Origin of the sequence: Nostoc sp. KVJ20, from assembly GCF_001712795.1 — a bacterium.
Classification (GTDB): Bacteria; Cyanobacteriota; Cyanobacteriia; order Cyanobacteriales; family Nostocaceae; genus Nostoc.
The window spans coordinates 1-46,648 of sequence record NZ_KV757673.1; the positions used below are offsets into that span (position 1 = coordinate 1).

Genomic DNA, 46,648 nt, shown 5'->3' on the forward strand with positions numbered 1-46,648 from the left:
CACCGTAGCCTTTTTAAGGGGGACTTGTAGTTAAGAACAAACTACTAAAAGGCCTACAATAGGCAGCTGGTTAATTAGTGTCGGTATGTTTCTTGCGTGTGTCTGCAAGAGAAGCCTATGCTTCATTAATCCTCTACTCTACGACGCCGCCGACGTGGCTTTTGTTGTTTGTCTTCACGCAAGCGCCGACCAACTTCATTAAAGAAATCCCGCCGCAGATAAGGATAATCGCTTACCCACAAGTTACTATTGGGAAAGTATATATCGCTGAATTCTTCAATACTACTTAAATCTGGGCGATTTGACATTACTACCATTTCTGCAATTTGACCACGAGTAATAACTTTGTGAGCAGAACGTAATGGTGCTACAAACTCAACGCTAAATCCTGTGTCATCTCCTATTTCTAAATTTATCTGTTTTTCTCGGTTTTCTATAATTACCAATTCGCCTTTGTTGTTGACTGTTTCGGTTTTACCCATCAACTGGTCTGTAATCCACCAATCTAAGACTCGACCGCGGAAAAAGCCGCCATATTTGTAACGGCGGCATTGTAAATTCCGCATACTTGCTTGAAACACTGGATACCACAGCCAAAAAAATGCGCTAATTATCCCTAGCACAAATACTATTGAAGCAAACTCAAGTCTAAAAACGACTGTTACAAGCAAAATAACGACTACTGCAACTACAGAAATTAACAGCCGTTGCAAAAAATTTGAGAACTTCCCCCAGTAGTACTTATACTGCAAACCAGTGGCAATTAGGGGGACAACTTGTTCAAATTTCTGGCGAGTCAGTGGTACTAACATGAGTGCTGAGTAATGAATGCTGAATAATGTGTTTAAAGTTTAAAGTATCTTTTCTAATCCATATACTAACGACTTTAGCGCTAAGACTTTGCGAATCGCTAGTAGCACTCCTGGCATATAACAAGCGCGATCGCTCGTATCATGTCGTAAAGTATAAATCTGTCCGGCTGCGCCAAAAATAACTTCCTGGTGGGCAATCAATCCCGGCAAGCGCACGCTATGAATTCTAATCCCTTCGTCTGCTACACTGCCCCTAGCTCCTGGTAATTTCTCAGTTTCTTCTACAAGAGCAGGGTTGAAAGTTTTACCCAATTCTCCTAATAACTGCGCCGTTTGAATAGCAGTACCGCTGGGAGCATCAGCTTTTTGGTTGTGATGCAGTTCGATAATTTCTACATGGTCAAAATATTTGGAGGCTGCGATCGCAGCTTGTTGCAATAGCACCATCCCAATGGAAAAATTAGGAATAATTAGGCAACCAGTGCTAGCTTTGTCGGCAAAGTCTGCCAAGTCTTGAATTTGTTCTGGACTTAAGCCAGTGGTGCCAACTACAGGACGAATACCGTAAGCGATCGCACTGCGAATATTGTCATAAACTGAATCGGGATGGGTAAAGTCTACAATCACCCCTGGAGGAGACTGCCTGTCGCCAGCCACATACCCCAACATCGGTTCTAATTGATTGGTAATCGGCACTTCCAGCGGTTCGCTTAAACCCGCCAATTCCCCAGCATCTTTATCTTGATGTTCTAAACTGTGGTCAATTGCACCCACTAGGTTTAAGTCAGGCGCTTGCGCCACCGCCTTAATCACCTCACGGCCCATTTTGCCAGCAGCACCGTTGACAATAACCGGGATAGGAGCTTGATTTGTCATAAATCGAGAAATACTTTTTGAGTCAACAAAGGAATTGTAAAGACTTTCGCGATCTAGTAGCTAGCTTCTCAAATCTCTGGCTTAATTCCGACAACCCTGATTTGTGCAACTAATCTCTTATTTTTTCTACTCCTCAAAAGAGCGATTCTCATTTTCATCCCATTATTTTAGCCAGTAACCCGTTTTATTTTCCGCTCATGCTGCTTTGATAAGTATTGCTTATATTTGCTATCAGCCTTTACTTGTCAAGTCTAGTTGACCATTTGTAATATTATTGTTATGTTTATTTACATAACTTAGGAAAACCCGAAAATAAGCTGCATAGCTAAAATTGCATCTTATTTACTACCTATGTAGTTTTAGTTAAGTTGGGTGTTAACTAAGAAAAACAGACTTCGGTATTGCAATATCCCATCGACATTTGGACTTCTCCTATATACCTCGGCTATTAAGTCGGGGTTTTTTATGTTCTCGATTAGCTGCTTATTTAACATTTCTTTAGTAGTTACTGTTGATTTAGGTTGCAGTACTGCTTAAAGGATTTCCGAAAGACTGAATCAACATAGCTTAGGGCAATTTTTCCCAAAGTGAAATCCAAGTATTCAGTTCCTCGTTTGGAAGAAAATATTTACTCTTAGATAAATATTTAATGATTCTTAAGCGACTCTTAATAAACCTTAATTTTCTGAAATCTTCAAGTTCGCTATCAAACTTTTTTTGAGTTTCTTCTGGATTCTTGGCTGCTAAAGCTTCTCTCCAATCTGCTGCTTTAATTAATGCTTCTTGGTAGGAAATATGTAAATTATCGAAAAACCAATTAATAATCAGATATATATCGAGAACTGGATTTTCTGGAATAGCACCAAATTTTAGGATCATGTAAGCTCGTAATGTCATTAAAGAATCTAGATATCGTTCAGAAAAGCTAGGATTATTTTCAGCTAAAAATTCGTAAACTGAAGTTGCTATCTCTGTCCAAGCAAGGCTTTCTGAATGAGATTCATTAGATTCTTCATTGGCTAGTTCTTGCGCTCTGAAAGTAGAGACTTCAGCTAAACCAAGCCAATTAAATTTTTCTGGTACTTGCTGTTGCTCTGCCCAAACCATTCTCAACCAAGCTTGTACTTGCTCTGAATCTTTTTGAAGTAGAACTCTTAACAAATTTGTTGCTTCAGTTTCAGCCATAGTTAATGATGAAGTCAAGGAAACTTGCGCTCTCGCACTTCCACGGCATAATCTTGCACAGCTTTGGTAATCGTCTCGCGCAAATTTGTGTAAACTTTGGCGAACGGTGGATGTTTCTCTGCAAGTCCGAGGACATCAGAGGTAACTAAAACTTGTCCATCACAGTGAATTCCCGCACCGATACCAATTGTGGGAATACTCAATTTTTGTGAAATCTGCATTGCTAAATCTGCGGGTATATGCTCTAAAACTAGAGAAAATACACCTGCCTGTTCGAGAGCGATCGCTTCTCGTAAAATTCTCTCACTGGCTTCTTGCGTCTTGCCTTGTTGTCGCAAACCCAGTTGATGTACTGATTGTGGTGTCAAACCCACATGACCCATTACCGGAATTCCAGCTTGTACTAAACGAGCCACTGTTTCTGCGATCGCTGGATAGCCACCTTCCAATTTTACCGCTTGAGCGCCCGTTTCCTTCAGCACTCGCCCAGCTGAGTGCATCGCTTGTTGGAGACTTTCTTGATACGTCAAAAATGGTAAATCTACAACTACCAATGCTCGTTTCACCCCACGGCGCACTGATTTGGCGTGATATATGATTTCATCCAAAGTTATTGGCAGTGTTGTTTCATACCCTAGAACTACTGCCATAGAGTCACCCACGAGGATTAAGTCTACACCAGCTGCATCGAGGAGTTGAGCGATCGCATAATCCCAGGCGGTCAACGCCACAATTGAACGTCCCTGTTGTTTCCATTGAATTAATTGCTGGGTAGTGATTGCCATTTTTAATTAGGGGATAGGTGATAGGTGATAGGGGATAAGTGATAGGTATAGGTGATCGGCTAAAAGAATTCAGTCCCCTGTACCCTGTAACCTGTCCCCTAATCCCTACTTAACAGCGCGACTGAAAGCAATATGAGGTTTTGCACTGTCCGTTTTGGGCATTAACCAAGCTAGACCTTCACTAGTGCCAATCCATAATTTATTGGCGATGTCAGGTGCAAGGGCAAGAACCCGACTAGAAGGAAGTCCAGCAACTTCTGCGTCTAACACAGCTCCTGTATTTGGATTTAATCGTAACAAACCATTGTTAGTCCCGACCCAGACACTACCATCCTTAGCAAAACGTACTGCTGTCACGTCACGCCCACGCAGCCGGGTCACAGACCGCAAAACTGCACCAGTTTTTGGGTTAATAACTAGCAAATTATTTGGCATTCCGGCCCAAATTAATCCTTCTGGACTAATAGCCAAAGCTTGTACGGTGGTTCCCGGTAAATCGGCAATCCGCTTCATAATCGCAGCACTAGCGGTATTTACCCGCACTAATCCATCAAGAGTGCCAACCCACAGTTGACCTTCAGCATCTAAAGTCAGGGTATTGGCGCTAACACCAGGCAGATTTTTTAATGTGGTCATAATCAAGCCTTGGTCAGGACTAATTAGAGCTAAACCACTATCGGTTCCAGCCCACAAATAACCCCGTTTGTCAAGTAATAGCGACAATATTCGTTTAGAAGGCAAAAATAAATTCTGCGCGGTGATTTCGTTAGTACGGGGGTCTACTCGCATCAGTCCGCCATAACTTCCTACCCACAAACGTCCTACTTTGTCTTGGGCTAAAGCACCAATGGCGACATTCGGTAAGCTAACACGAGAAATAATCTTGCCTGTTTTAGGATCAATCCGCGACAGTCCCCGCCAAGAACCTACCCAAAGATTGCCTGTAACATCTCCCAGTAAGTTACCAACACGATAATCAGTTTCTGGCGAATTTTCTTGCACTCCCCGCTCATCGGGTAAGGGTTCTACTCGCGGTGGCGGTGGGGAAGCTGGGTAAGCGGGGGTTAAATCAGATGAATTAACATCAGGGGTTTTTTGTGCCCATCCCATACTTGGCACAGCTATCAACCCCAGGAGGATAGAAGTAATCAATAAACTATTACGCTTGCAAAACAATACCACGGTGACATTTCCTTTGGAGACAGTGCCCATAGCCGTTACCTAAACTGGCTTTGGGTTAACTCCAGTGTTCCCCTAGCTGGGATTTTTTAAACATTGGGGATTGGGGAATAGGGACTGGGGACTGGGGACTAGGAAATAAATATTTAGGAATACTTTCTCATTACCCAATACCCAGTTCCGAATACCCAGTCCCCACATACCATTGATGACACTTTGTAAAGCATTTGTAACAAAAAGTTTAAATCTTTATGTAATAACAAAATTAAATAGATAAGTTAAAAACTTTCAAAGAATAACTTATCGAATTCTTGATATATTGTGAAACAAGTTACAAATTACGTGGTGTGCAATTCTTTTATCTTTCGCTCACCACTCCGCTAAATCTCTGTCAAGTAAATTCTTTTCTGGTATCTTTTCCATCAAGGGGAAAGATATAGGGAGTGTAAAGCCGGGAATGTGTGCCAGCCAGCCCAATCCCCTGAATATCCCAGTTTATGGGGGAATTATCTGAATGCTACCCGCAAAAACGCGGAAGTTTTGGTGAAATTGAGAAGGTTTAGTTGGGTGCGAAAAAGAGGTAAAAAAGAATTTTGATTTTTAGCAAGAGGAAACAGTAGAAGCGCTAGGTCGTGTACCCCTAGAAGGGGAGAACACTGGTGAGGAGGGCTACCACCGCTACCAAAGTGTCCGCCGCAAAAAAACTGCTAACCTCTGCCAAAGGCAACCCTTAACAAAAATTTTCCTGATCTTCTCCCCCATCTAGGCGGGAAAGAGCCGGGGTGAGGGGAAGTTGCACAAAACGTGATTTGATAATTAATTAAGAGTGATTTCAGGGAAGGATAAAATATGTCTTACGCTCAAACGAAGACTCAGAGCAAGTCTGGGTATCAAGCCGGGGTTAAAGATTACAGACTAACTTATTACACACCCGATTACACACCAAAAGATACCGATCTTCTAGCTGCGTTCCGCATGACACCTCAGCCTGGTGTTCCTCCCGAAGAAGCAGGTGCGGCTGTTGCGGCTGAATCTTCCACAGGTACTTGGACAACTGTGTGGACAGATTTGCTCACCGACCTCGATCGCTACAAAGGTCGTTGCTATGACATCGAACCAGTTCCCGGCGAAGACAACCAGTACATCTGTTACGTTGCCTATCCTTTGGACTTGTTTGAAGAAGGTTCTGTAACCAACGTATTGACCTCAATTGTTGGTAACGTATTTGGTTTCAAAGCTCTACGGGCACTACGTCTAGAAGACATCCGTTTCCCAGTAGCTTACATCAAGACCTTCCAAGGGCCTCCCCACGGTATCCAAGTTGAGCGCGACAAGTTAAACAAATACGGTCGTCCTTTGTTGGGTTGTACCATTAAGCCCAAATTGGGTCTTTCCGCTAAGAACTACGGACGCGCTGTATACGAGTGCTTACGCGGTGGTTTGGACTTCACCAAAGACGACGAAAACATCAACTCCGCACCATTCCAAAGATGGCGCGATCGCTTCTTGTTCGTAGCTGAAGCTATCAACAAAGCTCAAGCAGAAACCGGTGAAATCAAAGGTCACTACCTAAACGTTACCGCTCCTACCTGTGAAGAAATGCTGAAGCGGGCTGAGTACGCTAAAGAACTCAAAATGCCCATCATCATGCATGACTACCTGACCGCAGGTTTCACCGCCAACACCACATTGGCTCGTTGGTGCCGCGACAACGGTATTCTGTTGCACATTCACCGTGCTATGCACGCCGTAATTGACCGTCAAAAGAACCACGGTATCCACTTCCGTGTATTGGCTAAAGCCCTACGTTTGTCTGGTGGCGATCACATCCACACCGGTACAGTCGTTGGTAAGTTGGAAGGTGAGCGCGGCATCACAATGGGCTTCGTTGACCTGTTGCGTGAAAACTACATTGAGCAAGACAAGTCTCGTGGTATCTACTTTACCCAAGACTGGGCTTCTCTACCTGGTGTAATGGCAGTTGCTTCTGGTGGTATCCACGTATGGCACATGCCCGCACTGGTAGAAATCTTTGGTGATGACTCCGTACTACAATTCGGTGGTGGTACTCTGGGACACCCTTGGGGTAACGCTCCTGGTGCAACCGCTAACCGCGTCGCCTTGGAAGCTGTTGTTCAAGCTCGTAACGAAGGCCGTAACTTGGCTCGTGAAGGTAACGATATCATCCGCGAAGCTGCCAAGTGGTCTCCTGAACTGGCTGTTGCTTGCGAACTGTGGAAAGAAATCAAGTTCGAGTTTGAAGCAATGGATACCGTCTGATCTGAGTTAACAGTTAAGAGTTAAGAGTTAGAAGTAGAGACGCGATTTATCGCGTCTGTACAAGAGTTAGGATTTGCATTAATTCATAACTCATAACTCATAACTCATAACTCTTCAGGGCTGGGGTCAAGCATGAATCTTAAGCAAATTGCGAAGGACACAGCCAAAACTCTCCAAAGCTATCTGACTTATCAGGCTCTAAGGACAGTATTGGCACAGCTAGGCGAAACTAATCCGCCATTAGAACTTTGGTTGCATAACTTTTCGTCTGGCAAAATTCAAAATGGTGAGTCATTCCTTGAGCAGCTGTTGCGAGAAAAACCAGATTTGGCTTTGCGAATCATGACTGTCAGAGAACACATTGCGGAAGAAATTGCAGAATTTTTACCGGAAATGGTTCGCACTGGCATTCAACAAGCCAATATGGAGCAGCGTCGCCAGCATTTAGAACGCATCACACAAGTAGTAGACACATCTAACCCCAGTCTGCAACCAGAACAGCAAACAACTTCAGATCAGAATTTGGATAACTTATCCAATTAGTTCGGTCAACCTAGTAGTAAAAATCGCAACCCGTTATCAAAAGCTATGCAAACTTTACCAAAAGAGCGTCGTTACGAAACCCTTTCTTATCTTCCCCCTCTGTCTGATGCTCAAATCGCTAAACAAGTCCAGTACATCTTGAATCAAGGTTACATTCCTGCGATCGAGTTTAACGAAACTTCTGAGCCAACAGAATTATATTGGACAATGTGGAAGTTGCCTTTGTTTGGTGCTAAATCCACTCAAGAAGTATTGAGCGAAGTTCAAGGATGCCGCTCTCAATTCAACAACAGCTATATCCGTGTTGTGGGTTTTGACAACATCAAGCAGTGCCAAGTTCTCAGCTTTCTTGTTCACAAACCAAACAGATACTAAAAGCTCACTAGCTCTTAGTAATTAGTTTATCCCCATAGGAGAGGTAGAATTATCTACCTCTCCTATTTACTAAATTTGTTTTGAAACGTAGAGAGACGCAAAGGGGCGCAGAGTTCTTCTCTATGTGCCTATACGTTTCTTAAGATACTGGTAATGCTAAAAGCAGTAAGAATTTGCTTTGTTGGTGACTCTTTTGTTAATGGTACTGGCGATCCTGAATGTCTTGGTTGGACAGGTAGAATATGCGCTAACGCTAATAAAAAAGGTTATGACATTACCTACTATAATTTGGGAATTAGGCGAGATACTAGTACCGATATAGCAAAACGTTGGTTACAAGAAGTATCACTTCGCTTACCCAAAGAATATGATGACAGAGTTATATTTTCCTTTGGATTGAATGACACAATAGTGGAAAATGCTAAAAATCGCGTGGATTTTGCAGATTCCATCAAAAATGCCTGTGAAATTTTAAGTGAAGCTCAGAAATTGTACCCTGTGTTGATGGTTGGCCCGGCGCCATACGCAGAACAAGAAGATACTCAAAGAAGGCAGAGAACTATTGATTTATCTAAACAGTTTGCTTTAATTTGTAAGGAATTAAATGTACCTTATTTAGATGTTTTTCCGATATTAGAAAAATCAAACATCTGGATAAATGAGGTAAAAGCTAATGATGGTGTTCATCCGCAAGCAGGCGGTTATACAGAATTTGCCCAAATTGTAGAAAATTGGGACGCTTGGCTAAATTGGTTTCCCCATAACATTCCTCTATAATATTTTGGTTGATTGCGGCTGTTCACACCGCTAAACTGTGTCTTGTGTGAAAAAAAGCGATCGCTATACTCAAAAAAAACTTAACATTAAATTCAGAAGTGTTAATTATTCATAAGATAAGACAAACTCATGGGTTATTATATTGCTCCCCGCTTTCTGGACAAACTGGCTAGTGTTGTCTCCAGCCCAAAGGAATCTGTAGAAATGTTGAAACGAATTGTATTAATTTTACTATTGGTGTTGAGCTTCAGTCTGAGTAATTCTGATGTAGCGGTTGCATCTGGACTCAAAAGCTTTGTAGATACTAATGATGGCTATCAGTTTTTATATCCTAACGGCTGGTTGCCAGTTAAAGTTGCCGATGGGCCAGATGTGGTTTTCCACGATTTGATTGAGGTGTCTGAAAATGTTTCGGTTGTGATTAGCCCAGTTCCAGAAGGCAAAACTTTGTCAGAATTGGGAACCCCAACAGAAGTAGGATACAAATTAGGAAAAGCGGCTCTCGCGCCTCCTGACTCTGGTCGTTCGGCTGAATTAGTCAATGCCGCAGAGCGAGAAGTAGACGGTAAAACATATTACCTTTTAGAGTATGAGGTTAAACTCCCCAATCAACAGCAACGACACAACATCGCCAGTGTTGCTGTGAGCCGTGGTAAAGTTTTTACCTTCAACGCTTCAATTCCTGAAAAACGCTGGCCGAAAGTTAAACGAATGATTGATGAGGTTGTCAATTCTTTTTCTGTCTATTAATTGGGGAGTGGCAGGTAAGAATTTTAGATTTTAGATTTTAGATTTTAGATTTTAGGTTTTAGATTTTAGATTTTAGATTGGAATTTAATCCAAAATTTAAAATCCAAAATCCAAAATTGAATAGCCCAATACCCAATTAACAAATTTTTCTAAAATCTCATGAAAATTCCACCTTTTGTACTTGCCTCAGCTTCCCCCGCCAGACGCCGCTTGCTGCAAACTGTTGGTATTGAACCGATAGTTCAACCTAGTGACTTTGATGAGTCGCAAATTGAACTAAGTGAACCAGCAGAATTGGTCAAAACTCTTGCCCAGTACAAAGCGGAAACTGTAGCACCGCAGTTTGAATCGGCTTTGATTATGGGTTGTGATTCAGTTTTGTCCATGAATGGTGAAATTTACGGCAAACCAGCAGATGCTTCTGAAGCGATCGCTCGTTGGCAGATAATGCAAGGTAACTTTGGCGACTTGTACACAGGTCACGCCTTAATTGACCCACGACAAAACCATACTTTAGTCAAGTCTCAAGTTACAAGAGTTTACTTTGCTCAAATGAGCGATCGCGCCATTGAAGCTTATGTTGCTACAGGTGAACCCCTCAAGTGTGCTGGTGCCTTTGCAATTGAAGGTTTTGGTAGTTTCTTCATAGAAAAAATTGAAGGCTGTCACAGCAATGTCATTGGCCTCAGTTTACCCCTGCTGCGGCAGATGCTAAGTGAATTGGAATACGATGTCACTGATTTCTGGCAATAGTTATTGGGCATGGGGCATAGGGCATTCACTAATGACCAATGACAAATGACAAATGACAAATGACAAATGACCAATGACCATCAAGTGTTTGCTTATATTGCAGACCACAACAGGTATGACACGACTGGTTGTAGACTGGCCATTAGATCGCATTCCCAACTAGAATATGTCATTTACTTCTATGCCCTCGCTGCGTGAGCAACAACATCCCCTAATTCGTCAGCTAGCTGATTGTATTGAGGCAGCTTGGCATCAGCACCTGGATTTATCGCCCTACCATTTGCCTGATGAGTTGGGGTATGTGGAAGGTAGACTAGAAGGCGAAAAACTGACGATTGAAAACCGCTGCTATCAAACGCCCCAGTTTCGGAAAATGCACTTGGAACTGGCGAAAATCGGAAATATGCTGGATATTTTGCACTGCGTCATGTTTCCCCGTCCAGAATACAACCTACCGATGTTTGGTTGCGATTTAGTTGGGGGTAGAGGTCAAATTAGTGCAGCGATCGCAGACCTTTCTCCGATTCAATTAGAGCGTACCTTACCAGAATCGTATACTTCTGAACTGACACAGTTAACAGTGCTTAACTTTTCCCAACCTCGTGAATTACCTGAATGGGGAAATATTTTTTCGGATTTTTGCATTTTTGTGCGCCCCAGTTCTCCCGAAGAAGAAGCAATGTTTCTGTCGCGGGTGCGAGAATTTTTAGACATTCATTGTATCCAAGCGATCGCCTCACATCCTGTTTCAGTCGAACAAGTCACCCAAAATCTCGCCGGACAACACAACTACTGCACCAAACAGCAGCAAAACGATAAAACCCGCCGCGTCCTAGAAAAAGCCTTTGGCCCAGCTTGGGCAGAAAATTATATGACCACAGTTTTATTCGACCTCCCAACTTAAAATAATTCGTAATTCGTAATGACGCTCACGGACTCGCTAACGCCGGATTTCTCACCACACCTCTTAGAGGATGTTTGAAAAGTCCTCTTGTCGGTATCAAAAGTTTTAGATCCCCCTAAATCCCCCGATAAATTGGGGGACTTTGACTCCGGTTCCCCCTTTTTTAAGGGGAGTTAGGGGGGATCTAAAGTGCCTAAAATCACAGCGAAACACTTTTCAAACAACCTCTTAAAGCCTGGCTTGTGCAGGGGAGAAGTAATGAGTAAGAAGTAAGAAGTTTTTACTTATTACTCATTACTCGTTACTCATTACTTCTCCTCTGCTCCATCAAATGTCTTGAGCTTGTGAGAAATGCGGGTAACGTCATTAAGTTTTGTAACTCTTATTTCTGGCTTCTAAATTCTTCTTCAAAAGACAAGAACCACAAAACCTGCCTCTGCTAGTTGCTCTGAAATGTCTTTAATTTTGAATTTTGAATTTTGAATTTTGAATTGTTATCTCCCTTATCTGTAGGCTCTGTTACGTTTTCGGGTAACGGATAAATGTAGAATTCATTCAACGAGAGTTTAATGGAGTCCCAAAACAGCAACAGGGAGAATAGTAAGGTCTTTGAAGCGAATATCACAAAATGGTTTGTTGTCTTAATAGGCGCAAGAACTAGAGACAGGACAGCTAACTCATTGACCAGAAAGTTAAGGAAACTCTAATGTTAGGAATGCTCAAGTTGACAGATATTTTTTAGTCAGTTAATCGTTGATTCACTTAAGGAAGACTAACTTTTGTAGCAAGATTGTATCCAGCAAAGGCAACAGTCTATTTTTGATGTTTCTTTTCAATTTTGTAACTAACTGTAGCCGTAGTTAATGTAGCAGTAAAGTACCGCATCATACCATTTTGGGATTTTATGTAGAGACGCGATATATCGCGCCTCTGCATCTAGATTCATACTGCTTGTGAATTCTGCTAACTTCCATTGCATTCATGTCTCAATAATACTCAGAGTTATTGAATAGCCAGCTACTATAGCGTTTCTCAGTTTCAATACAGACCTAACCCCCAGCCCCTTCCCTACTAGCCTTGGGGAGTAAGTAAGCTTCAAAGCCTCTCTCCTTTTAGGAGAGAGGAATGGAAGTGAGGTCAATGTATTGCATACAAACGATCGCTATAGAAAACACCATTTTACAAAGCCATAGTGTTGAGCGTTCATCACGCAATGGATTTTTAAGCCATACCCAGCTTTAAACCACTGTTGTTTGTCCTAAGCGGCTGGCTGTTGATTAAAAACCCTTTTATTTTTACTTCCATCAGCACAATTCAGGTAAATGGGCAACATACTATGTCAAGGGTGACTGAAAAGCCAAAGCCAAGTGAGCAGGCACTTAACCAAGAACAACCTAAAATTTGGTGGGGTATCGCTGTAGCTGTGCCCATAGTAATCGCCGCTGGGATACTAGGTACAGCTAAAATCGAGCAGCTGAGAAAACTAACTACATCTGCCCCCGTAATGCCATCTACCAATAGCATTAGTGCTGTAGGGCGTTTGGAACCGCGAGGTGAAGTTGTTAAATTGTCCGCCCCATCATCAGGATTAGCACCATCGTCACGAATTCAGCAACTTTTGGTGAGAGAGGGTGAACAGGTAAAGCAAGGTCAAATTTTGGCAATTTTGGATAACCGTGATACCCAAATAGCCGGACTAGAAGAAGCAAAAGCCAAAGTGCAAGAAGCCCGTGCAAATTTAGCGCAAGTTAGGGCTGGATCTCCAAGAGATATTCAAGCCCAAAGAGCAGTTATTGCTCGCTTACAAGCACAGTTAATTGGCGAAAGGAATGCCGGGCAAGCTGCGATCGCCCGGATTGCAGCTCAGTTAAGTGGTGATAAACTTGTCCAACAAGCAACCGTGAATCGCCTAGAAGCTGAACTTAGTGGGCAAAGAGATGCTCTAAGAGCGACCATTACACGTATCCAAGCCGAACAGCGTAATGCTCAAGTAGATGCTGGACGCTATGATTTTTTATACAGAGAAGGTGCTATTTCTCAGCAAGAGCGGGACAGAAGACGCTTGAGTGCAGTAACAGCTAATCAGCAGGTTGTCGAAAGCCAAGCTACCTTAAAGCAGACATTGGCAACCCTGCGACAGCAACTTGCTGAGGCTAGAGCTAACCAAATACAAAATTTAGCAGTTTTGCAACAGCAGCTCATCGAAGCTAAAGTGAACCGCGATAAAACCGTAGCAACTTTGCAAAGACAAATCGATGAAGAAAAGGCCAAACTGAGCAGAATTGTGGACGTTAGTCCTACTGATGTGCAAGTAGCGCAAGCCCAAGTTAGTAATGCCCTCGCAAATGTTAGAAAAGCCGAAGCAGAACTGAGATTGAGCTACGTTCAAGCACCAATCGCCGGAGAAATTTTAAAAGTTTACACCAAATCAGGCGAAGCTATTGGTGCTAATGGCATTGCTGAAATTGGACAAACCAGCCAAATGTTTGTGATTGCTGAAGTCGCCGAAGACAGCATTGGTAAAGTACGTATTGGTCAAAACGCCACTATCAGCAGCGACAATGGAGCATTTAGCGGCGAGTTAAAGGGAACTGTCACTGAAATTGGTAGAAAAATTGGTAAAAAAGATGTGCTGAATACAGATCCAGCAGCAGATGTAGATGCCAGAGTCGTAGAAGTTAAAATTGCTCTACCTCCAGAAGATAGCGAGAAAGTTTCTGGTTTAACTTACGCCAAAGTTGTTGTCGAAATTAATAACTAATTAAGTTATGGATGAGCAGTAACACCAATTAGTGATTTGATACTTTGGATGATAAATATTCTTCAACAGGCTGTTTAATTAAGTTTAAGCATTCTATAACTTCGATACTAGCCTTGCCAGAATTGAGTGGAAAACCTCAACTTTTAACTAATATCGGGGGTTGAAATCAATAGCACAAATTAACTGCGAATTACGAATTACGAATTACTTAACTGTGCTTGGATGCCTATAAAATGAATCAAAAAATACCTCTGTCGTGGCTACAACTGACAAGGGAAAAAACTCGCCTAGCGGTGGCTTTAGCAGGAATTTCTTTTGCTGATATTTTAATGTTTATGCAACTCGGCTTCCGAGATGCTCTGTATTATAGTAACGTTAGATTTCATAACAGCTTGCAGGGCGATATTGTTTTAATTAACAGTCAATCTAGCGCTGTCTTGGCGATGAGAAGCTTTTCTCAACGACGGTTATATAAAGCTTTAGAGTTACCCGCAGTCCAATCAGTACATCCGATATATTTGGATTTTACAATCTGGAAAAATCCTGTAACAGGCCGTCCTCGGAGTATCCTGATATTTGGCATGAATCCAGAAACTAATCTAGTTAACTTACCTGGAGTTCAGGAAAATTTAGATAAACTTAAACTACCTGATGTAGTTCTATTTGACCGTTCTTCTAGGGTGGAGTATGGCCCAATTGCTGCTAATTATGACCAAGGAAAGACTGTAACATCAGAAGTGCGAAGGCGGCGAATTAAAGTAGAAGGATTATTTACATTAGGTGCATCCTTTGGCGCAGATGGTAATTTAATTACAAGTGATATCAACTTTCTGCGAATATTCAATAATCGTCAACAAGGATTGATTGATATTGGTTTAATTAGATTAAAACCGGGAGCGAATGCTACAGTTGTCGCCCAAGAATTACGAAAGTATTTACCTAACGAGATCAATGTTCTAACTAAGCAAGAATTTATTGATTTTGAGCGTAATTATTGGGCAAATAGTACAGCTATTGGATTTATTTTCACATTAGGAACTGTCATGGGTTTCATTGTGGGGACTGTGATCGTTTATCAAATTCTTTATACAGAAGTTGCAGATCACTTATCTGAATACGCTACTCTCAAGGCAATAGGCTATACGCAAAACTATTTATTAACAGTCATTCTTCAGGAAGCTTTATTATTAGCAGCTTTAGGATATATACCTGGAATAATATTTACTTTGTTTATGTATGACAGTGCCAGAAAAGCAACACTTTTACCAGTTTTTATGAGTTTTGATCGAGCGGTAATGGTGTTAATTTTAACTATGCTAATGTGTATCATTTCCGGTGCGATCGCAGTCCGAAAATTGCGCTCTGCCGATCCAGCAGATATCTTTTAATTAATTCAAGTTCAATCAATGATTGATATTGTTGATAGCCATATTTATGATGACAATCAAACAGATTTAACTTCTGATATTCACTACAGTTAAGTCTTGAGAATACCAACTTATAACTAACAAAAATATGATAGGGAAAGAACCTGTAATCGCCATTAAAAATCTCAACCACTACTATGGCAAAGGCGCACTGAGAAAACAGATATTGTTTGACATTAACCTAGAAATTTATCCAGGTGAAATTGTCATTATGACTGGCCCATCAGGTTCAGGTAAAACCACATTACTCAGCTTAATTGGTGGTTTGCGGTCTGTACAAGAGGGAAGCTTAAAATTTTTAGGTGAAGAACTCGTTGGCGTCAGTCAAAACAAATTGGTGCAGATGCGACGCAACATTGGTTATATTTTCCAAGCCCACAATTTGCTAGGGTTCTTGACTGCAAAGCAAAATGTGCAAATGGCAGTAGAGTTGAATGATAATATTTCTCAAACAGAAGCAATGGCTAAATCAAAAGCCATGCTGGGTTCTGTTGGTCTAGAAGAACGAGTTGATTACTACCCAGACAATCTTTCTGGTGGACAAAAACAAAGAATTGCGATCGCTCGCGCTCTAGTAAATCGTCCCCCACTAGTGCTAGCAGACGAACCAACAGCCGCATTAGATAAACAATCAGGACGCGATGTTGTGGAAATAATGCAGAGTCTAGCTAAAAATCAGGGAACTACTATCTTATTAGTGACACACGACAACCGCATTTTAGACATAGCCGATCGCATCGTAGAAATGGAAGATGGTCTTTTAACTCGTAATTCCCCAAATACAGTTATTCAGTAATGATTTTAGTCATTTGTCCTTTGTGAATGACCAATGACAAACGACAAATGACCAATGACAGCCATAATTTATAATCTAGCCGAACCTGATTTTTTCATTCCAGGTGACTTTGGCGGAGTTGGGGTATTTGGTTGGCGACTAGTACGGAAAGTTACATTCACGCCTTCATTCGATTGCTCCAGCACCAATAGAGGCGTAGGTTTGGCTTTTTGATCCCAATGCATAGTAGCAATCCGACCTTGAATTATTGGTTGCCAACTATCTTCGTCTTCTATGGGGCTTAGGTAAGTTTCTATACAATCAATAATTTGACTAATAGTCGCAGAAGTTGCTTGTGTCGGTAACTTCATTAACCGGATTTGAATCCGAAACAGCACTCGCTTGGCAGAGTTCCCTGGACTACCAGTTTCATACTCTACATCAAAAGTTTCATCTACTTGCCGTCCAGCGCTATTAGCAATTCCAACCGATCCTTGTTGGGCTTGATTTGGACGTAGAGCTTGAGAAATTTTTTCTTTGATCTGAATCTTTATTTGATTAAGAATTGCAAAATGAAACACCTCCTCTGACATCCGCATTCGCAGATAATCCAGGTTAAAGTCCCGTGAATTGACCAAATCGGGATTAGTTTCCATTTTGCGAATTGTTTCCAGCGCCAGCTTAAACTTTTTCTCTAATTCTCGCGCCCGGAATTGTTCAAACTTAATTTTTTTCTCCAGCTTATCCATCTGGAGTTTACTATACACAATCAAAGCAATCACCGCTAAAGCCAGTCCTCCAGAAGTTACCAACAATAATGGTGGCATTTGAGGATTACTTGCTGGCACTTCCTGGGATGCTTTTTTAGGCTTTCCTGGGGTTTGGGCAAGAAACATCGAAGTGGGCATGGTTGGAAAACTGAAAAACTTGACTCCTGATGTTTAGGATGCCCAAATCTTCAAGGTCATCTTGCTGTATCATTAATATTTTTAACAGCTTTTTACAAACTGCCTATGTCCAGACACCAGAGCGTCCCTGCCCTGTCTGAAGTTTCATCTACAAGCTTTCTTCATATTCGTCTGATAGCCACAGATATGGATGGCACTCTAACCAGACGAGGAAAATTTACTCCCGCACTGTTACAAGCTTTAGAGGATTTAGCGGCAGCTGACATTAAGGTGCTGATTGTCACAGGACGTTCTGCTGGATGGGTGAGTGGATTGAGTAGTTTGATGCCAGTAGCAGGTGCGATCGCAGAAAATGGCGGTTTGTACTTTCCACCGGGGAACCATAAACCAGTAGTTTTAACACCCATTCCCGATTTAGCTAAACATCGCCAGCAGTTAGCTACAACTTTTGAGAATTTACAAACTAAATTTCCCCAAATCAAAGAATCTGCTGATAATCGCTTTCGCACCACCGACTGGACTTTTGATGTAGCTGGTTTGCTTCAAGATGAAATACAAACCCTAGATAGTCTTTGTCAACAAATGGGTTGGGGATTTACCTATAGCAATGTGCAGTGTCACATTAAACCCCAAGGACAAGATAAAGCTGTGGGATTGTTGCAAGTATTGCGCGAATATTTGCCCCAGTACTCATCAGAACAAATTGTCACTGTGGGTGATAGTCCCAATGATGAAAGTTTATTTGATCAGCGTTATTTTCCTATTTCTGTAGGCGTGGCAAACGTGCTGGAATATATAAATCAGTTGAAATATCACCCTGCTTATATTACTAGCGCTGCTGAAGGCGAAGGATTTTGTGAGTTATCTAGTTATATTTTAAAAAGCTTGTACATCCCAAGTTAGGAAGAACTAGAGTTGTTTTACAATAATTTTGTAGCGCTGATTTTACAACCATGACGGCTACTTTACCTGTTAGTGTCGAATCAGAAATTTTCTATCCCAGTGCTGATGGTCAACCAGTGGCAGAAACCTACGACCACCTTTATGCTTTACTAACTACCTTAGAAGTCCTGAAACAGTATTTGGCAAATCGTCAGGCAACAGTCTTGGCAAATCAATTTCTTTACTATGCACAGGGCTTTCCCAAGTTGCGGGTAGCGCCAGATGTGATGGTGATTTTTGATGTCGCACCCGGCGGTCGAGACAACTATAAAATCTGGGAAGAGGGTCAAGTACCGACAGTTATTTTTGAGATGACATCTTTTGGGACTAAGGGACAAGACGAAATCTTCAAAAAGACCCTCTATGAGCAGCTAGGTGTCAAGGAATACTGGCTATTTGACCCTAAAAGCGAGTGGGTGGAACAACAGTTACGTGGCTATCGCTTGCGGGGAGAAATCTACGAACCTATAGAGGATGGACGCAGTGAACCATTACAACTGCGTTTGGTGGTTGAGGGAAAACTAATTGGGTTTTATCGAGAGGATACAGGGGAAAAATTACTGATTCCTGGTGAACTGGCACAAGCTTTAAGGCAGGAAGTTTTAGCAAGACAGCAAGCAGAAGAACTGGTAGAACAGGAACGCCAACGAGCAGAACAGGAACGCCAACGAGCAGAACAGGCAGAATTGCAAATAGAACAGTTAAAGGCGAGGTTGCGATCGCTCAATGTAGACCCCGATACTATTCAGTAACGAGTGCGGCTTTTTTGAAAAGACTAATTTTATTTTGGTGTAAAGTTCAAAAACAGAATTATATATTTTATGTGAGTAAAGTATCACTACAAAGGAGTTTCTAAAAACCACTCATAACCAGCTTTAAACTGAGATTTACCATTTTGTTCAATTATGCTGCCATGCGCCATGATTACTCGTTCAAAATCCCAAGTGAGAAGCTGTTGAATTGACCATTTAACTTTGACTTTATCCTGAGTCGCAAATTTCTCCAATAACGATGGACGAAGTTGGTTGTAACCACCTAGAAGTTTGGCTACTAACCTTGTGCTTGGCGAACATTGATCATCAAAATGGAAAACTGTATCAGTGACAATCAAAGTCCGGCTTTTGACATGAAAAAAGACGCATTCATTGAGTGGTGAAAATCCACTAGTATCCAGTGTGTTAAAGCCTTGTACTAATAAATATTCGACCCCATCAATCAGGTGAATAGTGCGATCGCTAATAATCTGGTCGATTTGCAAATCTGGTCGTTTCCGCTCTAGACCAGATACTACCCATAGTTTGGCACGAGGATAGCACAGCTTGAAGTCAGCAACAAATAGATGATGATACAAGTTGGGGGCGACGATGTAAATAACTTCTCCCAATTGATTTAGCTCATTGATAGTTGCGTCATCTATGCCAATAGGTGAGATCACCATTAATTTGCCACTGGTTAGACGAATCACAGTCATCCTCGTCCCTACTTCCAAGCCAAAATATTTTAGGGGTTGTTCAGCAACCCAAAGGTCAGTATCAATTGCTTTAAGCATTATAATTTTTGAGTTAGAACCGTCGCTGGACTATAAAAATTGCTGCACGCTGTAGTAAAGACAAGCCAGACTGCCGACGATATAAACTAGCCAAGTTCCGAAAAAACCGATCGCCCTGCCCGGTGATGGGCCATAAGTCTGTATTAATCCCCAGGCATGGGCAATCCGAGCTACTGTCAATAGAGTACCTAGCATCCACAACAGTCCGTTAAGAGCTTGCATCCACTCTAGGGCAATTAGGAACATGAGGCTAAGGGGTACGTATTCTGTAAAGTTCCCATGCGCTCGGATAGTACGCTGTAACACCCCATTTTCCATGTTTTTCGTGACAATAGATTGTTGTGTTATTTTTTCCACAAACTCTGCCCAAGTATTCAGATGATCTAAGTAATTGGGCTGTGAGGCAACCTCAGATAAAGATGCACCATGCCAAATCCGAGTACGGGTGCGCTCCATTGCCACTCGATAGGATAAACCCAGAGCAAGTAGCCCATGACAGCCGATAAAGAAGGTTGAAATAGGAATCAGAACAGGCATTGACAATCACTCGAATCAAAATCCTAACTTTGAAAATACTTGCCTGCAATTGTTACTGTCTTTTCAATTCTTGCGGAATATCGAAATCTACTTTTTGAGACAATCAGGTTGAAGTATTTAACAAACAGAATTCAGGAGTCAGGAGCCAGAATTCAGAATTTAATTCTGTGTGAGTGGCTTATGAATAAAGGGGTTTAAGTCCCCCACCAAATTAATTCTGGATTTTGCATTCTTCTTCAAATTGCTGTTAATACTTGATTGTCTCTGCCCATGAATCTGCTAAAAGAGTTTTTGTTCAATCCCCCAGAATGTAAAATTCCTCTTGATCAGCCCCCACTAGAAGCTCTACCGCAGTGGGGACACTGGCTAGAAACACCAGAGTTGATGGTAGCAATCATTCCGCCAGGACATTTAGAAGTCAATATTCGCTCACCACTTAACCTTGTGGTAACAAGTTTTGGGGAAACTCGTGGGATTGCTGCCTTCAATGCTGATCGACTGCAACCTTACCAAGCGCTACCAGGAGGTTTTGATATTGTGCCTCAAGGCAGTACTTATAGTTCGGTGGAAGATGCTTCTTGTTTTGTGGTGTTTGGATATTCCCAATCTTTTCTAGAGCGGATAGTCAAAGTGGAAGCAGAGGGACAGAAAATTGAATTACAGCCAGGGCAAATTCCCAAAACTCATTGGGGCTTGAGTGCTGCGATCGCTATGCAAGAATTTTTTGATAATGGACAAATTGGTGGTGCATTTTACTTAGAATCGGTTGCAACGGCGGTGTTAGCACAGATTATTCACCGACGTTCAAATCTATCTGGACGGCTCAAACGTCCACCAGAGTTTTTAGACCCAAATTTGTTAAAGTCTGCCTTGGAATACGTCAGAGCGCATCTATCCGAGGAACTTAACCTGAACCAGATTGCTGCTACGGTAGGATTCAGTCCCTACCATTTCGCACGAGCATTTAAAGTCACAACTGGACTATCGCCTTATCAATATGTCCTCCGGTGTCGGCTGGAACTTGCCCAAAAACTCTTACAAAACCAAAAGCGATCGCTAGCACAGGTAGCCGCAGAAGCGGGATTTGGCAACCAAAGTCACATGACATCTGTGTTTCAACGAATGCTACGCACAACTCCCAAGCAATATCAGCAAGAAATAGGTAGTATTTTAGACCATACATAAAATCTTATGTGTAGTTTTCTGCAAGACGGTCTGAAAAACTTTATCCTCTCTGGGTTTGAAAACTTGCTATATCTAAATTTTTCACAACAGAAAATCAAGCCTTTCAAGATCATCTTGCAGGTTTTTGGTTATACCTCAGCCTAATGCCAAGTAAACAATTTGTTACCTGCATCTTTGCTATATTTATTACCTTATACAGAATACAATAGATAAATCTCTAGTACATTTCAACCTAGTAAGTCTCAACAATACTGATTTAATTGATCAGACTGTTTTATACAGTCATTTGCAAGCAAAACTGAATCAAAGGATAAATAAACCGCCAGCCTTTTAAGCACCCAGAGACGCTAAGAGACTAATAGATACTTTGAGGAAAGGTTAGCGTTTTATTTCCTACTTCCACTAGAAAGTCCAAGACCAATGTAGAGTCAAGAATTTACCTTCAAATACTGAGGTATCAAATTATGCAAGAAATTGAAAGATTTTTTGGCAACTTGTTCAGTGGTATAGTCAACCGCTTTAAGTATTCTGCGATGGACGCTGCTGATCGGAAAATGAGAGAAACTATCGACGAGCAGGTAGAACAACGGCGGCAAAAACCCAAACCCAAAGATCAAGAAGATCGCCAGTAGATAGGTATTTTGGGTTTAATGCAACATAGCGCTTCCCAATTGTTGAGTGGGTAGCGCTCTTTTTTTGCCCTCACTCGGTCAAGCAACTACAACTCTTCGGAATATGCTAACCTAGTATGGTTAACTAATCTCGCACATCTAAGAATTCGGGTGTTTCCCAGTTGGGAAATGCACTTGGATGGAGGTTTAACCCGAATCGGAGTTGAAAAATATATGCCAGTAGTTTCATTGGCTCAAATGATGGAGTCAGGGGTTCACTTTGGGCATCAGACCCGGCGTTGGAACCCAAAAATGTCTCCTTACATTTATACTTCCCGCAATGGTGTGCATATTATCGACTTGGTGCAAACTGCCCAGTTGATGGACAATGCTTACAACTACATGCGATCGCACGCAGAACAAGGGAAGAAGTTTCTTTTCGTTGGCACTAAACGCCAAGCAGCTGGAATTATTGCCCAAGAAGCCAGCCGTTGCGGTTCCCACTACATTAACCAACGCTGGTTGGGTGGAATGTTGACTAATTGGGCAACCATCAAAACACGGGTAGATCGTCTGAAAGATTTAGAACGCCGTGAAGAAACTGGCGCACTAGATTTATTGCCCAAAAAAGAAGCATCAATGCTACGTCGGGAAATGACGAAGCTTCAGAAATACTTGGGTGGCATTAAAACAATGCGGAAAGTACCCGATATCGTGGTGATTGTAGACCAACGGCGGGAATATAACGCAGTTCAAGAATGCCAAAAGCTGAATATTCCCATTGTGTCCATGTTGGATACAAACTGTGACCCGGATGTAGTAGATATCCCCATCCCGGCTAACGACGATGCGATCAGGTCAATCAAGCTAATAGTTGGAAAATTGGCGGATGCCATTTATGAAGGTCGTCACGGTCAGCTAGATGCTGAAGAGTATGACGAAGATTACGACGGTGGTGAGTATGACGATGACTACGAAGAAACCGAATATACTGACGCGGTAATTCCCGACGAAGAAACAGAGGAATAGTCCTGAGTGAAGAGTGCTGAGTGCTGAGTAAGATAGAAAGACTCAGCAAATTGGATAGTGCTGAGTCTTGATTTTTGAAGTTGTGATTTGTCAATGAAGAATAAAATTGATAACTGAACACTCAAAACTCAGCACTCAAAACTCAGCACTCAGTACTAAATTAGGTGAGTGATTACAACTCAAGGTCAAGTTAGGAATTGAGGCAACATGGCGGAAATATCTGCAAAACTCGTCCAAGAGCTACGCCAAAAAACTGGTGCTGGCATGATGGACTGCAAAAAGGCGCTGATAGAGACTGAAGGCAACGTAGAAGAAGCCGCAGACTGGCTACGGAAAAAAGGCATCTCCAAGGCGGGAGCAAAAAGCGATCGCATTGCGGCAGAAGGTCTAGTAGACACTTACATTCAACCCGGTGGTCGGGTGGGTGTACTCATAGAAGTCAACTGCCAAACCGACTTTGTGGCTCGTAACGAGGCTTTTAAAGCTTTAGTTAAGAATCTAGCAAAGCAAGCAGCGACAGCTGATAGTGTTGAGTCTTTGTTAGCTCAACCCTATATTGAGAATGAAAGTGCGACTGTAGAAGAATCCATCAAGCAAACCATTGCTACTCTTGGTGAAAACATCCAAGTGCGCCGCTTTGTTAATTTTGCAATAGCAGAAGGCACACAAGGTGTAGTAGACAGCTACATTCACACTGGCGGTAGAGTTGGTGTATTGGTAGAACTGGGTTCCCAAACTGAGTCAGCGGCTACTAATTCAGAGTTCCAAACCTTGGCACGGAACACTGCAATGCAAGTTGCGGCTTGCCCCAATGTCGAGTATGTGAGCGTAGACCAAATTCCCGCTGAAATTGCCCAAAAGGAAAAAGACATTGAAATGGGCAAGGATGATTTGGCGAACAAGCCTGAAAACATCAAAGAAAAGATTGTTCAGGGACGGATTGAAAAACGCCTGAAAGAATTGACTTTGCTCGATCAGCCTTACATTCGCGATCAGAGTATTTCTGTGGAAGACCTCTTGAAGCAAGCGAAGGCTCAATTAGGCGAAGAGATTCAAGTAACCCGTTTTGTCCGCTATATACTGGGCGAGGGCATTGAAAAGCAAGAAATGAGCTTTGCTGATGAAGTTGCTGCACAAATTGGCAGTAAGTAATATTAGTTATTGGTCATTAGTCATTAGTCATTAGTCATTGGTCATTGATCATTGGTCATTGGTCATTAATCTTTACCAAGGACAAAGGACAAAGGACAAATGACAAAAGACAAATGACTAATGACTCTTTACAAAACAGGTCAAGCAAATAGCCTGGCCTGTGTTTTTTAGTAGATATGCGAAATATTGCATTTAATTTAAAATCTAAAATCCTTTGGAAAGTTATTCTAAAATAAATTCGTACATTTGTACTATGTAATAGTTCACATGGGCAAGAACGAAAAGATATGGCAAGAGCAATCGAGCGAATTGAACGGGATATTGCAGCACTTAAAGAAGCGATTCGGGCGATCGCAGTAGAACTAAAAACCGCCTATGCTAGTTATCTAGCCACCTTGGGACTAGCTCTACGAAAACAGTTGATTCTCGCGAGTTACCACCTCTGTACCCAAGGGTATCCCGAAAACTTTTTGCATTTGTCATTGAATCAGCGGCAACAATTGCAACAAGCCGTCCGCAGCTTGGGTCAACTGGCAGCTGAACAATTGCTCACTTATATTAAAGGTGAAGAAGCAGTTGGAGATGAGGCAGATGAGGCAGATGAGGAACTAAATTCCTCCTTGTCCCCCTTGTCTCCAGATACCTCGAATCCTATAGAACTAGCAAAATGGCAACAGAACTTAGAAGAGGTTACGCAAGAAATACTGAAAAAAATTTCCCATGATGCTAATCTTTTATTACAAAAATCTGGGGTATTACCCAAAAAATTACCAGAGCCGATTTTAGCAGCAGCGGCAGCAGCGGCATCAGAAGCATCTGGTGAGGTAATGCCAGGGCCACCCAACTTATTAAACTTAGTAATTGAAATTGAAAATGAGCAGCAGTCAGAAGATTCTGGTCTGACGCAAATTATGGCTATTAACCTGCGACTAGGGGAAATTGAATTTGCTGATGTGACACTCTCCTCTGAGCGCAGGCAAATCCGCAGTATTCTAGTTCAGCTAAACAAGCTAGGACGAGAGTATCAAAAGAAACATCGAGAAAAGGCGATCGCAGAAGCGGAAGCTGCATGGCGTGCTAGTTGGTTTGAGGATTAGTCATTTGTCCTACCCTGCGGGAAGCCGCTAAGGCGTCTATGTCCTTTGTCCAGAGTCAAATGACCAATGACCAATGACTAATGACCAATGACTAATGACTAATAACCAATGACTAATGAAAAACCAGATTGGATACGATTGCAGAAAGCCTTGGCAATAGAGGCTGAACGGGGCTTTACAGACTTGATGGGTAGAGAATATCGCTTCAGTGAATTTCTGAGTCTGACTTTGGGCAAATTCCCAACAGGCTTACCCCAAACTGAACGCCGCCGTTGGCAAGGATTAGCGGTGCAATTTGCTAGTTATCCACATCTGGCACTGGAAGAAAGACAACACTTAGTAGCAGAAACTCGTAAGTATCTCTCACAACTACAGCAAGAGGAAGAGGGGAAGCAGGGGAGCAGGGGAGCAGGGGAGCAGGGCAAAACTTATCAAGCTAAAATTCAAAATCCAAAATCTCCAATTTTTACTGAGGTGAGTCGGAGACTTGCACCGAAAATTGAGCAAAAACTCAGTGATTTACCAGAAATAGGCTTTAAAAAAGCTGATAATTTGGCACGGCTCGGTTTACACACTGTCCGCGATTTGCTTTTCTACTATCCTCGTGACCACATTGATTACGCGCGTCAGGTGAATATCCGCGAGTTACAGGCGGGTGAGACAGTGACAATAGTCGCTACAGTGAAACGTTGCAACTGCTTTACTAGCCCTAAAAATCAGAAATTATCAATTTTAGAACTGATAGTCAAAGATAACAGCGGTCAAATCAAAATTGGTCGTTTTTACGCAGGTACACGCTTTAGCAGTCGCGCTTGGCAAGAAAGTTTAAAACGCCGTTATCCAGTAGGTAGCATTCTGGCGGCGTGTGGGTTGGTGAAAGAAAGTAAATATGGCTTGACACTGGATAATCCAGAACTAGAGGTTTTGGCAAATCCCGGAGATTCGATTGAGTCGCTGAATATTGGGCGGGTAGTGCCAATTTATGGACTGACTGAGGGCGTGGTGGCGAATACAGTGCGACAGGCGGTAATTGCTGCTTTACCCGCTGCTGCTAACCTGAAAGACCCTCTGCCAAGTGGTTTACGGCAAAAGTATGGTTTGATGGAATTGAAAGATGCGATCGCTAATATCCATTTTCCCAGCGATAGCGCCGCTCTGCAAGTTGCCCGTCGTCGCCTAGTCTTTGACGAATTTTTCTACCTACAACTTGGGTTACTGCAACGTCAGCAGCAAGCAAGAGCGATTCAAACCAGCGCCATCCTGGTTCCACGGGGTCAACTTGTAGAGAAATTTCACGAAATACTGCCTTTTCAACTAACTGGCGCACAGCAACGAGTCCTCAATGACATTCTCAACGATTTACAAAAACCTGTACCAATGAATCGTTTAGTGCAAGGTGATGTCGGTTCTGGAAAAACGGTTGTCGCTGTGCTAGCTATCCTCGCAGCAATTCAATCTGGCTACCAAGCGGCGCTGATGGCTCCCACAGAAGTTTTGGCAGAACAACATTATCGCAAGTTAGTTGGCTGGTTTAACCTCTTGCATTTGCCAGTGGAATTACTGACAGGTTCCACCAAAACTGCGAAACGAAGACAGATACATTCTCAGTTAAGCACCGGTGAATTACCTCTATTAGTAGGAACCCATGCCTTGATTCAAGACCCTGTAAACTTTCAGCAATTAGGGTTAGTAGTGATAGATGAACAGCATCGCTTTGGGGTAGAACAACGGGCACGTTTGCAGCAAAAAGGCAATCAACCTCATGTGTTAACTATGACAGCTACCCCGATTCCCCGAACCTTAGCACTGACGATACACGGGGATTTGGATGTAAGCCAAATTGATGAGTTACCACCAGGACGACAAAAGATTCAGACAACAGTGTTATCAGGTCAGCAACGCAACCATGCTTACGACCTCATCCGCCGAGAAATTGTCCAAGGTAGACAGGTTTATGTGGTTTTGCCCTTGGTAGAAGAGTCAGAAAAATTAGATTTGCGATCGGCCACTGATGAGCATCAAAAGCTACAAGAAAGCGTTTTTCCCGATTTTCAAGTGGGGCTGCTGCACGGTCGCATGAGTTCAGCCGATAAGGATGAAGCGATTACTAAATTTCGTGATAACCAAACACAGATATTAGTCTCTACTACCGTTGTTGAGGTAGGAGTAGACGTACCTAACGCTACAGTAATGCTCATTGAAAATGCGGAGCGATTTGGCTTATCACAACTGCACCAACTACGGGGGCGTGTCGGTCGTGGTGCGGCTCAGTCTTACTGTCTGTTAATGAGCAGTTCTAGGAGTCCTGATGCTCAACAACGGTTGAAAGTATTGGAACAATCTCAGGATGGTTTTTTCATTTCCGAGATGGATATGCGTTTTCGTGGCCCAGGACAAGTACTGGGAACTCGTCAATCTGGAGTGCCAGATTTTACTTTAGCGAGTTTGGTGGAAGATGAGGAAGTTTTACTTTTAGCACGGCAAGCAGCGGAAAAAATAATCGAGATGGATGCAACTTTAGAGCGCTGGTATTTGATGAAACAAGAGTTAAAGTATCGGTATGAGCGGTTGATGGGTGGGGCAATTTTGACTTAACATATTTGAGTTAGTTTAAGAGAGAAACTGACTATGCATTCCTAACTTTTAAAACTAATTTATTCCTTGGAAGTCCCCTAGAGGTTCTTACTGTAGTTGCCGCAAACGAGCCAAAGCAAGAGTTATGAGAACCAGTGCTGTGCATCTCTATTGCCAGTCGGAGCTTCAACCAGTGTTGTAGACAACATGGGCTATTTTCGTCTGCTTGCCTTTTAATATTTCCTGAACCTCTTTTGACTCTTGTTCCCGTTGCTTTTGATATTCACTGTGAAGTGAATACAGAATTTCTTGGTCTTGAGATGCTCTAGTATTCCAATCATCATCACCATATTGCCCCCATTGAGGAATTATGGGGCCACCAAGCACCATTACATAAACAATTCCTGTTGAGTTCAATTGCTCTCTATGCCAACGTTCACTTTTGTGAAACGGGATATAGAAACCTACATCAAGCAATGAATCTTCAATTTGATTGCGGTAATCTCCTTGAACATTTTGAGTATCGAAGATAGCATAACCACCTGTTTTAAGAGCGTTATAAAAGGTAGTTGCAGCTTGCTTCATACTGGTTGTAGGAAGACCTTGATAAGCTTTAATGTTGAGTATTACATCAAAGTCGTATTCATCCAATGGCTCACGAAAATCATGAACTAGAAAACGCAGATTAGTTGCTTGGATCTGTTCCAATTGTTCCAATTTAAGGTCAGCATTTATTTCTTCAACATTGGAAACTAAAGATGTTATCCCCTGCTGATTCACCTGTCGCAAAAAATCGATCGCCGCAACAGAGACATCACTAGCAAGCACATTACAACCTGCATAGGCATAAAAAATAGGTGCAAAATTGATTCCACAACCTGCAAACCAAACCTTGCGTTGTGATTGATTTCTCACGAAGTCTAGAAATCTCAATTCAGGTTCATTGTGCCAGGCTGACCAAACTTGAGGCAGGGGGAGCGCATCCGATTGATTAGCCCAATACTGATTCCATTGTTCATGGTTATCCCAATTCTCTGGAAGTTTACAGTGGCGATGATTTTTCATTTTTCAGGTCAAGTGTAACGAGTCATCTGTTAATATGTTTCCCGAAAATTACTTGACTCTATCGCTTGCAAGTTAATCTGGCGCTAAATGCCTTAAAGTCGAAGTTTTTTACCCTATGTCGCTTAACTCTTAAAACCCGACATCCTACATCTGTTCACTATCAGAGAGTCAGGTATTGAGTTGAGATGCGCGACATGACCAACAAACTTTTAACAGTTTGATTACATGGTAATACTTTCCAAAGGTGTTTAAATCACGATGCTTGCTGCATTTCAGCATAGGCTTGATAAACACCCTTTACGTTGTACCAGTTGAGGAAAATTCGAGCAATTTCTAAAGCTAATTGTGGTTTACCTAAATTAATTAGCCATTGCAAAAATGGCGCCATTGTCCGTTCATTCAGTGCGCCATTGAGTGACAAAATTCCCCAAAGTAAACGATGCAGCCAAGTCATTTGAATCATCATTCGCACTTCCCATGTGGGATGTTTTTGATAAAACAAAACTCCCATGCGTCCGCGTTGAATTTCTTGGTCAATTAATCGGGGAATTTGCTCTAAGTTAAATGCTGGATGCCAGTGATAGCCAACGGCTTCGGGACATTTAATTAGTGTCAAACCTAGTTTTTTTAGCCGCACACCCAATTCTAAATCTTCCCAGCCATAGAGTTGAAAGGTTGTATCAAAAAGTCCGGCAGTCTCTAGCCAATACTTAGGAATCGCTACATTTCCCGTAGCAAAAAAGGCTGCTGAAAAATCTGTGACTTTGTAGGGTTCAGCCGTTGGATTGTTGAAATTACAAGTATTAATAACTGCACCGTAAGTGAAAAAGCGATCGCTCCCTAATTTATCTTTCCCCTCCACTAGCGCGTTACCATGAGCTTGCAGGAAATTCTTCAGCACCACTAAATCACTATCAATAAAGATAATTGTGTCTCCTAGTGCCTGTTCTACTCCCAAATTCCGAGCCGCAGCTGGCCCAGCATGATCTTGTTGAAACCAGCGCACATGAGGAAACTCCTCTTTGTGTGCTGCCAACCACTCCAATGTGCCATCAGTAGAACCATCATCCACCAAGACAATCTCGTAATCAGTAACCGAACTTGGCTGACTCAAATCCTGCACCTCCAAGGCGCGGAGGCACTTTTCTAAAATCGGTTGGCGATTATAAGTCGGTATCACAACGCTGAAAAACACAGTCTCACCCACAACACTATTTATCCATCTCCAGGATAGGACAGATGAGGCGCTGACACTGTTCCTTACCTAATTTGAGTTAAGGAAATAGCAAGGGGTTGATAATTTTTAGTTAATCAATGTATAACCTCATCTTAATTATTATGCACTAAGCCAACCAATCAATTAATTATATTAATTCATAAAAACCAAGTAATTCAAAGTTAATTAGTCATTGGTCACTAGATTTTGGTACATATCTCGTCCATTGTGGGCGGAAAAACTTTGTCTTTCATCGGACTAATTTAAACCATGTTAAAGAGTGCGTGTGGTATGTCGGAGGATGTTTTAAACGTCCTCTGCGAAAAATTATCGCGTCAAATTTGTTTCACCTGACATCTTGCACTATTTTTAATAACTCTATTTTCGTAGCTTGACAATTATTGATCACAAAATCGTGATTTTTTAGTGATAAATATGTTTTTCATCAAAAAAAGTTGTTGATAAATTTAAATTAATCAATATATAACCTGACGTTAATACTTAGTACTTAAGTTAAAGAAAACATGATTATTTTAGTCTGCGCAAGCAATATCAGCCAGTCTTGATTTGTTATTCGCTGCTATTTATTGGCTGTTAAAAATGTATCAAATCTCAAGAAACATCTAAGTAATTTCTGTAAATATCTAGAGCTGTTCTTTACGAAATTACTCATGTTATTGAGAGATGAACTGAATAGCAATCTCGTAAGCCTTAAAACGGAGAACAAAGAATGAAAGGACGCTTTCACCCTAAAAACAATTTGACCCTCAACCCATCCGGTAACGAGTCAATTCGTGATGTGATTGACCGCGTTAGTTTGAGTCGGCGGCGGTTCATCATGACGGCTGTGGGTACATCAGTGCTAACTGTTCTGGGTGATGTTTCCATCGGTGGCTTTCTTCAAAGTGTTGATGCAGCGCCAATTCCCAAGGGAACTGGATTTGCTGGCATAGGCTTCAAGAGCATTCCACCGAATCTACTCAACCCAGCTACAGGACTTCTGGAAAAGGATCTTGTTAGTGTTCCTGAAGGTTACACAGCTAAAGTGCTGATTGCTTGGGGAGATCCGATCGCACCTGGTGGCCCAACTTGGCTAGCAGATGCCTCCCAAGATGCCGCTGCTCAAGAAAAGCAGTTTGGTATGCACGCTGATGGGATGCACTATTTTACTCTACAGCCAGGGAATGTTGTTGGTCGGACAGTAAGTTCACAAGCAAGATCACTTAGAGGCTTTTTAAATCAGCCCATCAATACTGGTCTGCTGTGCGTCAACCATGAGTACACCCAAGAATCAATTTTGCATCCCGATGGTTTGGATGTAGTCACAATTGCCAAGGTACGGAAGTCTCAGGCTGCTCATGGCGTGTCTGTTGTAGAAATTTCCAAAAACGGCAATGAGTGGAGTTTTAATCGTAATTCGTCTTATGGTCGCCGCATTACCGGCAACACCGAAATGCGAGTATCGGGGCCTGCGGCTGGCGATGCATTGTTAAAGTCGAAAAAGTTTAACATTACGCCAACTGGCTCTGTTGATACCGGCACACTCAACGATGGCTACACCGCTTATGGTACTCTCAACAACTGCGCCAACGGCTACACTCCTTGGGGTACTTACTTGACCTGTGAGGAGAACTGGAACGGCTACTTTGCTAATCCCACAGGAGATGTAGTTGCAATTCCAGGCATCGAAAAGTCTGATATCCTGGCAGGACAGAATCGATACGGTGTACCTAGACAGTCTAGCTATCGCTGGCCAGAAGTTGATCCACGCTTCGATGCCAGCACCAACCCACTCGAACCCCATTTATTCGGCTGGGTGGTTGAGATTGATCCCTACAATCCTCAAAGCAAGCCAGTCAAGCGTACTGCTCTTGGTCGGTTCAAGCACGAGAGCGCTCAGGTTGTTGTTGATGACAATAACCGTGTTGCTTTCTATCAGGGTGATGACGAGCGCAACGAATATATCTACAAGTTCGTTTGTGCCCAACCTTTAAATCCCGGAAATCCTTCTGCTAACCGCGATTTGCTCGACAACGGTGTTCTGTACGTTGCCAAATTCAATGACAACGGTACTGGCAAGTGGATTCCTTTGGTCTACGGTCAGAATGGTTTGACACCAGAAAATGGTTTCAGAAGCCAAGCTGAAGTACTCGTTAAGACAAGACAAGCTGGCGATCGAGTCGGCGCAACCATGATGGATCGCCCAGAGTGGGTAGCTGTACGCCCTCGGATTGGTGGATATAAAGAGATTGAAGTCTACTGCACGCTGACTAATAATACTCGTCGTGGCACAACTCCAGTTTCCTCCAACCAGCCAGACGGCACAACAGCAGCAGGCGGTGCGCGTCCTCCCGTAAATGCTTCCAACCCACGTCCTGACAACCGTTACGGTCACATCATTCGCTGGCGCGAAGATGGACGCAGCGTTACGGCTACAACTTTCAAATGGGATATCTTCTTTGAAGCTGGCGACAAAACCAGACCTGAACCAAATCTTCAGGGCAATATTAAAGGTGACGACTTAAGTTCACCAGATGGTCTATGGTTTGACGACTTTGGCCGCCTCTGGGTTCAGACTGACCACGCAGGTGATGGTATCGGTGATTTAGTAAACATCGGTAGCAACACTATGTCATGTGCTGACCCCAATACCAAACAAGTTAGGCGCTTCTTAACCAGCCCTACGGATTGTGAAGTAACTGGTATTACTAGTACACCCGATGGCAAAGCGATGTTTATCAACATCCAACACCCAGGCGATCGCGGGGATGCCTCGAATCCCACGATCGCCAGCAATTGGCCTAATAGTCAAGGGTATGGCCCATCTGGTCGTCCACGTTCATCAGTGGTAGTAATTACCCGTAATGACGGTGGCGTTATTGGTGGTCTATAAAGACTAATAAGAACGGATTCATTTAGCAAAGTATCTTAAATAGTTTTAAATCACCTTAATTCTTGACTCTAAACACGGGCAAGGATTAAGGTGATTTACTTACAGGGAATGTATTCCAAGAGGGCTGCTTCCTCTAGTCAAGCCATTGGAGGCCGAGCCTCCAATGATGGTTTCCCAGCCTGGAGGCTGGGAACCAGTCAATATTACTTATAGCTAAATGGCAGTAAGAAAAGCCCAAAGGCTTGGTCGTCTCGTTCCCAGCCTGGAGGCTGGGAATGTATTTAAAAGAGGCTCTGCCTCTTGTAAAGCTACTAGAGGCAGCAGCCCTTCCAGAATGGATTAGAGGCTTGTTCCAGTCAGAGCAAGGGCTGTATCTTTTCTTAATGCCATTCACTTATAGTTATTAACCCACAACTTTTGTTGCTCTCTTCTTACGTTGCATCCATAATCCCATAACAGCAGCAATAGCTGTACCACCAGCAGCTAACGGTTCGGGTACTTTAGCGTAGCTTACAGTACCTACTTGTGTTGTATTTATTGATTGATCAATCAGATAAAAGTTGTTTCCTCCTACATCTGGAGTATTGGGATCACTTCCGATTAGAAACTGGTCTGCAACAAAATAGCTTAATCCTAAAACTTCGCCATTATTAAAGCTGGCTATAGGAAAACTGTCAAAATCAATATCATCTGCCTCTGTATAGTTAGTACCCAAGTAGTTGAATGCAACTGCTAATCCATTCTCAACTCCCAATGTCTCAAGACCTGTATTGGTTAAGGTCGAGTCATCGTATTGAAAAGAGCCGAAATACTGACCGGGATTATCGCCAGATGTGGCATTTACAGTAAAACCGTAATTAACCAAGGCAGCTTGCACTGGTTTAGCACCCATAGCAGCAATAGACATGGCAGCTGCAACGGTCGCAATACCAAGATTTTTAGCTAATTTCATCAGAATATACTCCAGAGTTAAAAAATCAATAGTCCTGTAATTTCACTTACATAAGCTTTTAACCACTGCGTACAGGTTAAGAAATATCAAACAAAAGATTATTATCGTAAAATCTTTAAGATTGTCAGGGATATATAAATTTGCTGTGAAGCGATAATTCCACTTATCCACTCAACGAAAATCGGCTGGAATCCCATCCCTTCAAGGGGTGTCCGGGATAGCCGCCCGCCTCCAAAGTCATTAGTCTTTTGTTTGCGTCAAATTCTCATAGAATCAGATTAAAATGATTCACAAAACTCTATTTGTAGTAAGTAAATATGCAAATCGGCATCTCATAATCTTTAAAACTTTATCCAAATATTGTTGGAAATCAGTGAAAGGATTCTTATTATCAATATATATTTACGTAACGCATATTTGCGCCTCAGAAAGGCTTTTATTATCTGCATCAGCAAAAGTTAATAGATAATGATTATCATCATCTATTTGACTTGATAAGCTGATCACAGGTTTTGATTATAGATAAAGTTATTGTGCAATTAGCAAGAAATTACTAATAGGATATTTGCTTCTTCCTCTGCTGGGGACTGCACGGATTATTGTGCTTTAATTTATCAGGTTTAACACAAACATTACCATTTCTTAAATTAAGTAAGATAACTTTTTCATAGGTTCATATTTTTCTGGTGTTCACATATTTGTGAATCTAATCGTCATATCAATTGAGCGAATACTGTACTGTAAAAAGGTTTTTAAGTAATGCTTTCACTTCAATGGTGTGGATGTGAAGATGATTCAGGAAAAGTATTTAATAATCAGCAAAAATCCAAAGTTTTGTGGATAACAGTAGGTTTACTTGCTGTTTTTTTTATTGCTGAGTGGAGTGTGGGTTTATGGAGTAAAAGTTTATCCTTACAAGCAGATGCAGGGCATATCCTATCGGATATTACAGCTTTAGTAATATCGCTACTTGCTAGTTTTTTGGCACAGCAACCAGCTAAGAAAAAAGCAACCTTTGGAAATCAGCGGATTGAAGTTTTAGCAGCTTTGTTGAATGGATTAAGTTTACTTGCGATCGCAACTTTTATCATACAGGAAGCTATTCAACGCTGGCAACATCCAGCAACCATTTTGGGCTTACCAATGTTAGGGATTGCCGTATTAGGTTTAATCGTCAATTTGCTCAATATTACTTTGCTTCATCCCCACACTCACAACGATTTAAATCTGCGCGGAGCTTTGCTTCATGTCATTGCCGATACTGCTAGCTCTGTGGGTGTAATTATAGCTGCCTTAGCAGTTCATCTTTGGGATTGGTGGTGGGCAGATGTTGCTATTAGTTTAGTCGTTGCAGCTTTTACGGGTTTAAGTGCTTTCCCTTTAGTACAACAAAGTTTAAAGATTTTTTTGGAGTATGCACCGGAATCAATTGACCCTGTTGAGGTGGAAATATCTCTCCAATCTTTTCCTGGGGTTGTGCAAGTAGAAAAACTCCACATCTGGACACTTAGCTTAAATAAGGTAATGCTTTGTGCCAATTTGACAGTTGAATGTACAACTATCCAAGAACGCGATCGCTTACTCAATAAGTTGGAAAATCACATCCGAAAAACTTTTCATATTGCTGAGATAACTTTGCAGCTAACTAGCTATAAAAAGCCTTTATCACTGCCAATTCATCCTTTATTTAATCAAGATTTAGTTTTAATGTTGTCTGCTAACAAAACACATTAGAACCAGAATATTTTTTATCAATTTTATACCGCAATTAATTAAATCAACCTTTAAAAATCATGCTTATTGACATTCATTTTAATTGTCAAAGCATAGCGATCGGCTATTTACTAGGAGGTTTCCTGATGATGACTTTCATTCAACAATCCCCAATGATTTCATTACTTAAACAGTACAAGCGCACCTTGGCTTGGTTCTTGTCTGGTCTGGTTTTGGCAGTTTTGTTGTTTTTAGGAACATCAAATCAACAACCAGCAACCGCCTCTCATCCAAGTTATGCCGCAGCCTCTAGTCAGGTAGATATGACTGCAACATACTCAGACTTTGGTGCTAGTCATCTAGAACCAAATTTTTATCAGTATTAACGGCTAACACTTGCTCAATTAATTTTAAGGCACACTGCAATGATTTCATTTTTGCAAAAGTACAAGCGATCGCTAGCTTTGATTATGACTGGCTTGCTTTGTACCGTTCTGCTGGTATTTGGTAATTCTGTTTTTCAGCCCACTCTGGCTGCTGGTAATGGAGTTAACGTAATTATCATGATTGGCGATGGCATGGGTTGGGAAATGGCACGAGCCGCAGCCGTTGCCAAAGGTGCGCCTTTTTACACTAGTGGTAAAGGTTCAGGTCTTAGCTTCCAAAAGCTAACTGGATATGGGCTGGTAACAACTTACGGCACAACGATTCAGGGAAATACGCCAACCAATCCAACAGATCAGCCTCATCTAACAGGTAACTCTGCTCTAGATAACTCTAATCCACTCACAGGTGCAAGTCCTATTCGTCCCAACTTCTCATTCCAGCCGACTCCCTTTAATCCTGGCAATAGAGCTGATGGTAATAGCTTAGAAAACGGTAATCTAGCGGGTTATGACATCAGTAAGGGTGGCCCTCTTCCTTGGGTTCCTCTGACCCCTGCTAATCCTGGTACTTATGACAAAGATTACATTAAGTACAGTTATCCTGACTCTGCTAACACCGCTACAACTCTTTACACGGGAGTAAAGAGCTTCAACAACGCGATGGGGGTAGACATTTACGAGAAGAGATTGAAAACCATCCTGGAAATTGCTAAGGAAAATAGTAAGTCTACAGGCTTGGTAACTTCCGTACCTGTTAGCCACGCAACGCCTGGTGCTGCGGCTTCTTTCGTAAATCGTCGTAGCAAATACGATAGTGTTTACGACCCTAGCAAGAGTAACCAAGACAGCATTTTGCAACAGACATTGCTGAACTTTCAGCCTAATGTTTTGTTGGGTGGCGGTCATCCTAAAGACCTTGAGAATAGAGATATTGCAAGTACAGCTGATGGCGTCTTGAAATATACCTACATAACAGAAGACACTTATCAGCATTTGAAGAATAACCCTACGTCAAATCGTTACGGTTATACCTTTTTGGAACGTGGCCCAAATGCAACTGAGACACTGCTAAACACGGCTGCAAAAATCGATCCAAATAAGGGAGAGAAATTATTTGGTCTGTATGGTGCTCGTGGACAAGACGGCAACCTTCCTGCTAGTTCTTCTAAGGGAGATTACAGCTTAACAGGCCTGGGCACCTTCAGCCTTTATAGCTCTGTTGTCAGAGGCGGTGGAACTCCCGATACCTGTCCATCCGGTAAAATAATTACTGGTACTGCTGGGGATTGTGTTCCTGTCATCGATGCAGCGGGTAATCCCATCGCTCCTAATGTTCCAGCACCCGATACAGTTCGTCCTCTAGCTCCTGGTGAAACCGACGCTAGCTTTATCGCTAAAGAAATTAACGAAAATCCAACTTTGGCTGATCTGACCAAAGCAGCTTTAACCGTTTTAGGTAAAGACAAAGACGGCTTCTGGTTGATGGTTGAGGGAGGTGATGTAGACTGGGCTGCTCATGACAACAACATGGATAACCTAATTGGTACCATGAATGATTTTGATAAGGCAGTCCAGCAAGTCATTACTTGGGTAGAAAATCATGGTGGTTGGAGTAAGAATCTACTACTGGTTACTGCTGACCATGACCACTATCTAACTTTGAATAATGACTTTGCCTCTAAATTGACTCCTAATCCTGACCCAAATCAGGCTAGAGGCTTGAAATATAACGCCAAAGACATCACATTCGTGAAGCACAATCCTACTGATGCTGGTCACTTCTGGGGGTCTGATCCAAATTACAAATACCTCTGGGGTAGCCATAGCCGTCGGGTTGTACCTGTTTACTATCAGGGCGCTTACGCATCAACTCTGACGCGATCGCTAGGACAAGGCTTCCAGATTACAGATAGCTCTGGTACGTATACTGTGCCTGGTGTTCGGGGTGTGGTTGACCAAAGTCATATCTTCCAGGCTATGAAAACTGCGATCGCCAGTCCGTGAATTAAATACACCGCTTCACTAAACAACTAACTGAAAAGCTTTGTATTGCAGAGATGTAGTAACACCATCTCTGTCTCACAAAACTATTGCGGTATTTTTGCTCCAGTTCTTTTATCAAGGGAAACAAATGACTGACTCCATCTTCCAGAGGTTAGCCGCTGCAACAGTAGGAACTGCTTTGATTTTTTCGTTAGGCGAGGCTATCCCCGCCCAAGCAGCAGCCCTAACTTATAATTTTTCTAACGACGATAAAACCCTCATAGGCAGTTTTTCATTCGACCAAGCAGCAGCAGCAGACGATCAAGAAGTAACGATCGCTGAAGGTTTAAAGATTTCTGCTACCTTTGGTGGACAGTTATACACCGAAGCTGATGATCCTTTAGCCTCAGTTTTCACCGATTTTTCGGGAACAATTTTGAATGAAGCGGGGTTAGGGTTGTATTTTACACCTGGCACTTTTAACGTCTTCCGCGAAAGTTTTATCAATTTGAATGATTCCACTGACGCAGGTGTTCAGACTGTCACTTACACAAGCACAAGCGTTCCCGAACCAAGTTTGATGCTTGGATTGTCTGTGTTGGGGTTAGGTTTATTCTTGGGTAAAAAGACAGCATCTTCTAAACCATCAAGCACAAAAGCTTAAACCAGATTATCAAGAATCAACTTCTGTTAGGTGATTGATTTGCATCTATCTAAAACAGGGTGGGATTATCCACCCTGTAGATTTTTAATATTTATTTAGTCTGGTGAAAACTGATACAAAGCCATATAAAAAAAAGTTTTATCTAGAAACGATCGCAATCTTATTTAATTTATCGAAACAGAATTCAGGAGTCAGGAGCCAGAATTCTGTTGGGTATTTTTAACTTCATAGTGGATGAATCCACTGATTCATTCTGACTCCTGAATTCTGACTCCTGAATTCTTCTTCAAGAAAATTGCAAGGCTCAGATTCCCGACTTTTCTAAGAAGTCGGGATTTTTATTATCAAAGAAGGCAGAAGGAAAACTGCCCAACACTCGCGGACTAGCTAATGCTGCGCTATCTCTCAAGTACCTCGACCAGACGGGTCTTGGGTTTAAGACAAGAACTCCAAATTTTCAATTTGGTGGCTCTTTTTCAGGAGAGGTTTGAATCCCCAACTGAGGTAAAACCTTCTGCCTTCTGCCTTCTGCCTCCTGCCTCCTTCAATCAGTTGCATGAAGAAAATATACATGGATTAGTTTAGATATAATAATGACTCATTCTTTGTTGTCCTAAGTGGAGAAATTAATGGGTCGCGCCAAAAAGGTTGTCCTGGCATATTCTGGTGGAGTGGATACTTCTGTTTGCATCCCTTACCTCAAACAGGAGTGGGGTGTGGAAGAGGTGATTACCCTAGCAGCAGATTTAGGTCAGGGAGATGAATTAGAGCCAGTTCGAGAAAAAGCTCTGAAATCGGGTGCAAGTGAATCACTTGTGGCGGATGTCAAAGACAGCTTCGTTAAAGATTACGCCTTTGGAGCGATTCAAGCCAATGCCCTCTATGAAAATCGTTATCCTCTCGGAACCGCTCTTGCCCGTCCACTGATTGCTAAGATATTAGTAGAAACGGCTGAAAAATATGGTGCTGATGCGATCGCTCACGGTTGCACCGGTAAAGGTAACGATCAGGTTCGTTTTGATGTCTCTGTAACTGCGCTCAACCCCAACATAAAGATTCTCGCACCAGCTAGAGAATGGGGAATGAGCCGTGAGGAAACCATCGCTTATGGTGAGAAGTTTGGTATCCCCTCACCAGTCAAAAAATCTTCTCCTTATAGTATTGATAAAAATTTGCTCGGTCGTAGTATTGAAGCGGGTAGTCTCGAAGATCCCTCATTTGAGCCACCAGAAGAAATTTATGAAATGACAAAAGCGATCGTTGATACTCCCAACGAGCCAGAGTACATCGAAATCGGTTTCCACCGTGGTATTCCCACAACCATCAACGGTATAGCTAAAAAACCAGTTGAACTAATTGAAGAACTCAATCAGGTGGTAGGAAACCACGGTATCGGCCGGATTGATATGATTGAAAACCGTCTGGTAGGTATTAAATCGCGGGAAATCTACGAATCTCCCGCGATGTTGGTGCTAATTCAGGCACATCGGGATTTAGAAAGCTTGACTTTGACGGCAGATGTCACCCATTACAAGCGTGGGATTGAAGAAACTTACAGCCAAATCGTTTATAACGGTTTGTGGTACAGTCCGCTAAAAGTTGCACTAGATGCCTTTATTCAAAAGACACAAGAGCGAGTCTCTGGAACTGTGCGAATGAAGTTGTTCAAGGGCAACTCTACAATAGTTGGGCGTTCGAGCGATAATTCCCTCTATACTCCCGATTTGGCAACTTACGGAGCCGAAGACCAATTTGACCACAAAGCCGCTGAAGGCTTTATCTATGTTTGGGGATTACCAACTCGCATTTGGTCACAGCAAGTTAGAGGTTAGGAAGATAAGGGGGATGAGAAGACAAGGAAAAATTTTCTCCCTCATCTCCCCACTCCAACTATTTACTCTTCTGCTGCACCCTTAACTTGACGAGATTCAAGCCACAGGGGCACAACAATTAAAGCAGTGAGGATCAGTAAAGCTGCGATCGCAAATTGACCCACCCAAGCAACCAATTGTTCTAGAGAGACAATTTTGCCAGCAAAGAAAGCTAATGTCACCATCAAACTAGCCCAAGCAACTGCTCCTAAAAAGTTGTATAAAAAGAATTTTCCAAAGGGCATTTCAGCTATACCAGCTAGTGGTGCAGCAAAAACTCGCAATAATGCCAGAAAACGTCCAAAAAATACCGCTTTAGCAGCATTTTGACTAAATTGATCTTTAATAGTCAGTAATCGCACTTCCGAAATCCGAAAAATGCTACCAACTTTTACTAGGAAAGGCCAACCGCTAACCCTACCAATCCAATAGCCACAAGTGCCACCAATGACAGCACCCATGATTGCATCACCGAGAACCAGCCAGAAATTTAGTTCATCGCTGCCAGCTAGAAACCCGCCCACTAAGGTCACGGTTTCACCAGGAAGGGGAATGCCTAAATTTTCTAGCAAAATTCCCAAAAAGATTGCCCAATACCCGTAACTATGGGCGACTTTCTGGATATTTTCTAGTGAAATCAGCTCTAAAGACATCCCGCACCGCCGTCTTTACAAATTTTTACTTTTACTATATCTTTGCTTGTTTTTGCCTGGGGTGTCAATCAAACCAATACATAGAGTTATTAAGTCATTAGTTTTATACTGAATAATCCATAGATTTTAGTCTATGGTAGCTCTTAAATCTTGAATATTAACTATACATTTTTTTAAACTTGTTACCACAAGCTAATATTTATTACAAAGGAAATAAAAAATTTATAGAAAGTTCATAAATATCCATTTAAATTGTGAAAATCTTGTAAAAGATACGGTTGATACCGAAATTGTTAGGCGCTTATGCCTATATTGATGAAAGTTATCACAAATTATACGACATGAATACTGAAATAATATCTCTCAACTGTACGACTGAAATTGCCCAAATATCTGGGTAAAACAGTCATTTTGCCGTTGAAAGAGAAGACGTATTGATGTCTTTTTTCAATTTTCTGTCAAGTGTTCCAATTACCCTGTTAAATTTATGGCTCTCACACAAGAACTTCAAGTGATTTTGTTTAAACCCCAAGGAAGTATAGATTTGGAAGGTGGTAAGGCTCTGAGTGAACAAATGGCTGAAGTAGTGCCTCAAGCTCATCAGCTCTGGATTATCGACCTAGCAGAAGTCAATTTCATGGACAGTTCTGGGTTAGTGCCTTTAGTTAAAGGTTTAAAAGCTGCACGTCAGAGTGGCTGCCGCTTGGTTCTATGCAACGTGCAAGCTCCTGTACGGTTAATTTTGGAACTTACCCAACTAGATACGGTGTTTGAAATTTTTCACACTTACGAAGATATTTTTACTACCGTCAAAAATAACAGTCTGGTGCTAGCAGGTTAGATAATAAATCTACCTATAGAAGGATGGCATAGTCAAGCAATATTTGCATTTTTTCACATTTTCTAAAGATAACAGTCTGGTGCTAGCAGGCTGATTTTCTTTTTTTCTAGAAAAGTAAGTAAGCACAAGTGCTTAATGACAAGTTGGTATAGGCTGTTTAAATCAGCCTGCACCGCTTTGGGTATAAATAATCCCATTGGCTTTTAGCTGTGGGAGAAGTCAATTTGAGCTAAATGTTATATATCCGACGTAGCTAGTGTAAGGAAGCAGGAGGTAAGAAAGGCTCGAATGTCAGAGATCCTTTGCCGCACCAATTTCTTACCTCTTAAGATTCCACCATAATGTTAATTTTAGGCATTCTGGGGAGTTGAAATATTAGCTTGTTCGGATGCTGGGCGAGGAAAATTTGGTAAATCAATGCCGCTGTGACTAGCATTACGAGTTTTGAGAGCTAAACGGTAACTCACACTTTGCAGTTCTGCTTGTAGTTGGCGGTTTTCCCGTTGTAGCATTGCTACCTTTTCTCTCACTGGCGTCATCCGCTCCTCAAACTTCCGACGGTAAATTTGAGGTAACTCTTGTACTACTTGCTCCAACATCCGAGTGCGATCAGTGAGTTCTTGGACTGACTGTCGCAATTGGTAAATTTCGGAGTCACGAGTTGTAATTTGCTCTTGGTAGAACGCCACCTGCTGCTCTACAGCCTGGAGTTGTTCTTGTAAAGCGTGTAACTGGGTGAGATCACGCTCAAGATCCGGCTGCTGGGGCATAAAACTAGTATTACCTTTTACCAGCCGGAAGAGTTCTTGAGATAGTTGTTGTACTAATTGATCGCGAAGTTGCAACTCTTGGCGTAGCTGCGATACTTCCGTAGAGAGAACTTGAATATTGGGTGTATCAGATTGGATCACAGTAGCTTAAAGCTCCCATTCAGAATCTTGTCCACTCTTAGGTATAACTGCGGGAGTACTACCTTTGGCAAGTATTTGTTAATTTAGCATTCCCAAATGAGTTACGAGAAAAGAAAAAGACAAAATTTTATTGAATGGGATTGGGGATTGGGTATGGGGCATTGGGCATTGGGCATTGGTTATTTCCCCTCTGCTCCTCTGCTCCCCCTGCTCCCTGTTCCCTTAGACTGTTGCAGCTACTTTAGTTGGCTTTTCTTTTTCCTCTTTAGGAGGTTTTTCTTCGGCGATTTCCTGCTTAACGGTCAAATAGCGAATCACTTCTTCACTCAAGCGCATGGCGCGTTCAAAGGGGGCGATCGCAGTTGCAGGCGCACCGTAGTTTAACTGGATATAGATACCATCGCGGTGTTTTTTGATTTCATAAGCGAGGCGACGCTTACCACGATTTTGAATTTGGATATCCTCTGCGCCTTGATCGCGAAGCAAATTCTGATATTTAGTAATTGCTTGCTCTACCTGTTCCTCTCCCAGGTCAGGACGGAGAATGTACATTGTTTCGTAACTTGTAGTCATATTTTTCAGTTTCCTCATGGACAAAAGTGGCTGCTGATGTTAATTTATACCTTGTTTTAATTAAAAATGCCAGTATTAATCAACATCTGAAGCAACAAGGAACTATAATCTTACCAGTTTTCAATTTGAATCATTAGCCAAATCGCCGGAGTTTGGATTATTTTGGATGTCCCCAATGAAAACTAGGTCGGGAGGCAACCCCGATATTTGTTTAGAAAGATTGATCAAGTTATTAGCTTCGCCAATGGGTATCTTTACCCTATGGGCATCGAAAGCGATCGCGATCGCTTTCATGCTTAAGGCTCAATCGGTTCGCTAAAAAGCCAACTGAGGATTGCTACCCGCTCACAGCAACAAAAAATCAAATAAAAGGATATTCGTCAAGGTTATGGCGCAGCGCTATGTGCGAATTCAAAATCAAGAAGGACAGATTTATTATGGGATACTCCAACTATCCCTTAATGTCCAGGTGCTAGATGCTCCGCCCTGGTTACAAGGACAACCCACTGATTTGACTTTGACACCAGAAAATTACCAAATTCTGGCTCCTTGTGCTCCCTCAAAAATTGTAGCGGTGGGTAAGAATTATGCAGAACATGCAGCCGAAATGGGAACTTCAGTACCTTCTGAGCCACTAATCTTTCTCAAGCCACCCACGTCGATTATTCCATCTGAGAGGGAAATTAAGTATCCTCCACAATCACAAAGAGTTGATTACGAAGGAGAGTTAGCACTAGTGATTGGCGATTACGCCTTTGAATGCACACCACAAGTAGCCCAAACTAAAATTTGGGGCTACACCATTGCCAATGACGTAACAGCGCGGGATTTACAAAAACGGGATGGTCAATGGACGCGAGCTAAAGGTTTTGATACTTTCTGTCCCTTGGGTCCTTGGATTGTGCGGGAATTAAATCCAGGAGCGAGATTGCAAACTTTTGTGAATGATGACGCTAATCCAGTCCAATGTGCCTGTATCGATCAGATGGTGTTTTCGCCTGATGTTTTAGTTTCCTATATCAGTCAGGTGATGACGCTACTGCCTGGTGATTTGGTGCTTACAGGCACGCCGGAGGGTGTAAGCGCATTGCATCCAGGCGATCGCGTCCGCGTAGAAATTGAAGGTATTGGCCGCCTGGAAAACACCGTAGTGGCTCGTTAACTTCTAACGTACTTGCATATACACTGCATCGGAAATCGCCGGGATTTCCGCATAACGACCGCTTACAGACTGGATGACTGAATATGCAACTGCTCCCACTATGCCAATAAAAATGGTTGTGGATAGGGTTTGGATTGCAAAACCACCAACGGGAACTAGTCCCACAACATCAGTAAGGATGCTAAACAAAAAGATAATGATGTCCAAAAGGATTGCTTGCATGGTGTTGAAACGAATAAAGTGACTAATTTTTTCGTTTCTCACTACCAGCAAAAATAAAGCAAAGAAAATAATCATTCCTGCATAACGCACGCCGTAGTAAATATTTAACAATGGCACGAGCGGCAGAAACAGCAGTTGTAGTGGTGGAAATTCTGAGAGCAAATATCTACCAAATACAAAAACTTCAACTAGAGGAAGCAAATAAGGCAAGGAAGCAAAAATCCGATCTGAAACCGTTGTAGACCCGCGCCAAGACATTATGCGTTCTCCTGTGGTTAAATTTCAATAGTTACTTGAGCTTAGGATAACGCAGTTGCTTGGTCTTGCTGATAAATTCAACTATTCTATATGGGCGATGCGAAAGCCCATCATGCACTCATACTGGTCTGGCTGCTGTTGAGTAAGTTTGTGAATGGCTTGACCACAGCGCAGTTGACCCTCACGCCAACGAGGTTGACCCCTCCCGTCAGCGAGTAAACAAGACTGGCAAACTTGCCCAGGGGCAAGGATTTGATCGTCCATTAAAATGACTAGCATCGAATCCCTCCTGTAAATCCTCATTGTCAAACAATTTTGGATTTTAGATTTTGGATTTTAGATTTTGGATTTTGGATTGACCCCATAGATATATCTAGGGTTAAGTGTTGTGATTTACCCACTCAGCACTCTTCATGATGACGCTTTGCGCCCAGCCAGGACGATCGCAGAGGACACTTAAGAGCCACATCCTATCTCTTTGTATCAAAAATGTGGGAAATCACAATTTAATAAAAATTGTCAAGTGAATCTTAATTTATTGTATGTTGTGTCTATTGTAAATTTAATATTTAGTAATAAATTATACAAATTTTTTGGTAATAAGTTGAGCAGAGACAGCTAATGTTATCTATTGTATCCCTGTTAATTGAGCACTGGAGAGTGTCAAACTTAATATTCAGAATAACAACAAAAGCTTTATGCACAAGCAACAAGGTCGTCTCTTGAAGTAACCTTGACGTGGCTAGTTAAAGCAAGAAAAGTTAAGTAAGTAAAACTGAGTTAATTTGATAGCTATTTAAGTGGGGCATTTCCAAAATACTGAGGTAAACTTGCAAGCAAGTTAATACACAATATTACTCAGCGGCTCGTCGGTCTGGGCATCACTTACAATGGAACACTGGCAATTTCTGATACAGAAACAAGGCGCACGCTCGTGGCATATCCTAGAATCGCCAAATTTGGAAATTTTGGAAGGACAGTATAGAGTTTTGGCTCGTTCTAACCTTCCTGATACAGACGTGGAAGTTCGGGTAACTCACTCTTCAACTGAGGAAGTTCAACCAACGCGGCGAATTTTCAAGCGATCGCGTCGCACTAACTCAGAAGGCTTAATGGCGGTAATTCCTTTTACCTACTTCCAGGCGGGAGTTTGGGAGTTGCGCTGTTCCGGCGATTTGATGTCGGAACTACTCGGTAAATCTTGGCAATACAAAGTCCAACTGCAAGTCTTGTCACAGCTGGAAGAGGAGCAGAGGAAGAATGTAGAATCAAATTCACTCGCTCACCCAAATACTGTTTCTGAAAACTTAGAATGCACAGCCCCAGCAGAACCCGCAATTACATTTGATAACGCGATCGCTATTTCCACAGAACTGGCAATTACTAAATACAGCAACCCCACTATCGCTGTTCTCCCAGAAGAGAACTTAGAATATACTGCCCCAGAAGAAACAGAAATTACATTTGATAATGCGATCGCTGTTTCTACAGAATTACACAGCAACCCCACTATCGCTGT

Annotated in this window: 43 protein-coding genes and 1 pseudogene; 28 read left to right on the top strand and 16 right to left on the bottom strand. The window is 42.1% G+C overall.

Annotation, left to right across the window (positions count from 1 at the left end; genetic code table 11):
- Positions 1-125: 125 nt before the first annotated feature.
- The 5 genes from A4S05_RS27045 to A4S05_RS27065 form a co-directional block, all read right to left on the bottom strand.
- Positions 126-812, bottom strand: a complete 687-nt coding sequence (locus A4S05_RS27045) for a phosphate ABC transporter permease (protein WP_069072877.1) — start codon at positions 810-812, stop codon at positions 126-128.
- 39 nt (positions 813-851) lie between these two features.
- Positions 852-1,688, bottom strand: coding sequence for a 4-hydroxy-tetrahydrodipicolinate reductase (gene dapB / locus A4S05_RS27050; protein ID WP_069072878.1), 837 nt, complete (start codon positions 1,686-1,688; stop codon positions 852-854).
- Positions 1,689-2,255: 567 nt separating this feature from the next.
- Positions 2,256-2,873 carry a hypothetical protein gene (locus tag A4S05_RS27055; protein WP_069072879.1) on the bottom strand — a complete coding sequence of 206 codons (618 nt, stop codon included), beginning with the start codon at positions 2,871-2,873 and terminating at the stop codon, positions 2,256-2,258.
- Between the two features lie 14 nt (positions 2,874-2,887).
- The gene (gene panB / locus A4S05_RS27060; RefSeq protein ID WP_069072880.1) at positions 2,888-3,658 is read right to left on the bottom strand and encodes a 3-methyl-2-oxobutanoate hydroxymethyltransferase; all 771 of its coding nucleotides are present in this window, start codon (positions 3,656-3,658) and stop codon (positions 2,888-2,890) included.
- A gap of 105 nt (positions 3,659-3,763) precedes the next feature.
- Positions 3,764-4,870, bottom strand: coding sequence for a ligand-binding sensor domain-containing protein (locus A4S05_RS27065; protein WP_069072881.1), 1,107 nt, complete (start codon positions 4,868-4,870; stop codon positions 3,764-3,766).
- 816 nt (positions 4,871-5,686) lie between these two features.
- On the opposite strand from A4S05_RS27065, the gene A4S05_RS27070 reads away from it, so the two are divergent.
- The 10 genes from A4S05_RS27070 (at position 5,687) to A4S05_RS27115 (ending at position 16,203) form a co-directional block, all read left to right on the top strand.
- Complete coding sequence (locus A4S05_RS27070) at positions 5,687-7,117, top strand: form I ribulose bisphosphate carboxylase large subunit (protein WP_069072882.1); 1,431 nt, start codon at positions 5,687-5,689, stop codon at positions 7,115-7,117.
- A 132-nt stretch (positions 7,118-7,249) separates the two neighbouring features.
- Positions 7,250-7,660, top strand: a complete 411-nt coding sequence (locus A4S05_RS27075) for a RuBisCO chaperone RbcX (protein ID WP_069072883.1) — start codon at positions 7,250-7,252, stop codon at positions 7,658-7,660.
- A 45-nt stretch (positions 7,661-7,705) separates the two neighbouring features.
- A complete protein-coding gene (locus A4S05_RS27080) occupies positions 7,706-8,035 on the top strand; it encodes a ribulose bisphosphate carboxylase small subunit (RefSeq protein WP_069072884.1) in 330 nt (109 codons plus the stop codon).
- A 153-nt stretch (positions 8,036-8,188) separates the two neighbouring features.
- Entirely contained in the window at positions 8,189-8,812 is a 624-nt protein-coding gene (locus A4S05_RS27085; RefSeq protein WP_069072885.1) for a GDSL-type esterase/lipase family protein, read from the top strand.
- 204 nt (positions 8,813-9,016) lie between these two features.
- Positions 9,017-9,562 (top strand): photosystem II reaction center PsbP, encoded by a 546-nt coding sequence (gene psbP, locus A4S05_RS27090; RefSeq protein ID WP_069072915.1) that lies wholly within the window; start codon positions 9,017-9,019, stop codon positions 9,560-9,562.
- A gap of 159 nt (positions 9,563-9,721) precedes the next feature.
- A complete protein-coding gene (locus A4S05_RS27095; protein WP_069072886.1) occupies positions 9,722-10,315 on the top strand; it encodes a Maf family protein in 594 nt (197 codons plus the stop codon).
- A gap of 166 nt (positions 10,316-10,481) precedes the next feature.
- Positions 10,482-11,219 carry a phycocyanobilin:ferredoxin oxidoreductase gene (locus A4S05_RS27100; protein ID WP_069072887.1) on the top strand — a complete coding sequence of 246 codons (738 nt, stop codon included), beginning with the start codon at positions 10,482-10,484 and terminating at the stop codon, positions 11,217-11,219.
- Positions 11,220-12,555: 1,336 nt separating this feature from the next.
- Positions 12,556-13,980, top strand: coding sequence for an HlyD family efflux transporter periplasmic adaptor subunit (locus A4S05_RS27105; protein WP_069072888.1), 1,425 nt, complete (start codon positions 12,556-12,558; stop codon positions 13,978-13,980).
- 233 nt (positions 13,981-14,213) lie between these two features.
- Positions 14,214-15,368, top strand: coding sequence for an ABC transporter permease DevC (gene devC, locus A4S05_RS27110; RefSeq protein WP_069072889.1), 1,155 nt, complete (start codon positions 14,214-14,216; stop codon positions 15,366-15,368).
- Positions 15,369-15,495: 127 nt separating this feature from the next.
- The gene (locus A4S05_RS27115; RefSeq protein WP_176727121.1) at positions 15,496-16,203 is read left to right on the top strand and encodes a DevA family ABC transporter ATP-binding protein; all 708 of its coding nucleotides are present in this window, start codon (positions 15,496-15,498) and stop codon (positions 16,201-16,203) included.
- A 68-nt stretch (positions 16,204-16,271) separates the two neighbouring features.
- Here A4S05_RS27115 and A4S05_RS27120 read toward each other — a convergent pair whose 3' ends face one another.
- Complete coding sequence (locus tag A4S05_RS27120) at positions 16,272-17,090, bottom strand: hypothetical protein (protein ID WP_069072890.1); 819 nt, start codon at positions 17,088-17,090, stop codon at positions 16,272-16,274.
- Positions 17,091-17,195: 105 nt separating this feature from the next.
- On the opposite strand from A4S05_RS27120, the gene A4S05_RS27125 reads away from it, so the two are divergent.
- Entirely contained in the window at positions 17,196-17,993 is a 798-nt protein-coding gene (locus A4S05_RS27125) for an HAD family hydrolase (protein WP_069072891.1), read from the top strand.
- Between the two features lie 50 nt (positions 17,994-18,043).
- Positions 18,044-18,784, top strand: coding sequence for a Uma2 family endonuclease (locus A4S05_RS27130; RefSeq protein WP_069072892.1), 741 nt, complete (start codon positions 18,044-18,046; stop codon positions 18,782-18,784).
- 86 nt (positions 18,785-18,870) lie between these two features.
- Here A4S05_RS27130 and A4S05_RS27135 read toward each other — a convergent pair whose 3' ends face one another.
- Positions 18,871-19,581 carry a DUF4336 domain-containing protein gene (locus tag A4S05_RS27135; protein WP_069072893.1) on the bottom strand — a complete coding sequence of 237 codons (711 nt, stop codon included), beginning with the start codon at positions 19,579-19,581 and terminating at the stop codon, positions 18,871-18,873.
- A gap of 30 nt (positions 19,582-19,611) precedes the next feature.
- The gene (locus A4S05_RS27140; RefSeq protein ID WP_069072894.1) at positions 19,612-20,118 is read right to left on the bottom strand and encodes an MAPEG family protein; all 507 of its coding nucleotides are present in this window, start codon (positions 20,116-20,118) and stop codon (positions 19,612-19,614) included.
- A 270-nt stretch (positions 20,119-20,388) separates the two neighbouring features.
- On the opposite strand from A4S05_RS27140, the gene A4S05_RS27145 reads away from it, so the two are divergent.
- The 6 genes from A4S05_RS27145 to recG all read left to right on the top strand — a co-directional run bounded on the left by A4S05_RS27145 (position 20,389) and on the right by recG (position 27,787).
- Positions 20,389-21,303, top strand: coding sequence for a helix-turn-helix domain-containing protein (locus A4S05_RS27145; RefSeq protein WP_069072895.1), 915 nt, complete (start codon positions 20,389-20,391; stop codon positions 21,301-21,303).
- 464 nt (positions 21,304-21,767) lie between these two features.
- On the top strand, positions 21,768-21,935 hold the full coding sequence (locus A4S05_RS42080; protein ID WP_176727122.1) for a hypothetical protein: 168 nt from the start codon (positions 21,768-21,770) through the stop codon (positions 21,933-21,935).
- 213 nt (positions 21,936-22,148) lie between these two features.
- The gene (gene rpsB, locus A4S05_RS27150) at positions 22,149-22,943 is read left to right on the top strand and encodes a 30S ribosomal protein S2 (RefSeq protein WP_069072917.1); all 795 of its coding nucleotides are present in this window, start codon (positions 22,149-22,151) and stop codon (positions 22,941-22,943) included.
- 207 nt (positions 22,944-23,150) lie between these two features.
- Positions 23,151-24,095 carry a translation elongation factor Ts gene (gene tsf, locus A4S05_RS27155; protein WP_069072896.1) on the top strand — a complete coding sequence of 315 codons (945 nt, stop codon included), beginning with the start codon at positions 23,151-23,153 and terminating at the stop codon, positions 24,093-24,095.
- A 287-nt stretch (positions 24,096-24,382) separates the two neighbouring features.
- Positions 24,383-25,192: a hypothetical protein gene (locus A4S05_RS27160; protein ID WP_069072897.1), complete on the top strand. Its 810-nt coding sequence runs from the start codon at positions 24,383-24,385 to the stop codon at positions 25,190-25,192.
- A gap of 108 nt (positions 25,193-25,300) precedes the next feature.
- Positions 25,301-27,787: an ATP-dependent DNA helicase RecG gene (gene recG, locus A4S05_RS27165; RefSeq protein ID WP_069072898.1), complete on the top strand. Its 2,487-nt coding sequence runs from the start codon at positions 25,301-25,303 to the stop codon at positions 27,785-27,787.
- Positions 27,788-27,952: 165 nt separating this feature from the next.
- On the opposite strand, the gene A4S05_RS27170 is transcribed toward recG, so the two are convergent.
- Together A4S05_RS27170 and A4S05_RS27175 are read right to left on the bottom strand one after the other, a co-directional pair.
- Complete coding sequence (locus A4S05_RS27170; protein ID WP_069072899.1) at positions 27,953-28,831, bottom strand: class I SAM-dependent methyltransferase; 879 nt, start codon at positions 28,829-28,831, stop codon at positions 27,953-27,955.
- A gap of 253 nt (positions 28,832-29,084) precedes the next feature.
- Positions 29,085-30,038 (bottom strand): glycosyltransferase family 2 protein, encoded by a 954-nt coding sequence (locus A4S05_RS27175; protein WP_176727123.1) that lies wholly within the window; start codon positions 30,036-30,038, stop codon positions 29,085-29,087.
- Between the two features lie 739 nt (positions 30,039-30,777).
- Between A4S05_RS27175 and A4S05_RS27180 the strand changes: the two genes are divergently transcribed.
- Positions 30,778-32,940 (top strand): PhoX family protein, encoded by a 2,163-nt coding sequence (locus A4S05_RS27180; RefSeq protein ID WP_069072901.1) that lies wholly within the window; start codon positions 30,778-30,780, stop codon positions 32,938-32,940.
- A gap of 403 nt (positions 32,941-33,343) precedes the next feature.
- Here A4S05_RS27180 and A4S05_RS27185 read toward each other — a convergent pair whose 3' ends face one another.
- Positions 33,344-33,892 carry a PEP-CTERM domain protein gene (locus tag A4S05_RS27185; RefSeq protein WP_069072902.1) on the bottom strand — a complete coding sequence of 183 codons (549 nt, stop codon included), beginning with the start codon at positions 33,890-33,892 and terminating at the stop codon, positions 33,344-33,346.
- Positions 33,893-34,651: 759 nt separating this feature from the next.
- On the opposite strand from A4S05_RS27185, the gene A4S05_RS27190 reads away from it, so the two are divergent.
- The 5 genes from A4S05_RS27190 to A4S05_RS27215 all read left to right on the top strand — a co-directional run bounded on the left by A4S05_RS27190 (position 34,652) and on the right by A4S05_RS27215 (position 40,470).
- Positions 34,652-35,626: a cation diffusion facilitator family transporter gene (locus A4S05_RS27190; protein ID WP_069072903.1), complete on the top strand. Its 975-nt coding sequence runs from the start codon at positions 34,652-34,654 to the stop codon at positions 35,624-35,626.
- Between the two features lie 59 nt (positions 35,627-35,685).
- The gene (locus A4S05_RS27195) at positions 35,686-35,991 is read left to right on the top strand and encodes a hypothetical protein (protein ID WP_256091192.1); all 306 of its coding nucleotides are present in this window, start codon (positions 35,686-35,688) and stop codon (positions 35,989-35,991) included.
- 39 nt (positions 35,992-36,030) lie between these two features.
- Positions 36,031-37,995: an alkaline phosphatase gene (locus tag A4S05_RS27200; protein ID WP_084227289.1), complete on the top strand. Its 1,965-nt coding sequence runs from the start codon at positions 36,031-36,033 to the stop codon at positions 37,993-37,995.
- Between the two features lie 127 nt (positions 37,996-38,122).
- Positions 38,123-38,638 (top strand): hypothetical protein, encoded by a 516-nt coding sequence (locus tag A4S05_RS27205; RefSeq protein WP_069072905.1) that lies wholly within the window; start codon positions 38,123-38,125, stop codon positions 38,636-38,638.
- A gap of 629 nt (positions 38,639-39,267) precedes the next feature.
- Complete coding sequence (locus A4S05_RS27215; protein WP_069072907.1) at positions 39,268-40,470, top strand: argininosuccinate synthase; 1,203 nt, start codon at positions 39,268-39,270, stop codon at positions 40,468-40,470.
- Between the two features lie 62 nt (positions 40,471-40,532).
- Here the strand turns inward: A4S05_RS27215 and A4S05_RS27220 are convergent, their stop codons facing one another.
- Positions 40,533-41,162 carry a DedA family protein gene (locus A4S05_RS27220; RefSeq protein WP_069072908.1) on the bottom strand — a complete coding sequence of 210 codons (630 nt, stop codon included), beginning with the start codon at positions 41,160-41,162 and terminating at the stop codon, positions 40,533-40,535.
- Positions 41,163-41,649: 487 nt separating this feature from the next.
- Between A4S05_RS27220 and A4S05_RS27225 the strand changes: the two genes are divergently transcribed.
- Positions 41,650-42,003 carry an STAS domain-containing protein gene (locus tag A4S05_RS27225; protein WP_069072909.1) on the top strand — a complete coding sequence of 118 codons (354 nt, stop codon included), beginning with the start codon at positions 41,650-41,652 and terminating at the stop codon, positions 42,001-42,003.
- A gap of 350 nt (positions 42,004-42,353) precedes the next feature.
- Here A4S05_RS27225 and A4S05_RS27230 read toward each other — a convergent pair whose 3' ends face one another.
- Complete coding sequence (locus tag A4S05_RS27230; RefSeq protein WP_069072910.1) at positions 42,354-42,914, bottom strand: Npun_F5560 family protein; 561 nt, start codon at positions 42,912-42,914, stop codon at positions 42,354-42,356.
- A 222-nt stretch (positions 42,915-43,136) separates the two neighbouring features.
- Positions 43,137-43,487: a 30S ribosomal protein S6 gene (rpsF, locus tag A4S05_RS27235; RefSeq protein WP_069072911.1), complete on the bottom strand. Its 351-nt coding sequence runs from the start codon at positions 43,485-43,487 to the stop codon at positions 43,137-43,139.
- 175 nt (positions 43,488-43,662) lie between these two features.
- On the opposite strand from rpsF, the gene A4S05_RS42090 reads away from it, so the two are divergent.
- Both A4S05_RS42090 and A4S05_RS27240 read left to right on the top strand, forming a co-directional pair.
- On the top strand, positions 43,663-43,806 hold the full coding sequence (locus tag A4S05_RS42090) for a hypothetical protein (protein WP_176727124.1): 144 nt from the start codon (positions 43,663-43,665) through the stop codon (positions 43,804-43,806).
- A 69-nt stretch (positions 43,807-43,875) separates the two neighbouring features.
- A complete protein-coding gene (locus tag A4S05_RS27240) occupies positions 43,876-44,649 on the top strand; it encodes a fumarylacetoacetate hydrolase family protein (protein ID WP_069072912.1) in 774 nt (257 codons plus the stop codon).
- A 3-nt stretch (positions 44,650-44,652) separates the two neighbouring features.
- On the opposite strand, the gene A4S05_RS27245 is transcribed toward A4S05_RS27240, so the two are convergent.
- Positions 44,653-45,129: a Tic20 family protein gene (locus A4S05_RS27245; RefSeq protein ID WP_069072913.1), complete on the bottom strand. Its 477-nt coding sequence runs from the start codon at positions 45,127-45,129 to the stop codon at positions 44,653-44,655.
- A gap of 81 nt (positions 45,130-45,210) precedes the next feature.
- Entirely contained in the window at positions 45,211-45,408 is a 198-nt protein-coding gene (locus A4S05_RS27250; RefSeq protein WP_069072914.1) for a hypothetical protein, read from the bottom strand.
- A gap of 611 nt (positions 45,409-46,019) precedes the next feature.
- Here A4S05_RS27250 and A4S05_RS43665 point away from each other — a divergent pair.
- Positions 46,020-46,648: pseudogene (locus A4S05_RS43665) on the top strand (hypothetical protein); the annotation flags it as partial.

What these genes read in the sequence shown, in the direction of transcription:
- psbP (WP_069072915.1), top strand. Translation starts at nt 9,017, where the DNA reads ATGTTGAAACGAATTGTATTAATTTTACTATTGGTGTTGAGCTTCAGT.
- A4S05_RS27085 (WP_069072885.1), top strand. Translation starts at nt 8,189, where the DNA reads ATGCTAAAAGCAGTAAGAATTTGCTTTGTTGGTGACTCTTTTGTTAAT.
- A4S05_RS27105 (WP_069072888.1), top strand. Translation starts at nt 12,556, where the DNA reads ATGTCAAGGGTGACTGAAAAGCCAAAGCCAAGTGAGCAGGCACTTAAC.
- devC (WP_069072889.1), top strand. Translation starts at nt 14,214, where the DNA reads ATGAATCAAAAAATACCTCTGTCGTGGCTACAACTGACAAGGGAAAAA.
- A4S05_RS27145 (WP_069072895.1), top strand. Translation starts at nt 20,389, where the DNA reads ATGAATCTGCTAAAAGAGTTTTTGTTCAATCCCCCAGAATGTAAAATT.
- tsf (WP_069072896.1), top strand. Translation starts at nt 23,151, where the DNA reads ATGGCGGAAATATCTGCAAAACTCGTCCAAGAGCTACGCCAAAAAACT.
- A4S05_RS27190 (WP_069072903.1), top strand. Translation starts at nt 34,652, where the DNA reads ATGCTTTCACTTCAATGGTGTGGATGTGAAGATGATTCAGGAAAAGTA.
- A4S05_RS27215 (WP_069072907.1), top strand. Translation starts at nt 39,268, where the DNA reads ATGGGTCGCGCCAAAAAGGTTGTCCTGGCATATTCTGGTGGAGTGGAT.
- A4S05_RS27070 (WP_069072882.1), top strand. Translation starts at nt 5,687, where the DNA reads ATGTCTTACGCTCAAACGAAGACTCAGAGCAAGTCTGGGTATCAAGCC.
- panB (WP_069072880.1), bottom strand. Translation starts at nt 3,658, where the DNA reads ATGGCAATCACTACCCAGCAATTAATTCAATGGAAACAACAGGGACGT.
- rpsF (WP_069072911.1), bottom strand. Translation starts at nt 43,487, where the DNA reads ATGACTACAAGTTACGAAACAATGTACATTCTCCGTCCTGACCTGGGA.
- A4S05_RS27125 (WP_069072891.1), top strand. Translation starts at nt 17,196, where the DNA reads ATGTCCAGACACCAGAGCGTCCCTGCCCTGTCTGAAGTTTCATCTACA.
- recG (WP_069072898.1), top strand. Translation starts at nt 25,301, where the DNA reads ATGACTAATGAAAAACCAGATTGGATACGATTGCAGAAAGCCTTGGCA.
- dapB (WP_069072878.1), bottom strand. Translation starts at nt 1,688, where the DNA reads ATGACAAATCAAGCTCCTATCCCGGTTATTGTCAACGGTGCTGCTGGC.
- A4S05_RS27245 (WP_069072913.1), bottom strand. Translation starts at nt 45,129, where the DNA reads ATGTCTTGGCGCGGGTCTACAACGGTTTCAGATCGGATTTTTGCTTCC.
- A4S05_RS27195 (WP_256091192.1), top strand. Translation starts at nt 35,686, where the DNA reads ATGCTTATTGACATTCATTTTAATTGTCAAAGCATAGCGATCGGCTAT.
- A4S05_RS42080 (WP_176727122.1), top strand. Translation starts at nt 21,768, where the DNA reads ATGCAAGAAATTGAAAGATTTTTTGGCAACTTGTTCAGTGGTATAGTC.
- rpsB (WP_069072917.1), top strand. Translation starts at nt 22,149, where the DNA reads ATGCCAGTAGTTTCATTGGCTCAAATGATGGAGTCAGGGGTTCACTTT.
- A4S05_RS27095 (WP_069072886.1), top strand. Translation starts at nt 9,722, where the DNA reads ATGAAAATTCCACCTTTTGTACTTGCCTCAGCTTCCCCCGCCAGACGC.
- A4S05_RS27100 (WP_069072887.1), top strand. Translation starts at nt 10,482, where the DNA reads ATGTCATTTACTTCTATGCCCTCGCTGCGTGAGCAACAACATCCCCTA.
- A4S05_RS27140 (WP_069072894.1), bottom strand. Translation starts at nt 20,118, where the DNA reads ATGCCTGTTCTGATTCCTATTTCAACCTTCTTTATCGGCTGTCATGGG.
- A4S05_RS27120 (WP_069072890.1), bottom strand. Translation starts at nt 17,090, where the DNA reads ATGCCCACTTCGATGTTTCTTGCCCAAACCCCAGGAAAGCCTAAAAAA.
- A4S05_RS27185 (WP_069072902.1), bottom strand. Translation starts at nt 33,892, where the DNA reads ATGAAATTAGCTAAAAATCTTGGTATTGCGACCGTTGCAGCTGCCATG.
- A4S05_RS27080 (WP_069072884.1), top strand. Translation starts at nt 7,706, where the DNA reads ATGCAAACTTTACCAAAAGAGCGTCGTTACGAAACCCTTTCTTATCTT.
- A4S05_RS27250 (WP_069072914.1), bottom strand. Translation starts at nt 45,408, where the DNA reads ATGCTAGTCATTTTAATGGACGATCAAATCCTTGCCCCTGGGCAAGTT.
- A4S05_RS27075 (WP_069072883.1), top strand. Translation starts at nt 7,250, where the DNA reads ATGAATCTTAAGCAAATTGCGAAGGACACAGCCAAAACTCTCCAAAGC.
- A4S05_RS27160 (WP_069072897.1), top strand. Translation starts at nt 24,383, where the DNA reads ATGGCAAGAGCAATCGAGCGAATTGAACGGGATATTGCAGCACTTAAA.
- A4S05_RS27055 (WP_069072879.1), bottom strand. Translation starts at nt 2,873, where the DNA reads ATGGCTGAAACTGAAGCAACAAATTTGTTAAGAGTTCTACTTCAAAAA.
- A4S05_RS27135 (WP_069072893.1), bottom strand. Translation starts at nt 19,581, where the DNA reads ATGCTTAAAGCAATTGATACTGACCTTTGGGTTGCTGAACAACCCCTA.
- A4S05_RS27045 (WP_069072877.1), bottom strand. Translation starts at nt 812, where the DNA reads ATGTTAGTACCACTGACTCGCCAGAAATTTGAACAAGTTGTCCCCCTA.
- A4S05_RS27200 (WP_084227289.1), top strand. Translation starts at nt 36,031, where the DNA reads ATGATTTCATTTTTGCAAAAGTACAAGCGATCGCTAGCTTTGATTATG.
- A4S05_RS27220 (WP_069072908.1), bottom strand. Translation starts at nt 41,162, where the DNA reads ATGTCTTTAGAGCTGATTTCACTAGAAAATATCCAGAAAGTCGCCCAT.
- A4S05_RS27065 (WP_069072881.1), bottom strand. Translation starts at nt 4,870, where the DNA reads ATGGGCACTGTCTCCAAAGGAAATGTCACCGTGGTATTGTTTTGCAAG.
- A4S05_RS42090 (WP_176727124.1), top strand. Translation starts at nt 43,663, where the DNA reads ATGAAAACTAGGTCGGGAGGCAACCCCGATATTTGTTTAGAAAGATTG.
- A4S05_RS27170 (WP_069072899.1), bottom strand. Translation starts at nt 28,831, where the DNA reads ATGAAAAATCATCGCCACTGTAAACTTCCAGAGAATTGGGATAACCAT.
- A4S05_RS27205 (WP_069072905.1), top strand. Translation starts at nt 38,123, where the DNA reads ATGACTGACTCCATCTTCCAGAGGTTAGCCGCTGCAACAGTAGGAACT.
- A4S05_RS27180 (WP_069072901.1), top strand. Translation starts at nt 30,778, where the DNA reads ATGAAAGGACGCTTTCACCCTAAAAACAATTTGACCCTCAACCCATCC.
- A4S05_RS27240 (WP_069072912.1), top strand. Translation starts at nt 43,876, where the DNA reads ATGGCGCAGCGCTATGTGCGAATTCAAAATCAAGAAGGACAGATTTAT.
- A4S05_RS27130 (WP_069072892.1), top strand. Translation starts at nt 18,044, where the DNA reads ATGACGGCTACTTTACCTGTTAGTGTCGAATCAGAAATTTTCTATCCC.
- A4S05_RS27225 (WP_069072909.1), top strand. Translation starts at nt 41,650, where the DNA reads ATGGCTCTCACACAAGAACTTCAAGTGATTTTGTTTAAACCCCAAGGA.
- A4S05_RS27115 (WP_176727121.1), top strand. Translation starts at nt 15,496, where the DNA reads ATGATAGGGAAAGAACCTGTAATCGCCATTAAAAATCTCAACCACTAC.